The following is a 57,671-nucleotide window of genomic DNA, read 5'->3' as shown; positions in this document are numbered from 1 at the left end:
CGGCGACGCCGAATGCGGCAAGTCTTCGTTCCTGCGTGCCCTGGCCAGCACGATCGTCAGCAGGTTCACGCCGGAGCAGGCTCGGGTGATCCTGGTCGACTACCGGCGCAGCTTGCTCGGCGTCATCGAGGAACCCCATCTGATCGGGTACGGCACCACCGCCGCACACACCACCGACCTGGTCGAGTCCGCCGCCGGTTACATGCAGGGCCGGATTCCCGGTCCCGATGTCGGCCCGGCCCAGTTGCGGGACCGGTCGTGGTGGTCCGGCCCGGAGTTGTTCGTCCTGGTCGACGACTACGACCTGGTGGCCAGCGGGCCGGCGAACCCGCTGCGGTCACTTGAGGAGCATCTGCCGCACGCCCGCGACGTCGGGTTGCACCTGGTGCTGGTCCGTCGCTGCGGTGGCGCCGGCCGGGCGCAGTACGAGCCGATCGTCCAACGGCTACGCGAACTGTCCACCTCGGGCCTGGTGATGTCGGGCAGCCCGGACGAAGGCGCCCTGGTCGGCCCGGTACGGCCCGGTCCGTTGCCCGCCGGGCGTGGCCGACTGTTCACCCGACGGGAGGGCGTACGGCTGGTCCAACTCGCGTACTTGCCGCCACAGTGACGTCGAGTATCGCGAACGTCCCTGGAAACGGGACGGAACCGGTAATCTCCGATCGTCATGTCTGCTGCGACCGAACGGCTGAGAATGTGACAAGGGTGCGGCACAGTCGCCCGCCGGGGCCTCGACGGCTGGCCGGCCGGGCGCTGCTCGCTGCGGCGGCCACCGCCGTGTCGGCTGTCGCTGCGGCGGTGCCGGCTGCCGCCGTACCGGCGAACCCGAGCGTCACCGTGCCGGTGGCGTACGCGCCCGGCGACGTGACCGACCGTGCCGACCAGATCCGCGACGAGCAGTGGCAGCTCGACAAGCTCGGTGCCCGGACCGCCTGGCGCACGTCGACCGGCCGGGGCGTGACAGTGGCCGTGATCGATTCCGGGGTGGACGGTTCGCACCCGGATCTGGCCGGGCGGGTGCTGCCCGGCATCGACCTGGTCTCGCCGGACGGGGCGGCCGAACCGGATCCGGTCGGGCACGGCACCACCGTGGCGGGCCTGATCGCCGGGCGCAACGACGACCGTCAGGGCGTGGTGGGGCTGGCCCCGGACGCCCGGATCCTGCCGGTACGGGTGCTCGACGAGGAGAACCGCTACGACGACGCCCTGATCGTCGCCCAGGGTGTGCGGTGGGCGGTCGACAACGGCGCTCAGGTCATCAACCTGTCGCTCGGTGGCAGCGGGGACAGCCCGGCGTTGGCCGCCGCCATCGACTACGCCTTCGCCCGGGACGTGGTGGTCGTCGCCTGCACCGGCAACCTGGCCACCTCACCCGACGCGAAGGTGTGGTACCCGGCCCGGGAGCCGGGCGTGATCGCGGTTTCCGGGCTGGAACGGTCCAGCAACAACCTGTGGAGCGGCGCGATCACCGGCCGGGCCACCGTGCTGACCGCGCCGGCCAGCGGTCTCGTCGGCGCCCGGTCCCCCGCCGGCTACTGGCGGGTGCAGGGCACCAGCTTCGCCGCGCCACTGGTCGCCGCCACCGCCGCCCTGGTCCGGGCCCGCTATCCGCAGATGTCCGCCGGCGACGTGGTGAACCGTCTGCTGGTCACCGCCAAGGACATCGGTCCCACCGGCCGCGACGACCGGTTCGGCTACGGCCTGGTGGACCCGATCGCGGCGCTGACCGCGGATGTGCCGCTGGTGCAGCACAACCCGTTGGACGACAACGAGACACCGGGAATCAGCGGGTTCGGCCCGGCACCGGGCTCGATCCCCACGCCGGACCCGGACGCCGAACAGCTCGGCTTCACCGCGCCGCAGCAGGAAACCCGCTGGCGGGCTCGGGCGGCGGGCGCGCAGGACAGCAGCGGCACGGATCGGCTCTGGATCGGCTCGGCGATCCTCGTCGCCCTGGTCACCGGCGCCCTGCTCATGGTGCGTCGGTTCCGGCAGTCGCCCCGCTGACCGTCGACGAATTCGTCCGATCCCCGGTAGCGGACCCGGTGGTGCGGGTACAACGATCGCCGTGGGCAGCGATCGGCGTAGTCTCCCGCCTACCTCATGGCGACAGCGACGGCTGCCTGTGGTCGGCGCGACGCCGTCGGGCCGTACGCCGGCCGTCAGCCTGCTGACGTTCCTGCCGTTCGCCCTGCTCACCGGGTTGGTGCTGGGTGGTTGGGCACCGCTGCACCGGCTGGACGTGACGGTGACCGAGCACCTGCACGGGTACGCCGTCGCCCATCCGCTCTGGGTCCGGGTGATGAGCGTCTGGACCGACGCCTTCGCACCGATGCCGCTGCGCGTCGCGGCGCTGTTCCTGGTGCTCTGGTTGGTGCGCCGCGGCGCTCGACGGCTCGCGGTCTGGGTCGTCACCACAATGGTGGTCGGCGGTCTGCTCGGGCCGCTGCTGAAGCTGCTGGTCGGCCGGGCACGACCGGATCTGCCCGATCCCGTGGCGGAGGCGCCCGGTCTGGCCTTCCCGTCCGGGCACGCGCTGAACGCGGTGCTCGCCGCCGGGGTCCTCGTGGTGGTGTTCCTACCTCGGCCGTCCACGCCGGCCCGAGCAGGTCAGCCCGCGACCGGGGCCGGGCCGGGTGCCCAGGCGGCGGTCTGGCTCGGCGCGCTGTTGATCGCCCTGGTCACCGGCTTCAGCCGGGTCGCCCTCGGCGTGCACTGGAGCAGTGATGTGCTGGCCGGCTGGCTGCTCGGGTTGACGGTGGTCATCGCCAGCACCGCCGCCCTGGGCGTGTGGCCTCGGGCAGCGTCGCCGCGGCGAAGTCCGGCACCGCACCGTTGAGCGTCAGGTGCACTCACCGGTGTCGACGCCCCGGGTACGCTGCGCGCCCTCCAGGGCCACCGGGCGGGCTTCGGCGGCGGTCACCGCGAAGCCGGTGTTCGGGTCGTCCGCCGCCGCCGCGAAGATCACCCCGAGGACCAGCCCGTTCGAGGAGACAAGCGGCCCGCCGGAGTTGCCGCTGCGCACCAGCGCCCGGATCGTGATGATCTCCCGGGTCACGTTGCCGGAGGAGTAGATGTCCGGCCCGGTGATCCGGTCGACGTCGCGGACCCGCGCCGACTGGGCGTTGTACGGCCCGTCCAGCGGGAACCCGAGCACGATGGCGTCCGCGCCGGTGGACGCGTTGCCGGCGGCGAACCGCATGGAGGGGCCGGGCAGCCCGGGCACGTACAGCACGGCCAGGTCGCGGTTCGGGTCGTAGACGACGACCTCGCCCTCGTACCGCTCGCCGCGCAGTTCCACCGCCACCGAACGGGTGCCGGCGACCACGTGCGCGTTCGTCATCACCCGGTCGTCGGCGTACACGAAGCCGGAGCCCTCGATGCGGCGGGAGCAACTCGGTGCGGAACCGAGCACCTTGACCACGGAGCGCTGACCGCTGGCCACCACCTCGGAGCCGGCCAGCGCCGGGTCGGGCGGCTCGACCTGCCGGGCCTGGGTACGCCGCAGGCCGTCGAAGACGTCCGGGAACCCGTTCGTGTCGACGGTGTCGCGCAGCGCGGTGGAGAGCTGCTGCGCCTGGTCGGGCAGCACCCGGTCGACCACGTTGAGCAGGGCGCTGCTGCGTACCGAGGCGGCCAGCCAGGGCAGCGACGAGGAGCCGAGCGGCACCGCGACGAGCCAGGCCACCAGCAGCACCGCGAAGAGTGAGACGAACGCGCCGCCGACGTCGTCTACCCGGCGGGCCACGTCATTGTTGATGGTTCGACGCAGGTGCGAACCGAGCCATCCGGCGAGTGCCTGACCGATCACGGCCAGTCCGAAGATGGCGGCCAGCGAGATCAGCACCCGGGTGCCGCTGTCGACGAACTGCTGGGCGAACATGGGCCCGATCTGGAGCCCGATCAGGGCACCCAGGAAGAACCCGGAGAACGACAGCACCCCGATGACGAACCCCTGTCGGTATCCGCTGATCGCGAACACGAGCATGAGCAACAGCAGGACGAGATCCACGGCCGACACGGCTCAAGCGTACGGGCCGACAGCTCGCGGAATGACGATCGCTAGCGGAAGGTGACCGTCCGATCAGCGCATCGCGCTCTCGTCGACGTCGTCGGTGCCGGCCGAGGGAGCGGGCGTCGCCTCGGTCGGCGGCAGGTCGATCACCCGGTTGTGGGACCACGGCCGGCTCCACCCGCCCATGTCCAGCAGACCCGACAACACCCCCGCGGTGAATCCCCAGACCAGCATCCCGCGTACGGAGAACGCCGGGCCGATCCAGCCGCTCGGGTGGCGTACCTGCATCCGGTTCTCCGGGTCGACCAGTTCGACGATGGGCAGCCGGGCGACGTGGGCCACCTCGGCCGGCTCCCGCGCGTGCACCGGGTGCGGGGCGTGCCACCAGGCAAGCACCGGCGTGACCACGAAGTCGCTGACCGGGATCCAGAGTCGGGGCAGCTCGGTCAGCAGGGTCACGCTGCCGACGTCCAGCCCGACCTCCTCGTTGGCCTCCCGCAGTGCGGTCGCGGCGGCGTCGGCGTCCTCCGGGTCGGCGGCACCGCCGGGAAAAGCGGGCTGGCCGGCGTGGTTGCGCAGCGTCGCGGCCCGTTGGAGGATCAGCACGTCCGGGCCGGTCTCACCCTCGCCGAGCAGCACCAGCACGGCGCTTTCCCGGCCGCCGTGCTCCGGCGTACGCAGCTGGGTGAAGTCCTCGATGCGGGCGGTGTCGAGGCGGGCCAGCAGTGGTTGCAGCCAGGCCGGCGCGCGGCGGGCCGTCTCCGGTGGCTGACTCATCGCGCCACCTCGCTCACGCTCCGACCGTGATGTCGAGATGCTGCTCAACGAGCTCGGTGAGCTGGGCGTCGTCCAGCGCGCCCGAGGTGTCGATGTGCCGGATCTGCCCGTCGGCGGCCAGGAACAGGGTCATCGGGAATGCATTGCGGCGCAGTGCCCGCTGCATCGCCTGCCCCTGGTCGACAAGCATCGGGAACCGTACGCCGAAGTCCTCGCCGATGGACTGGGCGGCGCTGCGGCTGTCCTGGGTGTTCACCCCGATGACCCGGAGCTGCCCTTCGGCGCGTTCGCTGAGCCGTTGGAAGGCGGGCAGTTCCTTGCGGCAGGGCGGGCACCAGGAGGCCCAGATGTTGATCACTGCTGGGCCGCGTACCTCCCGCAGGGCGACCGGTGCGCCGCCGGTGAAGCAGGTCAGCGACAGCTCGGGCAGTTGACTGCCGCCGCTGCCGGTGTCGCCGGCCGGGCGGTCGTCGGCCGAACTGCCCGGCGCACCGTCGTCGCCTGAGCTGCCCGGGGCGCTGGTCAGCGCGGCGCAGTCGGCGAACGGCGACGGGCGGCTGGCGGCCGGGTCCTGCCGGGTGGGTGGGGGCTTCTCGGCCTCGGCGGTGCAGGCGGCGGTGGCGACCAGCAGCAGCGGCATGGCGAGCAGAGCGAGCCGGCGGATCATGGCGCCTCCGCCCGGACCGCCTGCACCGGCACCAACTCCGGATCGACCCCGGCGGCGACCGCGAGGTCACGGGCGCGGGGGCCCTTGAGCAGCTTCGCCGCGGCGGCCGGCTCGGTGGGCCCGGTGCCGTACGACGGGCAGAGCTTCGACAACGTGCACGCTCCGCAGGCCGGCTTGCGCGCGTGGCAGACCCGCCGGCCGTGGAAGATGATCCTGTGCGACAGCATGGTCCAGTCGCGCTTGGGGAACATCGCCCCGATCGCGTGCTCGATCTTGACCGGGTCGGTCTCCGAGGTGAGCCCCCAGCGGTGCACCAGCCGCTGGAAGTGGGTGTCGACGGTGATGCCGGGCACGTCGAAGGCGTTGCCGAGGATGACGTTCGCGGTCTTGCGGCCGATCCCGGGCAGCGTCACCAGGTCGGCCAACCGGCCGGGCACCCGGCCGTCGTAGCGTTGCACCAACGCCTGACCGAGCTGGATCAGTGAGTTGGTCTTGTTGCGGTAGAACCCGGTGGGCCGGATCAACTCCTCCATCTCGGCCCGGTCCGCCCCGGCGTAGTCGGCGGCGCTCGGATAGCGGGCGAAGAGCTTCGGAGTGACCTCGTTGACCTTCTTGTCCGTGCACTGGGCCGACAGGATGGTGGCGACGGCCAACTCCAGCGGGCTGGTGTGGTTGAGCTCACAGTGCGCGTCGGGGTGCGTCTCGGTCAGCACGCGGCCGATCCGCCGCGCCCGCCGGGTACGCCCGAGGTCGGTCTCGGTGGCACTTCTGGTCACGACGGCCAGCCTACGTCGCCCCGCCGACACGGCGACGGGCACGCGTACGCAGGGTGGCTCAGCCCTCGTCGGGTGCCGGGTGACTCAGCCCGCGGCGGGCGGGCTGATCTTGCCGGAGTCGGTGAACCTGGCGCCGGTCTCCGGGAAGTCGAGCTTGGTGACTTCCTTCAGCAGCCCGAGGCCGCGATCGTCGGGATCCACCACCGGCTTGCGGACCCCGTCCATGTACGTCGACACGAACGAGCCGCCCGCCCAGGTGCCGTCCTCCTCCAACGACACCTTGAGCACCCCACCCCAGCCGAGTCGCCCGTTGTTGCTCAGCGAGTTGCCGCCACCGGCGAAGTTGCCCAGGCTGTACGCGATCAGCCGGCCCTTGTAGAACTCCATGCCCCGCAGCACGTGCGGACCGTGCCCGACCACCAGGTCCGCCCCGGAATCGATCATGGCTCGGGAGAACTTGATCGGGTCACCCCGGTTCTCGCCGAGGAACATCTCGGTGCCCGGTCGTACCCGGGTCATCTCCGCACCCTCGGCACCCATGTGCACCTGCACCACCACGATGTCGGCCATGGTGGCGGCCTTCGCGATCACCTTCTTCGCGGCCGGGATGTCGGTCAGGCTGTTCGACCAGCGGTACGACGAGAACCCGGCCACCGCGACCTTGACGCCCTTGACCTCCACCACGGTGATCTGGTCGGGGGCGCCGGTGTGCTCCAGCCCGTGCTCCTCCAGCGCCTTCTGGGTGTTCTCGTACCCCTTCTCACCGAAGTCGTAGCCGTGGTTGTTGGCCTGGTTGAGCAGGTCGAACCCGGCGTCGGCGAGGTGTGCGGCGTACTCCGGCGGGGCCCGGAACTGGAAGCAGCGGGTCGAATCCGCCCCGCACTTGCCGGCCCCCGTGTCCACGGTCAACGGCTCTTCCAGGTTGCCCATCACCAGGTCGGCGGCGAGCGCCTTCTTCACCGAGTCGAAGAAGCCCTTGCCGTTGTTCGGCGGCAGCCGGTTGGGTGCCATCGCCATCACGATGTCGCCGGTGGCCGAGAGCGAGATCTTCTTGACCTTCGGCGTCGGCGACTCGACGGGGGCTCCGGTGCCGCCACCGCCCGCACCGGGTTGCCAGATCGGCCCTTCGGTGACTTCGGCACAACCGGCGAGCAGGAGCGCAGCGAACAGCGCGCCGAGCACGGCCAGGGCAGGGCGGCGACGTCGGGACGCAAGGGGGGCGGGAGCATACATCGTGGGCGACCCTACCGGGCCGAAAACCGGATCACGACGGCCGATCGGTCGAGGAGTTCAGACCCGGAGCCGATCCGACCATGGCACGACTGTGCCGGTCCCGACAGCGAGCACGGCGGCATGGACCGCCCGGGCCAGCGGCGCGCCCCACTCCGACCGCGGGCCACCGTACGCGCTGACCGGACCGGTCGGTGGGCACAGCACGGTGACCGCGTCGGTCGGGGTCCCGGTGCCCGGCAGGCCGAGTTCGGCGATCGCCTGCGCCTTGGCCTCGGTGGCCGTGGCCACCGCGTTCACCAGCGCGGCGTCGCCGAGCCGGGCCGGCACCCACGCCACGATGTTGACCGTGCCGACCCGCTGGGCGACGGTCGGGGTCGCCGGCGCCGCCGCGGGGATCGGGGTGCCCAGGCCGACGGTGGCCCACACCCGCACCCCGGTGTCGGTCCGGGTCAGCACCTCGCTCACGTCGACACCGGTCAGCAGGCCCACCCCGGGTCCGTCGAGGCCGAGCCGGCGGGCCATCTCGCCCAGGTGGGCGGCCGGGTCCTCCCGGTCGTACGACATCGGCACTGTCGCGTTCAGCACCCACCGTCGTACGCCGATGCCACCGCCGAGCGGAGCGCTGCTGACCGCCCGCAGCGGTCGCCTCGCCCGCCACACGAGTAGCGGAATGTCCCACCCGTCCTCACGACGAGTGGTCAGCAGGGGGTCGCTCAGCACGCCGTGACCTTACGACCAGCGGCTCCGCCAGATCGGGTGGGCCGGCGATCGTAGTGGGTGTCGGCGACGGGCGGGTTACACCAACGATCAAGATTCCAGGGGTGGACCTCTGATTACTGCTCACGTGCGCCTAGACTGGGCGGCGCGCGAGGGGATCAGCGGACGGCAGTCCCGGCCGAGCAGACGGCACGCGCAACCGGAGGTGTGCGCGATGGACGAGGTACTGGCCCGCAGCGGGATCTTCCAGGGCGTTGACCCGGAGGCTGCCGAGGCGCTCGCCAAGGAGATGGAGACGATCGAGGTCCGCAAGGGCGAGGTCGTCTTCAACGAGGGCGAGCCCGGCGACAGTCTCTACATCCTGCTGTCCGGCAAGATCAAGGTTGGTCGCCGCGCGGCGGACGGCCGACAGAACCTGATCGCGGTCATGGGACCGTCGGACATGGTGGGCGAGCTGTCCCTGTTCGACCCGGGCCCACGTACGGCGACCGCCACCGCGGTCACCGACAGCCGCCTGGCCCGACTGCGCAAGCAGGCCCTGCGCCCCTGGCTGAACAACCGGCCGGAGATCGCCGAGCAGCTGCTGCGGGTGCTCGCCCGCCGCCTGCGCCGGACCAACGACGCCCTGGCCGACCTGATCTTCACCGACGTGCCCGGCCGGGTCGCCAAGAACCTGCTCCAGATGGCCGGCCGCTTCGGCACCCGCGACGGCGGCGTGCTGCGCGTGACCCACGACCTCACGCAGGAGGAGATCGCCCAGCTCGTCGGCGCCTCCCGGGAGACGGTCAACAAGGCCCTTGCCGACTTCGCCTCGCGCGGCTGGCTGCGCCTGGACGGCAAGAGCATCATCATCCTCGACCCGGAGCGCCTGGCCCGCCGCGCCCGCGTCTGACCCCGTCTGCTCACCCACCCGCTCGGCCCGCCACCGCGGACCGGGCGGGTGGCGCTTTTCCACGTCCAGCCCGGCCCTCGGCCCTCGGTGCCCCGACCCCTTGGCCATCGCCCCTTGACAGCCCTCGGTGCGCCCTCGGCTCGGACCGAGGGCCGGGAGGTTGGTCCGTGCGAGCAGGGGGCGCCTCCCCTTCCGCCCTGTGTCCACGCCCCCCTTTGCTCTGCTTCAACCCACGCAATGGTTCGCCGCCAACAACGATGCGTGGGTTGAAGCAGAGCAAAGGGGCACAGTGAGGTGCCGGAGGGGGCGACGCGGGAGGGGTTCGCGGGCACGTACGCGCCGCAGTCTCCGCCGGTCGGCACGGTGTGGCGTGGAGATCAGCGGGGCGGGCCGAGGCAGCCGCAGGAGCGATAAAAAAGTCAGTCTTGACTGTTTGTTTCTGGCGCGGCAGGCTGTGCGCGTGTCCACCGCATCGACCCGGGTCCCTCAACAGGAACGCAGTCGCGCCACTCAGGCCCGGCTGCTGGAGGCGACCCTCGACTGCCTGGTGGAACACGGTTGGTCCGGCACCACCACGACCGTCGTGGCTCAGCGCGCGGGCGTTTCGCGGGGTGCCCAGCTGCACCACTACCCGACCAGGGCGGCCCTGGTCACCGCCGCCGTCGTGCACCTCACCGAGCGGCGGGCGGCAGAGTTGCGCAGCGAAGCGGAGACCCTGCCGGCCGGCCCAGGTCGGCTGGACCGGGTCGTCGACCTGCTCGCCGCCGCCTTCACCGGGCCGCTGTTCGTCGCCGCCCTCGAACTCTGGGTGGCCGCCCGTACCGACGCCGAACTACGTGCCGCGCTGCTGCCGCTGGAGGCCCGGGTGGGCCGGGAGATGTACCGGCTGACCGTCGAGCTGCTCGGGGTGGACGAACGCCGGCCCGGCGTACGGGAGGCGGTGCAGGCGACCCTCGACCTGCTGCGTGGGCTGGGCGTGGCCAATCTGCTCAGCGATGACTCGGCCCGGCGGACCGCCCTGCTGCAGGCCTGGAAACACCAGCTCGCCGCCCTGCTCACCCCCGCTGCCGACCCGCCGGGGAGCGCGCGGCACTGACGATCCCGCCCGGAGGCATCATGCTCGACCTGCCCGCACCGCCCACCGCACCGACTGCCACCGGACGGCTCGCACCGGCTGCCACCGGGCGGCTCGCATGAGTCGGGCCACCGGCCCGGGTGCGGTGCTGCGGGTCGGTAACGCCTCCGGCTTCTACGGCGACCGTTTCTCCGCCTGGCGGGAGATGCTCGACGGCGGCGAGTTGGACGTGTTGACCGGGGACTACCTGGCCGAGTTGACCATGCTCATCCTGGGCCGGGACCGGATGCGCGACCCCGACCTCGGCTACGCGAAGACCTTCCTCCGGCAACTGGAGGGCACCCTCGGCACCGCGCTGGACCGGGGCGTACGGATCGTCACCAACGCCGGTGGGCTCAACCCGGCGGGGCTGGCCGCCGCTGTGCGGTCTCTCGCCGACCGGCTCGGGCTCACTGTGCGGGTCGGGTACGTGGAGGGCGACGCCCTCGCCAGGCCGGACGCACTGACCGCCAACGCGTACCTCGGGGCGTTCGGCATCGCCGCCTGCCTCGACGGTGGGACCGACGTGGTGGTGACCGGCCGGGTCACCGACGCCTCGCTGGCCGTCGGCCCGGCCATCGCGCACTTCGGCTGGGGACGCGACGACCTGGACGCGCTGGCCGGGGCGACCGTCGCCGGGCACCTGATCGAGTGCGGTGCCCAGGTGGCCGGGGGCAACTTCAGCTTCTTCACCGAGTTGCCCGACGGTGGGCACCGGCCGGGCTTTCCGATCGCCGAGCTGCATCCGGACGGCTCGGCCGTGCTCACCAAGCATCCGGGCACCGGCGGCGCGGTCACCGTCGAGACGGTCACCGCCCAACTGTTGTACGAGGTGGGCGGGCCTGCGTATCTGGGGCCGGACGTGGTGACCCGGCTGGACACGGTGACCCTGGATCAGGAAGGGCCGGACCGGGTCCGGGTCTGCGGGGTCCGGGGTACGCCCCCACCGGAGACGCTCAAGGTCGGCATCAACAACCTGGGCGGCTTCCGCAACTCGATGACGTTCGTGCTCTGCGGGTTGGACATTCCGGCCAAGGCCGCCCTGGTCGAGGCGCAGTTGACCGAGTCGGTCGGCCCGGATGGGCTGGAGTTCACGCTGGCGCGTACCGACCATCCGGATGCCGTGAACACCGAGACGGCCAGCGCGCTGCTGCACGTACACCTGCGCGACGGTGACAAGTCGCGGGCCGGGCGGGCCTTCTCGGCCGCGGCGGTGGAGCTGGCGCTGGCCTCCTATCCGGGTTGCACCTTGACCACGTTGCCCGGCGACGCCACCCCGTACGGAGTCTTCACCACGGACGCCGTGCCGCAGGGCGACGTCGCACACGTCGCCGTGCTGCCCGACGGCATCCGCGTGCCGATCCCGCCGCCCCCGGTGACCTGTTTGGAAGGGCCCCCTATACAACACCAGGCGTTAATAAGGGGCCCTTCCTTTCACTCGACCCGGCGGGGGGTGCTGGGGGAGGTGGTGGGGGCGCGCTCGGGCGACAAGGGCGGCGACGCGAACCTCGGGGTGTGGGCGCGTACGGACGCGACCTGGGTCTGGTTGCGGGGCTGGCTGAGCGTTGAGCGGTTGGCCGAGTTGCTGCCGGAGACGGCGGCGCTGCGCGTGCAGCGGTACGAGCTGCCCAACCTGCGCGCGGTCAACTTCGTCATCGAGGGGCTGCTGGGTGCCGGGGTGGCCGCCTCCACCCGGTTCGACCCGCAGGCCAAGGCGCTCGGCGAACTGCTCCGCGCCCGGGTGGTGGACCTGCCGACGGAGCTGACCGCCGGACCGGCATCGGAGGGAGCGCAGTGAGCACACTGGACACCGCCGTCGATCCCACCTCGGCGGCGTTCCGCGCCAACCGGGAGGCGTTGCTGGAACGCATCGCCGAGCTGGACGACACCGTGCAGCAGGCGCGGGCCGGTGGCGGCGAGAAGTACGTGACCCGGCACCATGGGCGCGGCAAGCTGCTCCCCCGGGAACGCATCGAGCTGCTGCTGGATCAGGACAGCCCGTTCCTGGAACTGTCGTCGGTGGCCGGGTACGGCACGGATTTCCCGGTCGGGGCCAGCGTGGTGACCGGCATCGGGGTGGTCGAGGGCGTCGAGTGCCTGGTGGTCGCCAACGACCCGACGGTACGCGGCGGGGCGGTGAACCCCTGGTCGCTGGCGAAGACCCGGCGGGCCGGTGAGATCGCCCTGGCCAACCGGCTGCCCATGGTGAACCTGGTCGAGTCGGCCGGGGCGGATCTGCCCACCCAGGCGGAGATCTTCATTCCGGGTGGCCGGGTGTTCCGTGACCTGACCCGGCTCTCGGCCGAGAAGATCCCCACGGTCAGCGTGGTCTTCGGCAACGCCACCGCGGGCGGAGCCTACGTGCCCGGCATGTCGGACTACACAATCATGATCCGGGACCGGTCGCAGGTCTACCTGGCCGGGCCGCCGCTGGTGAAGATGGCCACCGGTGAGGACGCCGACGACGAGTCCCTGGGTGGGGCGGCCATGCACGCCACGACGAGCGGCCTGGCCGATTTCCTCGCCGCCGACGAGCGGGACGGCATCCGGCTGGCCCGGCAGTGCGTACGCCGGTTGAACTGGCGCAAGCTGGGCCCCTCGCCCCGCAACCCGCACCCCCAGCCGCCGAAGTACGACCCGGAGGAGTTGCTCGGCATCGTCAGCGCCGACCTCCGGGTGCCCTTCGATCCCCGCGAGGTGCTCGCCCGGGTGCTCGACGGCAGCGAGTTCGACGAGTTCAAACCGGCCTACGGCACCGCCCTGGTCACCGGTTGGGGCGAGCTGCACGGGTACCCGGTCGGTGTGCTCGCCAACGCCCGAGGCGTGCTGTTCAGCGCCGAGGCGCAGAAGGCGGCCCAGTTCATCCAGCTCGCCAACGCCACCGACACCCCGTTGATCTTCTTGCAGAACACCACCGGCTACATGGTCGGCACCTCCTACGAGCAGGGCGGCATCATCAAGCACGGCGCCCTGATGATCAACGCGGTGTCGAACTCGAAGGTGCCGCACCTGACGGTCAACCTGGGTGCCTCGTACGGGGCCGGCAACTACGGCATGTGCGGTCGGGCGTACGAGCCGAGGTTCCTGTTCACCTGGCCGAACGCGAAGTCGGCGGTGATGGGCCCGGCGCAGTTGGCCGGGGTGCTGTCCATCGTGGCCCGGCAGGCCGCCGCCGCCCGTGGCCAGGAGTTCGACGCCGACTCCGACGCGGCGATGCGAATGATGGTCGAGCAGCAGATCGAGTCGCAGTCCGGGGCGCTGTTCCTCTCCGGTCGGCTCTACGACGACGGGGTGATCGATCCTCGGGACACCCGTACCGTCCTCGGGTTCTGCCTGTCGGCCATCCACAACGGACCGGTGAAGGGCGCCGACGGCTTCGGCGTCTTCCGAATGTGAGCGGGCGAATCATGATTGACAGGTTGTTGGTCGCCAACCGCGGGGAGATCGCCCGCCGGATCTTCGCCACCTGCCGGGCGCTGGGCATCGAGACGGTCGCGGTGCACTCCGACGCGGACGCCGACGCCCCCTTCGTCGGCGAGGCCGACCAGGCTGTCCGCCTGCCCGGCAACACCTCCGCCGAGACGTACCTGCGGATCGACCTGATCCTGGACGCGGCCCGGCGCTGCGGCGCGGACGCCGTCCACCCCGGCTACGGCTTCCTCGCCGAGAACGCCGACTTCGCCACGGCGGTGGCCGACGCCGGCCTGACCTGGGTCGGCCCGCCCGCCAAGGCGATCGCCGCGATGGGCGACAAGCTGGCCGCCAAGACGCTGCTCGCCGAGGCCGGCGTACCGATGCTGCCCAGCTGGACCGAGGCGGACCAGGTCACCGACTTCCCGGTGCTGGTCAAGGCGTCCGCCGGGGGCGGCGGTCGCGGCATGCGCATCGTCCGCGACCGGGCCGGGCTGGCCGAGGCCGTCGCCGGTGCGCGCCGCGAGGCGGCGTCGGCGTTCGGCGACGGCACGGTCTTCATCGAGCGGTACGTCGAACGGGGCCGGCACGTCGAGGTGCAGATCGTCGGCGACCGGCACGGTACGGTGCTCGCCCTCGGCGAGCGGGACTGCTCGATCCAGCGCCGACACCAGAAGATCGTCGAGGAGGCACCGGCGCTGCTCGCCACCGAGGTGCGGGCCCGACTGCACCAGGCGGCGGTGGCCGCCGGCCAGGCCGTCGACTATGTCGGGGCGGGCACTGTGGAGTTCCTGCTGACCGAGGAGGGTGATTTCTTCTTCCTGGAGATGAACACCCGACTCCAGGTGGAACACCCGGTCACCGAGGCGGTCACCGGGCTGGACCTGGTCCGGCTGCAACTGTTGGTCGCCGAGGGGCAGCCCCTGCCCGTGCCGGCGACCCCGCCGGTACGGGGCCACGCCATCGAGGTACGCCTCTGCGCCGAGGACCCCGCCCAGGGGTACCGCCCGGCTGCCGGCACCCTGCACCGGTTCAGCGTGCCCGGGGTGGCCGCCGAGTTCACCCCGCACCAGGGGTTGCGGCTGGACTCCGGGGTGGTCGACGGCTCGGTGGTGAGCGTGCACTACGACTCGATGCTCGCCAAGCTGATCGCCTGGGCACCCACCCGCGCCGAGGCGGCCCGCGCCCTGGCCGGTGCGCTCGCCCGCGCCGAGTTGCACGGCGTCACCACCAACCGGGACCTGCTGGTCCGGGTGCTGCGCAGCCCGGAGTTCGGTGCGACGCAGGTCGACACCGGTTTCCTGGACCGGCACCCGGAGGTCCTCGCGCCACTGCTGCCGCCCGCCGAGCTTCCGCTCGTCGCGCTGGCCGCCGCGCTCGCCTCGGCCGCCGCCCGTCGCGCCGCCGCACCTGTGCTGGCCGGGCTGCCGTCGGGCTGGCGCAACGTGCCCGCCGTCCCGCAGGTCACCCGGTTCACCAGCGGCGACGGCGGCGAGATCGAGGTCCGCTACCGGCTGGATCGGGCCGGCCGGCTCGCGCACTTGTCGACCTCTGCCGACTCGACCGCCGCTTCACCCCACCACGCCGGTCCGACCCCAGCTACGCCGAACGAGTCCGGCGAGGCCGGTGCGGAGCCGCACGAGGCGGTCACCCTGGTCGAGGCGGGCCCGGAGCGGGTCGTGCTGGACGTGGCCGGGGTGCGGCGGGCGTACCGCGTACACCGCATCGGGTCCGAAGTTTTCGTGGACGGCCCGGACTCCGCAGCGCGGCTTGTCGAGTCGCCGCGTTTCCCGTTGCCCGGCGCGGCGCTGGCCGCCGGGTCGCTGCTGGCCCCGCTGCCCGGCGCGGTGACCCGGGTGCACGTCGAGGTCGGCCAGCGGGTCGCCGCCGGTGACCTGCTGCTGACCCTGGAAGCGATGAAGCTGGAACACCCCGTTTTCGCCCCGACCGACGGCGTGGTCACCGAACTGCCGGTCCCGCCCGGCGGGCAGGTCGACACGGGTGCCGTGCTCGCCGTGGTCAACCCGCTTGAGGAGACATCGTGACGAACTTCGACCTCAGCCCGGAGCAGGACCAGTTACGCGAGGCGGTGCGCGCGCTGGGTCGCCGGTACGGTCACCGCTACTTCGTGGAGAAGGCCAAGGCCGGCGAGCACACCACCGAGCTGTGGCACGAGGCGGGCCGGCTCGGCTACCTCGGCGTCAACATCCCCACCGAGTACGGCGGTGGTGGCGGCGGGATCACCGAACTGGCCATCGTCTGCGAGGAGTTGGCCGCCGCCGGCTGCCCCCTGCTGCTGCTCGTGGTCTCCCCCGCGATCGCCGCCACCGTCATCCACCGGCACGGCACCGAGGAGCAGCGCAAACGCCACCTGCCCGGGTTGGCCGACGGCTCCCAGAAGATCGTCTTCGCGATCACCGAACCGGAGGCGGGCTCGAACTTCCACCGCCTCGCCACGGTGGCCCGCCGTGACGGCGACGACTGGCTGCTGTCCGGGCGCAAGTGCTACATCTCCGGCGTCGACGAGGCACAGCACGTGCTGGTGGTGGCCCGTACCGAGGACGCGGCGACCGGCAAGCTCAAGCCGGCGCTGTTCCTGGTGCCCACCGACGCGCCCGGAATGACCCGCTCCAAGCTCGACATGGAGATCGTGTCCCCGGAGAACCAGTTCCTGCTCTACCTGGACGACGTTCGACTGCCCGCCGACGCGCTGGTCGGTGAGTCTCTCGACGCCGGTCTGCCGGCGCTGTTCGCCGGGCTGAATCCGGAACGGATCACGGTTGCCGCGATGGGTGCCGGCACCGGTCGGTACGCCATCGAGCGGGCCACCGAGTACACCGCCACCCGGGCGGTCTGGGGCGGCCGGACCATCGGCACCCACCAGGGTGTGTCGCACCCGCTGGCACACGCCGCCGTGCAGGTGGAGCTGGCCCGACTGATGATCCAGAAGGCGGCGGCCCTCTACGACGCCGGGCGGGATCTGGAGGCGGGCGTGGCCGGCAACATGGCCAAGTACGCCTCCAGCGAGGCCGCGGCGCTGGCCGTCGACACCGCCGTCCAGGCTCTCGGCGGTGCCGGCATGACCACCGAGTACGGCGTGGCCACCCTGCTCGGTGCGGTACGCGCCAGCCGGATCGCCCCGGTCAGCCGCGAGATGATCCTCAACTTCGTCGCCCAACACATCCTCGGCCAGGACAAGTCGTACTGAGCCGGGGAAGACGGGCCGGGGTACGGCGGGCGACCCGAACGCCTGCCGTACCCCGGTGAGTCGAACGTAACTCAGCGACCGGCCGGTGTCCCTACCGGCAGCGGCGCCACCACTGGCGGTAGCTGCTTCGGTGCACCGCGACGCGGCGCGCCCTGCGCGGCCATGTCGCTGCTGGGCATCTCGGCCCGGGTGGTCGCCGCGAACTCCGGCACCTCCTGGAAGGGCTGAATGTCACCCTTGCAGACCGTGCCCTTCCTGGGCAGCGTCACCCGCAGCAGGTACGCGTCCATGGCATCGGTCACGCAGGCCGAGGTCCCGTACGCCGTGTGCCCCCAACTGTCGCTGGACAGCAGTCGGCTGTTCGGCAGCAGCTTCGAGGCGGACACCGCCCCGTTGTAGTTGGTGGAGGGGTCCCAGTAGTTGCCGACCACCAGCACCGGATTGGCGGTCCGCCGGTTGAAGGGGCCGGTGAACCGGTCCTCGTCGCGTACGGTCCAACTGCCCCGGGCGCAGGGCGCGCTGGCCCAGGTCCAGAGCCGACCGAAGTACGGATCCCGCTTGTCGGCCCTGGCTGCCCGGGCCGGCCAGGAAGCGACGGCCGTGGGGTGGTTGGCGTCGACGCAGTTCACCCCGAGGAATGCCTCCATCATGTTGTCGTACGGGATGTCGTCGAAGCGGGCCTGAGCCAGCCACCGGCCCAGCGCGGCCCGCGCCTGCTCGCGGTCCGCCGCGGATGCCGTCGGGTCGGTGAGCCGCAGCACCTCGGCGGTCAACCACACGATGTCGCCGTCGTTCCAGGGGTAGTACAGCAACCTGAGGACGGTGCTGATGAAGCTGGTGTAGGTGAAGGTTCGCGGGCCGAGGTACGGGACTTCGATCACCACCGACCCGGCCTTGAGCCGTTGCATCGCCAGCTCGAACTTGGCCGCCGGGTCGCCGGGGGCCAGCGGGCAGAGGTCTGCACCGACGGTCCTGCACCGCTTGAGAATCTCGCTGAGCGCCTTGTACGCGCCCTGCGCGCTGCGCATCCGCGACTCCTGGTCGACGTCGCCGTAGTTCCCGCCACCGACCCAGGCGGTCGCGTCCAGCACCCCGTCGATCGCCACAGCGCGAACCCGGTCGGGGAACATGTTCGCGTAGTGCTGCCCGAGGATGCTGCCGTAGCTCCACCCCAGGTAGGTCAGCTTCTTGTCGCCCACGGCCCGACGCAGCACGTCCATGTCCCGGGCCACCTGGGCGGTGGACATCGCGCCACTGATCGGCTTGCCCGTGGTGGAGCAGGCCTTGCCGACGGCGACCGAGGAGGCCACGTACTTCTTCTCCTCCGCCTTGGTGTACGGGAAGGCGACGTTCAACCCCTCGTACGCCCGGGTCTGTTCCTCGACCGTTCTGAAGCACCTGATCGGGTTGCTGGCACCCACCCCGCGCGGGTCCATCCCGACGATGTCGAACCGGTCCAGCAGGACATCACTGAGGAAGTACGGCGAGGCCAGGACGGTGGCGATGGCCGGGACTCCGGGACCACCCGGGTTGATGAAGAGGCTGCCGATCTTGCGCTTCTGGTCGCGTGCCTTGACCCGCACGACTGCCACCTGGGTGGTGGGGCCCTTCGGGTCGTCGTAGTCAAGTGGCAGGTCGACCGTGGCGCACTCGGCCCCCTCGTCGCACTCCGCCCAGTTCATCCTGGGGGTGGGTACCCGGTCGACGCGCAGGCTCTCCTTGATGCTTGTGCGGTGCGAGACGCTCGCACCACCGATGACGATCGGGGCGGCAGCGGCGGGTACGACCGCCATCCCGGCGAGCAGTACGCCGGTGATAGCCGCTGCGGCCAGTGTCCGGGCTGGTCGTGGCATAGGGACGCCTTCCGGTGGAGTGAGGGACACGTCGAGTCGAGGCTCGACCACGACCACTTTAGATACTCAGAACTCATCGCTTTACCGGACAAAGATGGCTTATCCTGGCATTCACTCGGGCGAATGTAACAACCTGTTCATCAGATGCGCCGTATTCAGCGGTGCGATGCCTGACGTTTTCCCAATCATGGGAAGTCCGTAGTTGACAGACCGGCGATCCCCGACATTCTGGACCAGTGAAACGCTTCTCCGACGCCCGAACCGTCGCGGTGGTCGCCGCCATCGCGGCCTGCTGGCTACTGGCGTCGCTGGTCGCCGGACGTCGACAAGACCTGATCGGCGTGGCGATGGCCCTGCTCTGCGTCCTGCTCGCCACCGTCGCCGGAGTGGCAGTGGCCGCAGCCCGTCAGCAGGATGCCGCCGTTGCGTCCGATCCCGCGCCCCCACTCGGGCCTGCCAACACCGGGCCGCAGGGCGTGGACGCCGACACGCTGGAGACGTTGGGCGACCGCGACGCGGTCCGCGCGATGCGGGCCCGCTACCGGACCGACGGCGACAAGTGACCGGGCAGCCGCCGCCCGCACACCTGTCGCGCCGCCCGGTCAGTTGCCGGTGAGCGTGGGCGAGGCCAGTCCGTTCAGCCCTCGTCCGGCGAGGCAGCGATACGTGGGGTCGACCTCCGCGTCGGTCGGAGGCAGCACCTCCAGGTTCCAGCCGGTCGTCGTACGCCCGCCGATGATCAGTCGGAACGTCTCCTCGTTGCAGACCCGCTGGACGGCCGGATCGGCCACGATCTCGTCGTGGCCGGCGTCAGCCAGCGCGGCGGGCAACTCGCCCTGGGCGTAGCTCTCCCAGGTGTGCCGACTGTCGCACGGCACCCGGCTCGCCTCGGCCCGTTGACCCCGCACCTGCACCGGCCCGAAGCACTCCAACTCCTCCGCGCACCGGGCACCGCTGGGCAGCGCCTGCGGCACGGCGGCACAACCCGGCCGCAGCACGCCGGTCGCCGAGGGGCGAACGGGCAGGGTCGGCTGGGCCGGCGGCAGACCACCGGCGGCCCAGGCGCCGACCCCGGCCGACGCGGCCAACGCGACGACGCCCGCCATGCCGAAGAACCAGCGTCGCCGACGCTGCCGGGCCGAGTCGCCGGGGGCCGCAGTGGTGGGCGGCGGGTGGGGCGGACCGGCGTCGTACCGACCGCCACCAAATCCGAACGAGTTGTCCTGGGCGTATCTGCCGGGAGCGCCCAGGGAGAGATTGGCAAGCAGGTCGCGCAACTCCGCGGCGGACGGCCGCTCCCCCGGATCGTTTGCCATGCCCACCCGGAGCACGTCCATCAGATCCTCCGGCACCCCGGGCAGGCTGGGGATCGGCTGGTGGAACATCTCCAGCACGGTCACCAGGCTCGGGTTCCGCTCGGCCTGCCAGCGGGGCGGCCGACCATGCATGACCGCGTAGAGCGTGGCGCAGAGCGCATACACGTCGACGGCCGGCGACGGCGGGCTGTGATTGAACATCTCCGGTGGCGCGTACGCCGGGGTGAGCACCTCCAGGGCGACCGAGGCGTCCCGCATCTCGGCGACCACCGCCAGCCCGAAGTCGGCAAGCACCGCGCTGTTGAAGTGCGAGTAGAGGATGTTTGCGGGCTTGACGTCGCGATGCAGCACGCCCGCGCCGTGCGAATGGGCGATCGCGTCGGCGATCTTGACACCGAGGTCACGGGCCTCGACGGCATCCAGCGGCGAGGTACGCATCCGCTCGGCGTACGACCCGTCGCAGAGTTCCATGATCAGATAGGGGTGCTGGTCGATGGTGACGCCGACGTCGAACAGGTCCACCACGTGCGGGTGTGACGACATCCGGCCGGCCGCCCGAGCCTCGCGCAGGAAACGCGCCTGGTCCCGTTCGCTGGCCAGGGTGCGATTCTCCACCTTGACCGCGACCTCACGACCTACGGAGATCTGAGTGGCCCGGTAGACCGTCGCATAACCACCCCGGGCGAACACCTGCAAATCAGTCAGACCAGGCACAATGGGCATCGGCAACGAGCCGGGCGGCGTGTCGGTCACGGTATCGAAAATACCCAACCGCACCGTCCGCTCATCGAACCGCATCGGCAGACGGCTCCACGTTCGACGTTCCCGCCCCGCCACGCCCGCCCGAATCCGCAGCGTCACCGGCTCGCCGGGCATCCCACCAGAGGCCCGCCGCGGTGGCCAACGCGCCCACGCCCTCCCAGGCGGCCACGCCGAAGAACGCGCCGGGCGCCACGTCGGCCAGCACCGCGAGCGTGAACACCGTGAACGTGACAAGCCGGAAGACCACCGTGAAGCGGTAGAACGCCCGCCACTCGGTGGCGGTGGCGAGCAGGTAGTAGACGCCCATGTTGAACGAGGCCATCGACGAGGCGGTCACGAAGACACCCGTGTAGTCGCCGGCCGTACGGGTCTCCGGAATCTCGAAGCCGAGCATCCCCAGCAGCGTTTCCGGCCAGAGCAGCCCGACCGCGCCCATCAGCAGTGCCAACACGCCGAACACGGCGATCGTCCAGCCGGCAACCGAGCGCGGCAGCCTCATCTTCAGCCCTCCCCCTTGACGGCCCAGCGACCACGTCGACAAACGCGGGCAACTGCACGGTAACCGTCGGCGTTACGAATCACATCACCGAAACCGACACACCTGCAGCTGCCGTACCAACCCGCCCCGGCAGGGACGGGTCAGCCGGCGGCGCGTAGCCGGGCCAGCAGGGACTCGGCGGCGGCGCGCTCGCTGCGCTGCTCGGTCGCGTACGCCAGACGAACCGCCTCCTCGGCACAGGCCGTCGCCTCGGCCGGGCGACCACACGCGGCCAACGCCTCGGCGAGCACGCTCACCGCGATCACCTGACTGCGTACGTCCTCCGCGGGCACCTGCACCGCCCGCCGGGCCCAGTCCAACGCCTGCTCCCGCTGTTCGTGCGCGAGCAGCGCCGAGGCGTACCGCGCCATCGACTGCCGGCGGGCGAACAGCAACGAGGGCGTACCGGCCGCGGCGGTGGCGACCGGCGCGAGCAGCCCGACCGCGGTACCGGAGTCGCCGGCCGCCAGCCGGGCGGTCGCCAGCAGCACCCGGGGCGCCACCTGTGCGGGTGCCTGCGGGTTGTGCGGCTCGACGCTGGTGAGCACGGCCCGGGCGTCGCGTTCGGCAGCGCTGACGTCGCCCATGTCCAGCGCCACGAAGCCACGCAGGGTGCCGGCCATCCCGGTGAGCAACGGGTGACCCGTACGGTGGGCGTAGGACATCGCGTCGGTGAGCAGGTCGGCGGCGTGCTCCGGCTCGCCCAGCCCGCGGGCGACCACCCCGCGTACGACCAGGGCGAAGCCCTGCCCCCACTCGTCGGAGGCGGCGGCGAACTCGCGGTACGCCCGCCGGGCCTCCCGATCGGCGTCGGCAAGGTCACCGAGTTCGGCCTTCGCGTACGCGTCGACGGCCCGCAGGGTGCCCACCGCCCACGCCTCGCCGACCCGCTCACCGAACGGCAGGAAGATCCGGGCCAGCCGGTGCGCCTCCCGTAGCCGGCCGGCGAGCAGCCGCGCGAAGGCGGTGGTGCCGCGCAGCCAGGCGCGGCCGTACGGGTCCTTGAGTTCGGCGAAGAGTCGAGCCGCCCGCCCGAGGACGGCGTCCGTACCGGCGAAGTCCCCTCGGGTGGTGGTCACCCAGGCCAGGTTCTGCAACGACCAGGCCTGCCCCCGGCGGTCCTGTGCCGCCAGGCTGACCTGGTACGCGGCGGCCAGCCGACTGCTCGCCTGACCCAACCGGCCGGCGAGGAAGTCCGCCATGCCCAGTCGCCGCATCGCCGAAGCCCGCAGTGCGGGCAGCTCGGCGTCGGTGGCCACCTGCAACGCCTCCCGCCAGTAGGTCTCCGCCCGCCGCAGGTCACCCATCACCTGCTGGGCCTGCCCGGCGAGCAGCAGCGCGCTGACCCGGGTCGCCGCCTGGTCCCCGGCGTTCGCCGCGATCTTCTCGGCGTAGGCCAGCGCGTCGGCGGCCTGCCCGACCTGGAGCAGCGCCCGGGCGTGGACCACACGGTCGGCACCCGGCACCTCGCCGCGGGCCAGCGCGGCGGCACGCTCGGCGTACTCGACGGCCAGCGCCGGCTCGCCCTCCTGCAACGACCGGCGCGCGGCGCGGCCGAGCGCGGCGACACCCAGCGGGGCGACCGCCCGGGCCGGCGCGTCCGGGCGCAGGGTGACCGCGTCGGCAAGCGCGGTCGCCCGTTCGACGTGACCGGCCACGAAGTCGTCCCGGGCGGCATCGGCGAAGCCGCCCGGGCCGCCCGAGCCGCTCTCCGGCGGCGCCGCCCAGCGGGCCAACGCGGCGTGCCGTTCGGCCAGCTCAGCCTTGCTTATCCCGGAGTACGCCGCCTCTCGCATCAGTGGTGTGGCGAACGCGTAGCCGGTCCGGGTGCGGTGCAGCATGCGGCGTTGCAGCAGCTCCTCCACCGCCCGTTCCTGCTCGACCGCGACCACCGCGGCCGGCCGGCCGGCCCGACCGGCGCGTTGTTCCCACAGCGCCTCCAGCGCACCGTCGGGCACCGTGTCACCGACCACCGCAGCGTCCCGCAGCACCGCGCGGGCCTCCGGTGGCAGGGCGTCGATTCGAGCCGCGAGCACGGCCGCCAGGTCGCGGGAGAGCAGCCGGCTGCCGAGTGAGCCGGGCACCAGCCGCCAACTGTTGCCCGCTCCGGCGGTCAACGCGCCGCGTTCCATCAGCAGGGTGACAAGTTCCGCCAGGTAGAAGGGGTTTCCCTGGGCGGTGGCGAGCAGTCGGTCGGCGTCGGCCTGGGGCAGTCGCCCGCCGTTGAGATAGCTGGTGAGCAGGCGGGCCGCGTCGGCACCGCGCAGCGGCGGCAGCGCGTGCACCTCGGCGTCCGCGACCCGGGTCAGGGTCCCGGCGGTACGCACCAGTTCGGGCCGGCCGAGCAGCAGCACCAGGATCGAACCGTCGAGCCGGGAGAGGGTGACCTCCAGCGCCCGGATCGTCTCACCGGTGGCGTCGTGCAGGTCGTCCACCACCACCATCAACGGCGCCTCGGCGGCGAGCGCGCTGAGCAGGTCCGCCACCGCGTTGGGTACCGCCTCGGCGTCGGGTGGCGGAGAGTTGCTCCAGTCGACCTGGTCGGTGCCGGTGGGCAGTTCGGCGTACCCGAGCAGGGCCAGCAGTTGGTCGACGGCGACCGGGGCGGGATCGGGGCGGAACCGGCTGAGTCGCTGGCCGAGCCGCCGCAGCCGCTCCTCCACCGCCGCCCGGGTGACCGCGGTGGCCGTGTCGTTGGGCAGGCCGGCGGCGGCGCGTACCAGGTCGGCGAGGGGAGCGAGCCGGCGACGCTCGCCGAACGCGGCACACCGTACCGACAGCACTCGGGCACCGGTGTGGGCGGCGTACCGTCCGGCCCCCACGTCGTAGCCGGCGGCGAGACGTTCCACCTCGGCGGCGAACCGGGACTTGCCGATGCCCGCCTCGGCGGTCATCAGCAACACTCGGGGCTCACCCCGGTCGATCACCTCGGCCAGTCGCCCGGCGACCCGGCCGATCTCGGTCTCCCGCCCTACGTAGGGTGCCTCGTCACCGAGCCCTGACCGGGTGCCCGGGGCGTCCAGCAGGCCGAGCAGTTCGTACGCCTCGACCGGCTCGCGCTTGCCCTTGAGCCGCAACGGCCGCAGCGCCCGCCAACTGGCCACGTGCCGGGTGGCCGCGGCGGTGCGCGCCCCGGCGTAGACCGCGCCGACGGCGGCGGCGTCGGCCAGCCGGGCGGCGGTGTTCACGGTGTCGCCGATGACCGTGTACTCGATGGCGGCCTGGATGCCGGCTATCACGTCGCCGGTGTTCAGGCCGACCCGCAGGCCCAACGGCGCGCCGCCACCGCGCTCGTCGTCCAGCACCCGGCGCACCGCCCGCTGCATGGACAGCGCGGCGCGTACGGCCCGCTCGGCGTCGTCCTCGTGAGCCACGGGGGCACCGAAGACCGCCATGATCCCGTCACCGGTCAGCTTGTCGACGTGCCCGCCGAAGGTCTTCACCGCCCCGGCGAGGGAAGCCAGCACCCGGTCGGTGACCGCGCCGACCCGCTCCGGGTCGAGATCCTCCGACCAGGAGGTGAAGTCGGACAGGTCACCGAAGAGCACGGTCACCACCCGGCGTTCGGCGGCCGGCAGGGTCGCGGCGGCCGGCAGTGCGGCACCACAGTTGTGGCAGAACCGGCCACCGGGTACGGCGACGGTTCCACAGACCGGGCAGGTCACGGTGTGTCCAACCCCGCGCCGTCAGCGCCGGTGTCCCGGCCCAGATACTCCAGTTGGGCGCGGACCGACCACTCCGCCGCCCACCACAGCGACCGGTCCACGTCGGCGTAGACCTTTGCGACCACCTCCGCCGCGGTGTGCGCACCCTCGTCGAGGGCCACCCGGACCTGGTCGAGCCGGGCCCGCCGGTGGGCGAGGTAGAACTCGGCGGCGGCACCGCAGTCGGCAAGCGCCGGGCCGTGTCCCGGCAACGCCGGGATCCCCCGGTACGTCGAGAGCAGTTCCAGGCTGGCCAGGTAGTCGCCGAGGTGGCCGTCCGGGTGGGCGACCACGGTGGTGCCTCGGCCCAGGATGGTGTCGCCGGTCAGCACCACCTGCCGGCCTTCCCGCTCGACCAGCAGGCAGATCGAGTCGGCGGTGTGCCCGGGGGTCGGCACCAGCCGGATGGACAGCCCGCACCCGTCGCCGCCCAGTTCGACACCGTCCGGTCCGTCGCTGTCCGGTCCGTCGCTGTCCGGTCCGACGCCGTCCGGTCCGTTGCCGTCCGGTCCGGTGCCGGTCAGGGGCGGGGCGGCGATGCTGTACGCGGGATCGACGGCCCGGACCGGCACCCCGTCGAGCAGTTCGTGCAGCCGCGGGGCGCCCTCGGTGTGGTCGGGATGCCCGTGGGTGATCAGGACCAGCCCGATCGGCCCGAGCGCGGTGATCGCGGTCAGATGCCCCTCGTCAGCCGGCCCCGGATCGACCAGGACCCCGTACGCCGCACCGGGAGCCCGCAGCAGCCAGGTGTTGGTGCCATCCAGCGTCATCACGCCCGGATTGGGCGCGCGCAGCAACGTCACCCACTCCGGCAGTTCGCTGGCGAGGGCGGTCACCGCCCCCGTCACATGCCCTCCCATGGCTGCGATCGTACGACCCCACCAACCCGCCCTCGCGATCTTGCAGTTTCAGTCCCCGATTCGCCCCTGATTAGGGCGTTTCATCCCGACCGAAAGTGCAAGATCGCGGGGGCGAGGGCGGGAGGGCGGGGAGGGGGAGGGGGTCAGGTGACTTCGACGATTACTTCTACCTCGACGGGGGCGTCCAGGGGGAGTTCGGCGACGCCGACGGCGCTGCGGGCGTGGCGGCCGGCTTCGCCGAAGACGGCGCCGAAGAGGTCGGACGCGCCGTTGATGACGGCGGGCTGGCCGGTGAAGCCGGACGCGCTCGCGACGAAGCCGGTCAGCTTGACCACCTTGACGACGTTCTCCAGGCCGACCAGCGCGTCGATCGCACCGAGCGCGTTGAGCGCACACTGCTGGGCGAGCTGCTTGGCCTGATCTGCGGAGACGCCGGCACCGACCTTGCCGGTGGCCAGCAACTTGCCGGCCGAGACCGGCAGCTGCCCGGAGACGTAGACGTGCTGGCCGGACTGCACCGCCGGCAGATAGCTCGCCACCGGCGGCACCACCTCCGGCACCGCCAACCCGAGCTCCGCCAGCTTGGCGTGCGGCCCGCTCATGCCTTCGGCCGCTTCAGGTACGCGACGAGCTGCTCAGGATTCGGTCCGGGTACGACGGAGACGAGTTCCCATCCGTCCTCACCCCAGTTGTCGAGGATCTGCTTGGTCGCGTGGACCAGCAGCGGGACCGTGGCGTATTCCCACTTCTGCATCGTCGGAGAGCTCCCTCGGTGGCATGGACACTTCGGGCCACAGCCTACGGTCCACCGCTCGGCTCGGAGGCGGGACGCGGCTCGGGTGTGGTCGGCAGGTCCCCGCAGGGGCCCCGATGGTCGTACGGCTGGGGGCAACGCGTGCGGTCGGCCAGCAGCAGATCGCAGAAGACCCGGTGGCGGTTGTTCTGGTCGTCGGCGGTCGACACCTCGGTCTCCCCCGCGTCCAGCTCGGGCAGGAAGTTCAGCGAGGTGGCCACCCGGCTGGCCAGGGTGGTCGCGGCGGCCAGGTCGGTCACCTTGATCGGCAGGTGGATGACGTACCCGGGGCTCTCCTCGTCCCGCCCACCGGCCGGCTCCAGGCCCGGCGGGTCGACGGGACGCCGGTAGGACCGCTCGTTGACCGGCAGCCGGCCCAGGGCGGCGACCCCGAGCGGCCTGCCGCCCCCGAGTGCCCCTGACGGGAAGTGGGCTCGGGGGGTGTTTTCCGTGTCGCGCATGCGCTTCCTCCGGGCGTCGTACCTGGTCACGGCATCCCCCGATGATCCGGAGCCGCTGCCCCCGCCCCCGGCCCGGACGTGCCGGAGCGACCGTAGGACGGCCCGCAGGTCCCATCAACCAAGACGCGCGCGCCAAGGGCGTTCGGTCGCATTTGTGACACCTGTCCAGCAGTACGGTGATCGCGCCCCCGCCGCACGGACACCACGCCCCCGCAGTCCCCACCCGGACCGCTACCCTTCCCGTCTGGACGGGCACCCTGCCCGGCCGCCCGATCCCATCGCTCGCCGACGCCCCGCGGCGATGCGCCCATACCGGGGGGACGCGATGACCCAGCCACCCACCAGCGGCCCGACCGGCCCCACGGAACTGCCGCCCACCTCGCCGCCTGCGCCCACCTCGCCACCCCCGCCCGGTTATCCCCAGACCGGCTATCCCCCGCCCGGTTACCCGCCGACCGGTTACCCGCCGCACGCGGCACCGGCCGGCCGACCGCCCCGCAAGCGCGGTGCCCTGCTGGCCGCGCTCGCGCTCGCAGTGGTGTTGGTGCTCTGCGCCGGCGGCGGCGTGGCCGCGTTCCTGACCGTGCGGAACGCCGAGTCCGGCGAGGGCGCGTCCGAGCCCTCCGTGGCGGTGGACGAGTTCCTCACCGCGATCTACCAGGAGCGGGATGCGGCGAAGGCGGCCCGCCTGGTGTGCAGCGCCGCCCGGGACCAGCAGAAGATCCGCGCCAAGGTCGCCGAGGTCGAGGAATACCTCTCGGCTCACCAGAGCCCCCGGTTCCGCTGGGACACCCCGAAGGTGGACAACGAGACAGGTGACCGTGCCACGGTCACCACCACGGTGACGGTGACCACGTCCGATGAGAAGATCGCCGGCCAGGATCTGCGCTTCACCGTGATCCGCAAGACGGGCTGGTGGGTCTGCGAGGTCGCCTGAGCCCGCCGGATGGATAGGCTCGACAGGTGGGAGCTACGCAGCGACCGGCCGATCGGGCCGGCACCGATTGGCCCGCCCGCCTGCACGTGGTGACCGGCAAGGGCGGCACGGGCAAGACCAGCGTGGCTGCCGCGCTGGCTCTGGGCCTGGCCGCCGGTGGGCGTCGCACCCTGCTGGTCGAGGTGGAGGGGCGTCAGGGCATCGCGCAGCTCTTCGGCACGCAGCCGCTGCCGTACGCCGAGCGACACCTGGTCGACGCGCGCGACGGCGGCGAGGTGTACGCGCTGGCGGTGGACGCCGAAGAGGCGCTGCTGGAATACCTGGACATGTTCTACAAGCTCGGCGCGGCCGGTCGGGCGCTGCGCAAGCTGGGTGCGATCGACTTCGCCACCACCATCGCTCCCGGGCTGCGCGACGTGCTGCTCACCGGCAAGGTCAAGGAGGCCACCACCCGCACCGCCGACCAGCGACGGGTGTACGACGCCGTGGTGCTGGACGCCCCGCCCACCGGTCGGATCGGCCGATTCCTGAACGTGACAGCCGAAACCGCCCGGCTGGCCAAGGTCGGCCCGATCAAGACCCAGAGCGAGGGGGTCGCGGCGTTGCTGCGCTCGCCGATGACCGCCGTGCACGTGGTGACCCTGCTCGAAGAGATGCCGGTGCAGGAGACGATCGACGCGATCGGCGAGTTGACCTCGCTCGGCTTCGGGGTGGGCAAGGTGATCATCAACGCGGCCCGGCCACCGCTGCCGACGGGACAGCTGGTCACCGAGGCGGAGTTGGAGCACGGGCTGCGCGCCGCCGGGCTGCCGGTCGAGCAGCGGCTCGTCGCCGGCCTGCACGACGAGGCACGTGACCAGGTGATCCGCCGGGAGCTGGAGGATTCACTCCGCGCCGACCTGGTGGAGTTGGGCGTACCGCTTGTGGAGTTGCCGCTGTTGCCCGGTGGGATGGACCGCGCCGGCCTCGACGTCCTCGCCGCAGCCCTGTTGAGGGGCGATTGACTCACACCTTGACGTCGGGCTGGCACGTCAGCGGGGTCGGCCCGATACGCTCAATTGGTGCCTTCCGACAACGCCGCGCCGCCGCTGGACGTCGACCAGATCCTGGCCGACCCCGGCGTACGGATCGTGGTCTGCTGCGGGGCCGGCGGAGTGGGCAAGACGACCACGGCCGCAGCGCTCGCGCTCCGTGCGGCCGAACAGCACGGCCGGCGTACGGTGGTGCTCACCATCGACCCGGCCCGGCGGCTGGCCCAGTCGCTCGGCCTGACCGAGCTGGACAACACGCCCCGGCAGGTCAAGGGGATCGACGTCGAGGCCAGCGGCGGCGAGTTGCACGCCATGATGCTGGACATGAAGCGCACCTTCGACGACGTGGTGCTCGCGCACACCGACCCGGCGAAGGCAGCGGAGATCTTCGCGAACCCCTTCTACCAGGCGATGAGTTCCACCTTCTCCGGCACTCAGGAATACATGGCCATGGAGAAGCTGGGTCAGCTGCACGCCCGGGGCGAGTGGGATCTGATCGTGGTGGACACCCCGCCGTCCCGCTCGGCACTGGACTTCCTCGACGCACCGGCCCGGCTGTCCCGGTTTCTCGACGGACGGATGCTGCGGCTGCTGCTCGCCCCGGCGCGTACCGGCGGTCGCAGCATGTTCAACCTGGTCACCGCGTCCTTCGGGATGTTCTCCCGGGTCGTGCAGAAGGTGCTCGGCACGCAACTGCTTACCGACCTGTCCGGCTTCGTCGCCGCGCTCGACTCGATGTTCGGCGGCTTCCGGCAGCGCGCGGAACAGACGTATCGCATCCTGCAGGCCCGCGAGACGGCGTTTCTGCTGGTCGCGGCCCCCGAGCCGGACGCGGTCCGGGAAGCCGCCTACTTCGCCGGGCGGCTACGCGAGGAGAAGATGCCGCTCGTCGGTCTGGTGCTCAACCGGGTGCACCGTCCGGCGGTGCCCGAGTTGGACGCTGAGACCAGCCGGGCCGCCGCTGACCGGCTGCGGTCGGTCGGTGGCCACGAGGGCACGGTCGAGGTGCTGCTCGCGCACGCCACCCTGGCCGAGCAGGCGGTCCGCGAACGGCAGGTGGCCACGCGGTTCACCGAGGAGTTCCCGCAGGTGCCGACCGTGTCGGTGACAGCGCAGCCCGCCGACGTGCACGACGTCGACGGGCTACGCACGATCGCAGCGGCGATCAGCCGCTCCTGAACGGCGGTCGGTACGGCAATCAGTCGTTGCCGACCGCGCCGGTGGTGACGAGGATCTTGTCCTTGCCACTCTTGTCCTTGGCGTTCTTCTTCATCGCCGCTTCGAACATCTTGCGCCAACTGGCGACCTGCGGATGGCGGCGCAGCAGCGCCCGGCGTTCGCGTTCGGTCATGCCGCCCCACACGCCGAACTCGATTCGATTGTCCAGCGCGTCGGCCAGGCACTCGTACCGGACTGGGCAGCTACGGCAGATCCGCTTCGCCACGTTCTGTTCGGCGCCCTGTACGAACAACGCGTCCGGGTCCCCGTTCTGACACGCCGCCAGCGACGGCCAGTCAGTGATCATGCCCATCTGTACTCGTCCCCCCTTGCAGTACTACCGACGCCGTCGCGGGCCAGCCGGCAATTCCCCCCGATCGACCGGCACGCCTCACCCCAAGGCGGCACGGACGACTCATGTGGCGCTCTCGCCGCCCCCATCATGCTCTGTAGTTGCCCGATTACGCAACGTTGTCGGCCAAATCCATCATTCCGGACAACCCCGGCTTCTCGGGCCAGGGACCGCCGCTTACCCCACCGGAGTCCGCGAAAACGCTGCGAGCCGCCCCCGCGTGGAGGAAACTCAGCACGGAATCACGCAACCGGACACCCGGTGCCACGCGTCTAGCACAACGAGACCGGCGCACGCAGGAAATGGGGAAAAGACGCCCCAGCGCCGCTCGTTACCTGTTCGCGTACCCTGTCGAGGTGACCTGGATGCGGAAACGTGACCATAACGTCCTGACCAATGCCGCATCGCTGCTCATCTGTGGGCTGCTGGCCGGCGTGGTCGTCGCCGCTGCGGCCTTTCCCGCGGTGGCGATGTCGGGTTTGGCCGCGAAGGCGGGCGCAGACACCTTCGGCGCGCTGCCGGGGGAACTGACCATGGCCCGCGCCCCACAAATCAGTTATCTGCTCGCTTCTGACGGCAAGACGCCGCTGGCCACGATGTACGACGAGAACCGACGCGACGTCAAGTTCGAGGACATCTCGCCGTACATGCGCGCAGCGATCATCGCCGCGGAGGACCACGACTTCTACAAGCACAACGGAGTCGACCTCAACGGCGTGGCCCGCGCCTTCGTCAACAACAGCTCCGCCACCAACGACCGGCAGGGCGCCTCGACGCTGACCATGCAGTTCGTCCGGATGAGCATCGCCTACACGGCGACGCACCCCGCCGACGTGCTCGCCGCGACCGAGGACACCAGCGCGCGGAAGCTGCGCGAGATGCGCTACGCCCTCCAGCTCGACAAGGAGATGTCGAAGGACGAGATCCTGGAGCGCTACCTGAACCTCGCCGCCTTCGGCAACGGCGCGTACGGCATCTTCGCCGCCAGCCAGGTCTACTTCAACAAGAAGCCCAAGGACCTGACGATCGACGAGGCCGCCATGCTGGCCGGCCTGGTCAAGGCCCCCACCTCGTTCGACCCGACCACCAAGAGCGGCTACCCGCAGGCGGTCGCCCGGCGCGACTACGTGATCGACCACATGGTCACCACCGGGGCGATCACCAAGGAGCAGGCCGAGAAGGCCAAGGCCGTCAAGCTGGTGGTGAAGGGCAAGCGCGCGCCGAACGGCTGCGTCGCCACCAACAAGAACGCCTGGGGCTTTTTCTGCGACTACTTCTACCGCTGGTGGATGTCGCAGGAGACGTTCGGCGCCACCTCGTACGACCGGGAGCGGCGGCTCAAGAGCGGCGGCTACACCATCGTCACCACGCTGGACAAGCAGGCCCAGGACGGCGCCGACAAGGCGGTCCGCGCCGCCAAGCCGGTGACCGCCAAGGAAGCTGTGATGATCGCCGTGATCGAGCCCGGCACCGGTCGGGTACGCGCCCTGTCGGTCAACCGGAACTTCAAGCTCGACAACCCGAAGAACCCGAAGAACCGCCCGCACAGCGACCCGGTCCAGCGCGCCAAGGGCAAGCTCGGCAACTACCCGAACACGGTGAACCCGTTGCTGACCGGTGGCGACGGCATCACCGGCTACCAGGCCGGCTCGGTGTTCAAGATCTTCACCATCGTGGCCGCGCTGGAGAAGGGAATCCCCCTCAGCTACACCATCAACGCGCCGCAGCAGTTCAAGTCGGAGTACATCCTCCGCCAGGGTGCCCCGGCCACCTGCCCGGGCACGCACTTCTACTGCCCGACCAACTCGAACAAACAGCCGGGCGGCGTGAAGGACATGTGGAGCGCCTTCTCGGCCTCGACCAACACCTACTTCGTGCCGCTGCAACAGCAGATCGGCGCGGCGAACGTGGTCGACGCGGCCAAGCGGCTGGGCATCCAGTTCCGGGTCACCAAGGAGAACGACTGGGCCAACGACAAGACGGCCGCCAACCAGTGGGGCGCGTTCACCCTGGGTGTCACGGACACCACGCCGCTGGAGTTGGCGAACGCGTACGCCACGCTGGCTGCGGACGGCAAGTACTGCGAGCCGACCCCGGTGCAGGAGATCCGCGACCTGAACGGCAACAAGCTGGACGTGGCCAACCCGCGCTGCGAGAAGCGGATCAGCACGGAGGTGGCCCGCGCGGCCGTCGACGCGGCGCGCTGCCCGGTCGGTGACAACTCCTCCACCAGCAAGTGCGGCGGCAGCCGTACGGCCGCCAACGGCCGCTGGGTCGTCGGCAAGCCGATCGCCGGCAAGTCCGGCACCACCGACGCGGAGAAGTCCGCCTCCCTGGTCGCGATGACCAAGCAGTACGCGGTGGCCGGCATCCTGGCCGACCCGGACTGGCCGCAGACCAACGTCAAGATGAAGCACAACGCTCCCGACGGCATCAACCCGCCGGTCTTCCAGACGCTCAAGGCCGCCATGGCGGGCAAAAAGGCGATCAACTTCGACCCACCGGGACAGAAGATCGCGTTGGGCGACCAGCGGAGCATCCCCGGGGTCCGGTGCCTCAGCATCGACCAGGCGAAGTCCCGCCTCTCCGGTGCCGGCTTCACGCCCATCGTGTCGAGCGCTCGGGTCACCTCGGACTGCCCGGCCGGCAGCGCCGCCGGCACCAGCCCGGAGGGCCGCACCATCAAGGGCGGCATCGTGACCATCACGGTCAGCGCCGGCGGCGGCGGAAGCAACGACGATGACGACGACGACAATGGTCGACCCGGCAATGGTCGACCGGGCAACGGGCCACCCACCCGGCCGGGGACAGACCGGCCTGGCGGCTGACCGCGACCTGTAACGCCGAACGGGCGGGCACTCCTCACGGAGTGCCCGCCCGTTTTCTTCGGCGGCTCAGAGACCGAGCTGGCGGCGTACCTCGGCGGCCACCCGGCCTCCCTCGGCCCGGCCGGCCACGGCCGCCTGGGCCGCCTTCATCGCCGGGCCCATCTGGGCCTTGCCGGTGAAGCCGCCCGCGGCGAGCGCCCCCGCGACCAGATCGGTCAGTTCGGCGTCGGAGAGCTGCTGCGGCAGGTAACGCTCCAGCACCTCGCCCTCAGCGGTCTCCTTGGCGGCCTGCTCGGTACGCCCCGCGTCGGAGAACGCCGTCGCGGCCTCCCGACGCTTCTTGGCCTCCTTGGTCAGCACGGCCAGCACCTCGTCGTCGCTGAGCTCGCGCTTGGCCTTGCCGGCGACCTCGGCCGTGCCGACGGCGGCCAGGGCCATCCGCAGGGTGGAGGTGGTCAATTCGTCGCGGGCCTTGAGGGCGGCGCGCATGTCGGCGGTGAGACGGTCCTTCAGCGTGCTCATGGACGCCCAAACTACCCTGATCGGCATGCGAAAGCGCACACTATTCCGGCTCGCGACCGCCACCGTCGCGACGGGCGCCGCCGCCCTGGCGTACGCCTCCCTGGTCGAGCGCAACATGTTCACGCTGCGGCGCTTCGACGTCCCGGTGCTGCCTGCCGGCACCGAGCCGCTGCGCGTCCTGCACCTGTCCGATCTGCACATGACCCCCAACCAGGTACGCAAACAGCACTGGGTGGCCTCGCTCGCCGCCCTCGATCCCGATCTGGTCGTGGTGACCGGCGACAACATGGCCCATCCGGAGGCGGTGCCGGGGGTGCTCCGGGCGCTGCAACCGCTGCTCGACTACCCCGGTGCCTTCGTCTTCGGCTCCAACGACTACACCGGGCCGGTCTGGAAGAACCCGTTCAGCTACTTCCTGCCGGACCGGGAGTACACCGAGGGGGTCGAGCTGCCCTCCGAGGAGCTGCGAGACGTCCTCATCGGGGCCGGTTGGGCCGATCTGAACAACCGGCGGAGCACCGTCAAGGCCGGTGGTCGGGCGATCGACATGGCCGGCGTCGACGACCCGCACGTCGAGCGGGACGACTACACAGCGGTGGCCGGCCCGGTCTCCGCCTCGGCGGATCTCTCCATCGCACTCACCCACTCCCCCGAGCCGGCGCTGCTCGACGAGATGGCCGCCGACGGCTTCGCGTTGCTGCTCGCCGGTCACACGCACGGCGGCCAGGTCTGCGTACCGGGCGTGGGGGCGCTGGTGACCAACTGCGGGCTGCCCCGGTCGATGGCGAAGGGCCTGCACCGTTGGCCCGGTTCGGACGCCTGGTTGCACGTCTCCGCCGGTCTCGGCACCCACCCGACCGCGCCGGTCCGGTTCGCCTGCCGCCCCGAGGCCAGCCTGCTCACCCTGATCCCCCGCTGACCGTCCCGCCCACGGGGGTACCGAGTTTGACCCTCGGGACGAGTGGGCTACTATTTGTCGGCACGCCTCGGGGTGTGGCGCAGCTTGGTAGCGCGCTTCGTTCGGGACGAAGAGGTCGTCGGTTCGAATCCGGCCACCCCGACAGATGCGAGGCCCTGATCAGCAACACGCTGGTCAGGGCCTCGTGTTCTATCTACGGCTCGGGACGCAGGACCTGCCCTCCTGAGTGCGAGACGGCGCACCAGAGTCCGATCACACTCCCGCAGGTCGCCCGTTTCCTGGCGACACCGCCGCCCGCTCAACCAGGGCAGTTCCTTGCTAAAGCAAATTGCTACCGCAAACGTACTGAGACACGCGCAATATTTGCTTGTTCAGGAATCCTCCACTCAACTCAGGATAAACCAGACAGGTGTCAGTTCTTTGACACACACCACTGTCTCCTCACCACTCATCGTGTTACCGTACTGACCGAAACAGCGATCGTACGGGTTGTGAGCCCTGGCTGGGAATTTCAATGGGGGGAACAGTGCGTTGTCCTAGCTCGGCGCGGTCCGAGTTGACGCCGCAGATGCTCGTATACGATGATTTCGACCATCGCAGCCAGGCTCGCTGGATGTCCTATGTGATGTATTTCCACCGGGTCAACTACCGATCTCCCGTAATCAACACCGATCGTTTGGGCTTTCGCATTTCGCATGGCGCCGACAGTCAGACCTCGGCGGGTGGTGAGCCGACAAACGGCCCGGTCCGATTACTGGCGGGCAGTTCGATGGCAATGGGCATCGGAGCGACCTGTGATCAGGCGACGCTCGCCTCGCGACTGTGGACCACCCATGCGCCGTCGCGACCGTGGTTGAACTTTGCCGGGCGCAGTCATTCCTCCGCTCAGGAACTGCTGCTCTTCCTCTTCTATCGGCACCTGTTGCCACCGGTGGAGGAAATCGTCATCCTCTCCGGGCTGAACAACCTGGCCCTGGCGCGGCTTCCCGCCAGCCAACGCGGTGATGACGGCGCCTTCTTCAACTGTGGCGACTACTTCGGCCAGATGGACAAGCTCAAGTCCCAGTTCCGGACGCACCACTTCGGGTCAGGCGGTCAGCAGACCGGCGGCGACGAACCCGTCCGCCCGCTCCAGGTGCGGATCGAGGACGCCGCAGCGCTGACGATCCGGCACCTGGAGTCCTGGAAGCAGCTCTGTGCCGGCACCGACACGAGGATCACCTTCGTGCTGCAACCCCTGGCCACCTGGGTACGCGAGACGGCCGCACCCCAGGAGAGACGACTCTTCGACGAACTGGACAAGATCTCGAACTTCTGGGAGTTGTTCGGTGACATCGCCACCAGGGAGACGGCCCGCAGGTACGCGGAACTGCTGCAGTTGGGTTGCGAGAAAATCGATGTCAACTTCCTGGACATCAATCCGCTCCTCGCGAACAGCGCCGCGGACGACAGCTGGCTCTATGTCAATCGAGCGCACATGACCGATTACGGACTCGACCTGGTGGCGCAGTTACTGGCCAGCGAGCTGGATCTGTCGCGCTAGATCATCGGTTCACCATCACAAGTGAGGACAGGAACATGAACCTGCTGCGCAGGATCTTCGGGAAGATCTTCGGTCGCAAGAAGAAGCCGAAGAACGACGCCTCGATCTACCCGATGTTCTAGCCGGCTCCGCAACAGCGGCGCCACCACCTTTTCGCACCAGTGCTGGAGAGCGGGCTGCGTCGCGCTTTCCGTGCCTGACCGAATCGGTTCAGCCGTGGTCGAACGCCGGTAGGGCCGAAGCGTCACAGGACGAACCTTTCTGCAGTGAACGGACGATACCTCCGCTCCGAGCTCCTCGCGACGACGCAAGGTGAAAACGCCCGGTTACGGGCGTGTGTGCGGACTAGTCGAGGGATGACAGTGTCAACGAATGCGGTCCACGAGTCGGGCCAGAATGCCGCCCGACAGCTTGGTCAACAGGATCACTCTCGCCGGCTCTATGTCATCGCGGTTGATCCCGAGACCTCATTTCCCGGAACTCCATTTATCGAACGGATCCGGGCGGAGATCGGTGACATCGCCGGTCGTGAGCCCATGCCGGCCACGCTCGATGAACTGCGGGCCGAAGTGGTGCGGTGGTGTGCCGCCGAGGCCGATCGCTTCGAGGGGCTGGTCAGCGCGTCTGCGGATCCACTGACCACGGATTCCCTCGTACGCCGCGCCGCGCTCGCGGCGGCACCACTCGCGCTGCGGTCGGGTGCCTGGCTTCAGTGGCAGAGCGCGCCGGGCAATGCCGACGACGCGACCGTACTGCGGATTCTGACCCTTTATGCCTCGGATGTCGGTGTCGGTCGGCCGCAGGATTCCCGAGGCAGCGTCTACCTGTCCCTGCTGCGTCAACTGCACCTCTCCGAGCACGCCGCTCCGGTGGCCCGGCTGGTGCACGACCCTCGGGTGGCGGACCACCACTTCCATCTGCCCGCGACTCTGCTGGCGATGAGCAGGCGACCGGAGGACTTCCGACCCGAACTCGTCGGCGCGGACCTGTGTCTGCGTACGGTCGGATTGCTGCCGGCGTTGAGACTTGTGCGCCAGGTGCATCCGCAGCTCGTGGACTGGACCGCGATCGACCCGTCCGCCGCCCGCGCCGGCGACGAGCTCTCGGGGCTCCAGCTCTGCCTGGCGATCGTCGAGAACGGATTCGACGACGGTGAGCTGGCTCGGGTGCGTACCGGTTTCCAGTGGGCGTTCACGGTGCTGAAGCGGTGGAGCGCAAGCCTGTTCGCCGAGCTCGACGAGGCCCGTGACCCGGCGTACGAGATGGCCGAGTTGTTGCGCCACCGGGCCCGCGAGGGCGCGGTGTACCACCAGGTCTTCGCCATCGCCGGTCGGTCGCTCTCCGACTGGCTCCAGGACGCCCGGACCGACCCCAGCGAGCTGCTGGCCGAGCTGGCGAAGAGCCGCCTGGTCAAGCCGGGGCGGTCCGCGGACAGTCCGCTGGTCAACGGCCTCGTCAGTGAGCGTGGCCCGATGTTCCGGGTCTTCTCTCCGGCCGACCTGCTCGTCATCCGCCGATGGATCGACTCGCTGCCCACCCGGCAGCCCGAGCCCGAGCCGCCGAAGAGGGCCCCTGAGGCAGATGCTGTGTCGGCGAAGCTGCTGGCGACCGTCATGGCCGGCCCGGTCGACGACGGCCGGGAACCGGGTGACATCCGGGAGGCGTACCACCTGCTGCAGCAGCGGACGGACACCCCGGCGATCCGCCGGTTCGCCCTGGACTACGTGCGGGGCTGGCTGGCTCGGTCCCGGCACAGGATGGCGTCGGATCCGCAGCGCCTACCCGATGTCTGGGGACGCGAAGGTCTGCGCCCCTGGCTGGTCGAGCAACATGACCGGCAGGGACGTGACTTCGAGGCGTCGGCCACCACCCCGATGCCGACCCGGGAAGAGCTGATCGACTCCACCGTGCAGCTGGCACCGTTGACGCTTATCGACGGTGCCTGGCTGCAGGGGTTCACCGACTACGAACACGCCGCCTCCGAGCAGGGCTACTTCCTGTTCGAGACCTACTGGGACGAGCTCGGCAACGGGGTGCCGCGGCTGAACCATCCGCTCATCTACCGGCAGGTGCTCGCCGAGATGGACATCAAGGTGCCGCCGACCGCATCGCGCGAATTCGCCATGTGGGAAGGGTTCCGGGACGAGTCCTTCGAACTGCCGGTGTACTGGCTGAGCATCGGGCGTTTTCCGCGGACGTTCATGCCGGAGATCCTCGGGCTGAACCTGGCCATGGAGCTGTCCGGGGTGGGTGGCACCTACCGGCGGGCGCGCCAGGCGCTGAAGAAGTACGGCTTCTCCACGAAGTTCGTCGACATCCACAACACCATCGACAACGTCGCCACCGGACACTCCGCCTGGGCCGCCGACGCGGTCGACACCTACCTCGCCTCGCTGCCCGTGTCCCATGGCGCCGGAGCGGTCGCCGAGGTCTGGGAGCGGGTACGCACCGGATTCCGATCGCTCAACCCACCGTCCGGCCTGCTGGCCAGGCGGGCGTTTCGTCGCGCCCGCAGGGCCAGCAGATCGCTCGCCACCATCTGATCGACCGACGCACCACACCCACACTGAGGAGATCGATCGTGGGAAAGCTGGTTCTGGGCTTGTCCGCTTACTACCACGACAGCGCGGCCGTGCTGGTGCGGGACGGAAAGCCCATCGCCGCCGCCCAGGAGGAGCGCTTCACCCGTAAGCGCCACGACCCGGCCTTTCCGGCGGAGGCGGTGAAGTACTGCCTGGCTGAAGGCGGTGTCGGGCTCGACGATGTGGATGCGGTCGCCTACTACGAGGATCCGAAGCTGAAGTTCGGCCGGGTGCTGACGAGCTTCGCCGCCTCGTCGCCCTTCTCCCTGGAGGCCTTCACCCGGGTCCTACCGGAATGGACGTCCTGGAAGCGCGACACGGTCGGGCGGGTGCGCCGGTCGCTTGCCGACCTGGGACTGGGCGCGGTCCCGGAGATCAACGTCCGGCGGCATCACGAATCCCACGCGGCCTCCGCGTTCCTGCCGAGCCCGTACGAGTCGGCAGCGGTGTTGTGCATCGACGGCGTCGGTGAGTGGGCCACCACCACGCTCTGGCACGGCCAGGGCAGTCGGATCCGCCACCTGGCGGAGATCAGGTACCCGCATTCACTGGGCATGCTCTACTCGGCGTTCACCTACTTCTGCGGATTCAAGGTCGACTCCGGCGAGTACAAGCTCATGGGCCTGGCCCCGTACGGCGTGCCGCGCTACGCGGACGTGATCCGGCAGCATCTGATCGACGTCAAGGACGACGGCTCGTTCCGGCTCAACATGAGCAACTTCGAGTTCCTGCGCGGTCAGGTCATGACCGGTCGCGGGTTCGAGCAGTTGTTCGGTGGGCCGCGCCGCGAGCCGGAGAGCCCGCTGACCGAGCGGGAGTTCGATCTGGCCGCGTCGGTGCAGCTTGTCACCGAGGAAGTGGTGCTCAAGCTGGCCCGGACCGCCCGCGAGATGACCGGTGAGGCCAACCTCTGCCTGGCCGGTGGCGTGGCGCTGAACTGCGTGGCCAATGGCAAGGTCATCCAGGAGACGATCTTCGATTCGGTGTGGGTGCAGCCCGCCGCCGGTGACGCCGGTGGGGCCCTGGGTGCCGCGCTGATGGTGGCCACGGAACTCGGTGCGCCGCGCGCACATCTCGCCGAGGGCGGCGACGGGATGTCCTCCTCGCTGCTCGGTCCCGGGTTCAGCGACGAGGAGATCGCGCGTTTCCTGGACGACCTGGGTGTGCCGTACACCCGGTTGGACGAGGAGTCCATCGCCAAGCACGTGGCGGAGGAGCTGGCCACCGGCAAGATCGTCGGCTGGTTCCAGGGTCGGATGGAGTTCGGTCCGCGTGCGCTCGGGGCGAGGTCGATCATCGGTGACCCCCGCGATGTCGACATGCAGTCGACGATGAACCTGAAGATCAAGTTCCGGGAGTCGTTCCGGCCGTTCGCCCCGTCAGTGCTGGCCGAGGAGGTCGAGGAGTACTTCGACCTGCACCAGGAGAGCCCGTACATGCTGGTCGTGGCGCCGGTCGCGAAGCAGCGGCGACTGGACGCCGAGGAGTCGGCGCAGGCCACCGGGCTGGACCGGCTGAAGGTCCACCGTTCGACCATCCCGGCGGTCACCCACGTCGACCATTCGGCGCGGGTGCAGACCGTGACCGCGTCGTCGAACCCGACCTATCACCGCCTGCTTACCGCGTTCAAGCAGGTGACGGGCTGCCCGGTCCTGGTGAACACCTCGTTCAACGTCCGTGGCGAGCCGATCGTGGCCACGCCGTACGACGCGTACCAGTGCTTCATGCGCACCAACATCGACCTGCTTGCGCTTGGCAACTTCCTGCTGAACAAGGCCGACCAACCCGCGTGGCGAGAGCAGGGCGACTGGCGCAAGGAGATCGCCCTGGACTGATCGACCACCACTTCGCCCACAAGGATTGATCATGAAAATCTTATGGTCGTTGATCTACTTTCTGGTATTCGTGCCGGTCGGCATCTTCTTTCGGCTCTTCCGCGATCCGCTCCGTCGGAAGTGGCAGCCGGAACTGAGCACGTACTGGATTTTCGACGAGAGACCGCGTTGACACCGGCCACCGGTCGGCAGAACCAGGAGAGCAGCACGTGATCGGTATCGACGCAGGGTTGGGCATCGCCGCGGTGGCGCTGGCGATGGTGCTCACCCCCGGCCCAAACATGATCTACCTGGTCTCCCGGTCGATCACCCAGGGTCGGGCCGCCGGCCTGATCTCCCTGCTCGGCGTGGCGGTCGGGTTCTTCGTCTACCTGCTCGCCGCGGTGACCGGCGTTTCCGCGGTGTTCGCGCTGGTACCGACCATGTACACGGCAATCAAGATCGCCGGCGCGTGCTATCTGCTGTGGCTCGCCTGGAACGCCATCAAACCCGGCGGCCAGTCGGCGTTCTCGCCGAAGGATCTGCCCATCGACCGGCCCCGGAAGCTGTTCTCGATGGGCCTGATGACCAACCTGCTGAATCCCAAGATCGCCGTTCTGTACGTGTCGTTGCTCCCGCAGTTCGTCGACCCGGCCAAGGGCGACATCGCGATGCAGAGCCTCTCCCTGGGACTGATCCAGATCACGGTGGCGCTCACCGTCAACTGTCTGATCGTGCTCACCGCAGGCTCGGTCTCCTCCTTCCTCGCCCGGAAGCCGACCTGGTTGCGGGCACAGCGCTACGCCATGGGGACGGTGCTCATCGGTCTCGCGGTGAGCATGGCCTTCGACCGAACGGAAGCAGCAGCACCCCGACAGTGATTCACCCGTTCGAATCGGGACATCGACGCAGACGCGAGGAGGCCGTCCTGATGAAGCCGCACATTCTGATCATCCACCGCTGGCGTGACCACCACGCCGGGTACGCGGACTACCTCGACCACGACCTCCACCACGTCACCTACATATGCACCGAACTGGCCACCGCCTCGGTTCCTGCCGCAGCGTCCGCCGTGTCGATCGTCGCGGCCACCGATCGCCTGGACCTGGTGAGCGCCGCTGCCAACGGATTGATCGAGCGATTCGGCCGGCCCGAACGGATCATCGCTCTGAACGAGGGCGATCTCGACACGGCGGCCGAGCTACGCGCCCAGCTGGCGGTGGCCGGCGATCATCCCGATCAGCTCGCTCCGTTCCGTGACAAGCTGGTGATGGCGCAGACCGTGGTGGCGGGCGGCGTCGCCATCCCGGAGTTCGCCGACGCACCCGACATCGAGGCCGTCGTGCGCTTCGCGGACCTGCACGGCTGGCCGGTGATCGTCAAACCACGACGGGGCACGGCGAGCCGGGACGTGCTGCGCCTGAACTCGGTCGACGATCTGGTCCAACTCGACCGGCTCGCGCCCGAACCACGGATGGTGCAGACCTTCTGCCCGGATCAGGTCTTCCACATCGACGGCCTCTGGACCGGCTCCGAACTGGGTCCCTGGCGGGCTTCGCGCTACGTGAACACCTGCATGGAGTTCGCCGCCGGGGACGTGCTCGGCTCGGTGGAGGTGGACGACCCCGAGCTGCTCGGCCCGCTTGGCGAGTTCCTCGCCAGGGCCTGCGCCGCCTTCGGCGACGAGCCGTGGGTGTTCCACATGGAAGCGTTCGTCGGCCACCGGGCCGACGGCAGCATCCGGATCAACTTCCTGGAAGCCGGTTCCCGGGTCGGTGGCGCGGAGATCCCGTTCGTCTGGCGCGAGGTGCACGGCGTGGACCTGGTGGAGGCCGCGGTGCACATCCAACTCGGCCGCCGCCCGATCGTACGGTCGATCGCCGGTCAGCGGGTCGGCGGTTGGCTTCTGGTGCCGACCCCGGTGCCCGCGCCGTGCCGGATCACCGTGGCGGAACTCGACCTGCCACCGGCCGAGTGGCCCTACGCCCGGGTGATCCCGGACGTGGGCACCGTGATTCCCAAGGCCGGCGGCTACGAGCACGTCGGGGCCCGGTTCCGGTTCTCCGGGGCGGCGACCGACGACGTAGAGAAGGCCATCCGCCGTACGGCCGGCCAGCTCTGGTTGGAATGCGTGCCCAGCCAGTCGGACCTACCGGTCGCGGGCTGACCCGTGATGACTGCCTCGTTGTCCTTTCTCAGCCATCCGCGCGGCCCGTTGAGCAGCGTCGAGTCCAGGGTGTACGAGTTCGCGGTGCTGGGAAACCGGATCGACGCCGACTGCCCGCCGCCGGAGGTCGGCATCAGCAGGAGCGACTGGGCCCACGCCTGCGAGAGCCTGCTGCGACGCCGGTTGCTCTCCCGTGCCGACGACGGTGACCTGACCGCGGTGCACCCCGAGATCGCGTTGAGCATTCTCAACGCGCCGCTCAGCGACGAGATCCGGCAGCGCGAGGAGGCGATGGCCACCAACGGCCGGGTGATCCAGTCGATAAGCAGGCGGCTGGCTCAGCTGGCCGAGAACGGCAGGCAGCGCGACGGCGTCCGGGTGGTCCGTGGCGAGCAGGCTCTCCGCGACGAGATCGACGCGGCGATCCTGCGCTGCACCACGGAGATCCACTCACTGCGTCCGGGCGGCAGGCGTTCGCAGGATCACTTCAGCGCCTCCGCGACGTCGGCGAGTTCGATCTTCGAACGTGGGTTGCGGTGCCAGTTCCTCTACCACCACACGGCCCGCTCCAACCTGGGCCTGGTCGCCCGGGCCAAGGCGGTCGCGGAGCACGGCGGTGGCATCCGTACCACCGCGGCGAGCTTTGAGCGCCTGGTCATCTTCGATCGCAAGCTGGCGTTCATCCCGGTCGACGGGCCGGGAGCGGCGGATCGGGGTGCCGCGGTCATCTCCGACGAGCTGGTGGTGGAGTACCTGTACCGCACGTTCGTGCACCTCTGGGCCAACGCGGTCCCGCTCGAACTGCCCGAGGACCAGATGGACGAGGTCTCCCTGGACACCAGGATGGCGATCCTCCGGCTGATGTCCGCCGGGCTGAAGGACGAGGCGATCGCCAATCGGCTGGGCATGGCCCTGCGTACCTGCCGACGGCACATCTCCTCGATCCTGAAGGGCCTCAATGTGTCCAGCCGGTTCCAGGCCGGCATCAAGATCGCCCAGCTCGGCATCCTCACCGACGAGGTGATCGATTCCGAGCAGTCCGGCCGGACCGACATCAGCCCGCTGTGGTGACCCGTGCAGGTCGCCCTTCCCCCGTACCGACAAGGAGAGCCGAGCAGAGATGAAGCTCCAGCGTGAGATCCTGACGCCCCAGATGCTGCAGTACGACAGCTTCTCGTCGCGCGGCGAGACCGAGTACGTGCCGTACCTGATGTATTTCAACCGGCCGAACTACCGGTCGGACGCGATCAACACCGACCGGCTGGGTTTCCGCATCTCGCACGGCGCCACGGAGCAGGCGTCGGTCGGCAGCAGCATGCCCGAGGGTCCGGTCCGTCTGCTTGTCGGCGGCTCCGTCCCGCTCGGCTACGGCTCCACGAGCGACGCGGCCACCATGGCCTCGCGACTGTGGACCCAGCACGCCCCGTCGCGACCGTGGCTCACGTACGCCGGGCACTGCTACAACTCCACCCAGGAGCTGCTGTTGTTCCTGCTCTACCGGCATCTGCTGCCGCCGGTCGAGGAGATCGTCATCTTCAGCGGCTTCAACACCCTGGTGATGTCCCGACTCGTCGAGATGCACCGCGCGGACCAGGGCCCGTTCTACTTCTGCGGCGAGTTCTTCGAGCAGATGGAGGAGGTCAAGTCCCGGCACCGCAAGTCGTCCCGTGGCTTCGGTCGCCGTAACAAGCCGGCGGTGCCGGCCTGGCCCTCGCCCGACGAGGTGCGGCCGGAGCTCGACGACGCGATCGCCAGCGCGGTCGACCTGGTCGGCCGGCACCTGGACAGCTGGCAGGTGCTCGCCGCGGCCACCGGCGCCCGGGTCACCTTCGTGCTGCAGCCGCTGGCCACCTGGCTGCGCGAGGAGACCGCACCCCAGGAAAAGCTGATCTTCGACGAGCTGGACCGGATCTCCAAGCTGGGCACCTGGGAGGCGCTGTACGGCGACGTCGCCTCGGTGGAGGCCGGGCAGCGGTACGCCGACGCGCTCGCACCGGCCTGTGAGAAGCGGGGCGTACGGTTCGTCAACCTCAACCCGGTGCTGCGCGCGGCCGTGACCGACCAGACCTGGCTGTACGTCGACCGGGCCCACCTGACCGACGAGGGCAACGACATCGTCGCCGCGCTGCTCGCCGAGCAACTCGGCCTGTCCTGAGACCCGGCCGATGACCAGGAAGCTATCGAACCACCACGAAAAGGTGCTCAACTGATGTTCAGAGTAGCCGTGATCGGGGGGCGACCCGCCCCGATCAAGGGAGCCAGGGAATTGGGCGTCGACGTCGTGCTGGTCCACCAGCCCGGCCAGTACGAGGAGTCGATCCGTGAGCACTGCGAGCGGATCGTGCACGCGCCGCTGGCCGATGGTCCGGCGATGCTCGAGGTGCTGCGACCACTGCACGAGGAGCGGCCCTTCGACCGGGTGCTTACCGTCTCGGAGCCGTGGGGCGTACCCACCGGGCACGTGGTGGACGGCCTCGGTCTGCCCGGGACCTCGGAGCGGACCGCGCGACTGCTGAAGAACAAGGCGCTGATGCGCGAGCGGCTCGCCAAGTACGACCTGAGCCCCGTCCGGTACCGGGTGGTGGGGTCGGAGCAGGAGGCGCTCGACTTCCTCACGGAGATCGGCGGCCCGGTCGTCCTCAAGCCGATCGACGGTGCCGCCAGCCGGCACATCCTGCGGGTGGACGACGCCGCCGGGCTGCGGGACGCCTGGCACCGGCACACCGAGGCCGGCAACACCTCGGTGCTCGCCGAGGAGTTCCTCGCCGGCCCGGTGGTAAGCGTGGAGTCGTTCTCCTTCGCCGGACGGCACCTGCCCGTCGGATACTCCGAGTACCTGGTGAACTCGCACCACGTCGAGTGGCAGGTCAGCGTGCCGAGCCGGCTCGCCGCGGCACACCTGACGGAGCTTCGTGATCTCACCGTGCGCCTGCTGGACGCGGTCGAGTTGACCGAGGGCCCGTCGCACAGCGAGTTCGTCCTGACCGACCGGGGTCCCCGGGTGCTGGAGTCGCACGCCCGGCTCGGTGGTCACGCCATCCCCGAGTTGGTACGCCGGGCGTACGGCCTGGATCTGGCGCGGATGTGGCTGACCGTGCCACTGGGCATCGACGAGCTGCCCGCCGAAGCCCCGCAGCCCGCTGCCGGAGCGGCGATCCGGTTCCTGCGGCCCGAGCCCGGGAAGATCCGCGACATCACGGTGGCCGAGGACATCCCGGCGGTGGTGAAGCGGGTACCGCCCGGTGAGTTGGCCGACGTGTACCTTCCCCTGCTCGGCGAGTTGGTCGACATCCCGGTCGGCGCGGTTGTGCACAAGAACCCCGGCGACGTGATCAACCCGATCCACACGCTGGCCGACTGCAGTTCCGGTTACGTGCTGGCCACCGGAACGGACGCGGACGCGGCGGTCGACACCTGCGTGCTGGTCGACGAGAAGATCCGTTTCCACACGTGACACTCCTGGGGCATCACGACTTCCGGCTGCTGTGGACCGCACAGACCCTGGGCCAGTTCGGCACGCATTTCAGCCGTGTCGGACTGCCCCTGGTGGCGATCCTGGCCCTGGACGCGACCGCCTTCGAGGCCGGTCTGCTGGCGACGTTCCAGACCGTGGCGTTTCTCCTGGTCGGTCTCCCGGCCGGAGCGTGGGTGGACCGGCGTCGCAAACGTCCCATCATGATCGCCGCGAACCTGGGTCGTGGCCTGCTGTTGGGGTGGGTTCCGGTGGGGGCCTACCTGGGCGTGTTGACGCTGACCCAGCTCTACATCGTCGCGCTGGGGGTGAGCGTCGGCACCCTGCTGTTCGAGACGGCCTACGTGAGCTATCTGCCGCTGATGCTCGAACGCGGGCAACTGGTCGAGGGCAACGCGAAGCTGGAGAGCACCCGGTCGGTCGCCCAGGTCGGCGGACCGACGCTCGGCGGTTACCTCGTCCAGTGGTTCGGGCCACCGCTCGCGGTGCTCACCGTCGCGGTCGGCTACCTGGCCTCGGCGCTGGCGGTGAGCCGGATCCGCATGCGCGAGGACCTCCCCGTCCGGGGTGCCAGAAGCCACCTCGTCGGGGAGATCCGACAAGGGCTGTCGTACGTCTTCCGGCATCGCGTCCTACGGGCGCTCGCCGTCTCGGGCGCGCTGTTCAACCTCGGGGTGTACGTCACCGGGACGGTGGTCGTGGTGCTGCTCGCCCAGCAGCTGCGCATCTCCCCCGGAACGGTGGGACTGTGGTTCGCCATCGGCGGGCTGGGCGGGTTGGTCGGTGCCTTCGTCGTCCAGCGGATCAGCGTACGGCTCGGGCCGGGGCCGACGGTCTGGGTCGGCATGGCCGTGGCCGGTGTCGCCGGTCTGGTCGTGCCGCTCGCCGACGCCGACTGGCGACTCTGGCTCGCGGGGGCGGGCAACGCGCTGGTCTCCACCGGCCTGGTGATCAACAACGTGAACAGCATGGCGATCCGCCAGCAGCTGTGTCCGCAGGAGTTGCAGGGCCGGATGAACGCCACCATCCGCTTCCTCGTCTTCGGGGCCATGCCGATCGGCTCGTTCCTCGGCGGGTTCCTCGGCGAGCAGATCGGGCTGCGCGAGACACTGTGGGTGGGTGCCGTGCTGAGCCTGGTCGCCGTCCTGCCGGTCTACTTCTCGCCGCTGCGGACCATGCGGGGCCAGCCGGATGCCGACGATCAGAAGGCTGCTCCGGAGAAGGACGGTTGAGCGGTTCTCCGTCACTCCCACGGTGAGAGTTCTAGAAGGGTCGGGCTTCCGCCCGACCTGTCGGTGTGCCATGCTGACAGGCAACAGTTCTAGAACAGATGGAGCCGACGTGACGGACCTGACCGTGCTGCCCAACGGCAGCCTCATGGCCGATCCCGGCGAGCGCGGCAGGTTCGGTGGGCACGGTGGTCGCTTCGTGCCCGAGTCGCTGATCCCCGCCTGCGCCGAGCTGGAGGAGGCGTTCCGGGAGGCGTGGGCGGATCAGCGCTTCCGCCGCGACCTCGACCGACTGCTCGCCGTGTACGCCGGACGCCCGACCGCGCTCACCCCGGCCTGGCGGCTCTCCGCCGAGCTCGGCATCAACGTGCTGCTCAAGCGGGAGGACCTCGCCCACACCGGCTCGCACAAAATCAACAACGTGCTCGGCCAGGCCCTGCTGGCACGCCGGATGGGCAAGACGCGGTTGATCGCCGAGACCGGTGCCGGCCAGCACGGCGTCGCGACGGCCACCGCCGCCGCGCTGCTCGGCCTCGAAGCAACCGTGTACATGGGGGCCAAGGACGTCGAGCGGCAGGCACTCAACGTGTTCCGGATGGAGCTGCTCGGTGCCGAGGTCATTCCGGTCACCGGCGGCAGCCGCACTCTCAAGGACGCCACGAGCGAGGCGCTGCGGCACTGGGTCACCCGGGTCGACGACACCCACTACTGCATCGGCTCCGTGATGGGCCCACACCCGTACCCCTGGATCGTGCGGGAGTTGCAGCGGGTCGTGGGTGAGGAGGCCCGCGCACAGTGCGCCGCCGAGCTGCGGACGGGCGTGCCCGACTACGTCGTGGCCTGCATCGGCGGCGGCTCGAACGCCGCCGGCACCTTCGCCGGCTTCGTCGACACCCCGGCGCAGCTCATCGGCGTGGAGGCCGAGGGTGGGGCGGCTGTCGCCTTCGGCCGGGTCGGTGTGCTGCACGGCTTCCGCTCGTACGTCCTGCAGGACGAGGACGGCCAGGTCAGCGAGGCGCATTCGATCGCGGCCGGGCTCGACTACCCGGGCATCGGCCCGGAGCACGCCTTCCTCAACGACTCGGGGCGGGCCCGCTACGTCACGGTCAGCGACGAGGAGGTGATACCGGCGGTACGGCGACTGGCCCGCACCGAGGGGATCCTGCCGGCCCTGGAATCGGCCCACGCCATCGCCTGGGTGATCCGGGCCGCCGAGAGCGGCGAACTGCCACCCTTCTGCACCGTGCTGGTCACCCTCTCCGGGCGCGGCGACAAGGACATCCACACCATTCGGGAAGCGGCATGAGCGGCAAACTCCTGGTTCCGTACGTGACCGGCGGCATCCGACCGGACTGGACCCGGTACGTCGAGGAGTACGCGCGCCACGGCGCCGACATGATCGAGATCGGGCTCCCGTTCTCCGACCCGATCCTCGACGGGCCGACGATCCAGCAGGCCTCGCACCACGCCCTCCAGCAGGGCGTCACGGTGCGTTCCATCCTCGACGACCTCACCGGCTTGAACGTCGACGTACCGCTCATCGCGATGACGTACTACAACCTGGTGATCCACAACCCGTCGTTCTGCGCGGATCTCGCCGCGGCCGGCGTCAGCGGGCTGATCGTGCCCGACGTACCGATCGACGAGGTGGACGAGCTGGAGGCGACGGCCACGGCGGCCGGGGTCGACCTCGTCCTGCTCGCCGCGCCCACCACCACCCCCTCCCGGCTGGCCACCATCGCGCAACGCAGCCGATGCTTCGTCTACGCCGTGTCCGTCATGGGCACCACAGGTGAGCGTGACCGGCTCGGCGAGGACGCCCTCCGGCTCGCCCGTGATCTGCGGGCCATGACCGACCTGCCGGTGCTGCTCGGCTTCGGCATCTCGCAGCCCGCGCACGCGGTGGCGGCCGCCGATGCCGCCGACGGTGTCGTGGTGGCGTCGGCGCTGATGCGGATGGTGCTCGACGGTGCCGGCCCCGAGGAGATTGGTGCCACGATCGCGGAGTTCCGGGCGGCGCTGGACGGCGTGGTCGTGGGAGTCCCCGGGTAACCGCGAGCCTGGGCAGGTGCCCTGTGCCGCTGCCGCCGACGGTGCGCCAGACTGGGGCACCGGTACGGCGGTGCGGTGGACGGGAGACTCCCATGGGTGATGCGACGACGACGCCCGGAGCGGGTGCGCCGGCATCCGGTGGCCGGCCACCCGCGCGGTACCGCCAGATCGCGGCCGACCTGGCGTCCCGCATCCACCAGGGCGAGTACGCGCCTGGCGAAGCGCTGCCCGCCCAGCGGGAGCTGAGCGCCCACTACGGCGTCACGCTTATGACGTTGCGTCAGGCCCTGCAACAGCTGTCCGACGAGGGACTCATCGTCCAGCAGGCCGGCCGCGGCACGTACGTCACGCCGGTTCAGGCGGCGTACCGGGTGGACACGCTGCGCAGCTTCACCGAGGACCTGCGCGAGCAGGGCCACGACGTGGTCACCCAGGTCCTGTCGAGCGGGATGCGACGCCCACCGGCCTGGGTGGCCGATCGGCTCGGCGGCGCTGACGGCGAACGCACCCTGCGCCTGGAACGACTGCGCCTGCTCAACGGCCGTCCCGCCATCCACCAGGTCTCCTGGGTGCGGTCGCCGCACGGGACGGCGATCCGGGAGCGCGACTTCGTCACCACGTCGCTGTACGCCGCGCTCGCCGACTGCGGAGTCGCCATCCTGAGCGCCTCGGAGCGGATCGTCCCGGGCGTGCTCTCCGCGCCGGTGGCCGGGCACCTGCGCCAGCCGGTCGGCAGCCCCGTCTTCGTCAGCGAACGGACGACAGTGGCCCTCGACGGTACCGCCGTGGTGGTCGACCGGGCGGTGATCGTCGGTAACGCCATGGAGATCCGTGCCGAGCGGGCCGCGACCCGACTGTCGGTGCGGTGGGGTGCCGTGCACTCCCCGGCCGCCTCAGGCGGCGAGCGACAGGCCCCGCAAGCACCGGTGCGGTAGGCGACCGCTCCCGCGCCACCGCCGGGGAAGCGCGCGTCGCCGCCGGAGAAGCGCGCGTCGCCGCCGGAGAAGGGCGCGCCACCGCCGGGGAAGGCAGCAAGGTGCCTGGCCACTTCTGGCCTCCGCGACGGCGTTGTTACCCATCGTGTCCGTGCGGCATCTTGGGGTCTCGGGTGTCCGAACGACTGGGCGTTCCACCCGACACGACCGCGAGTGGGGGATTCGCGGCGACTCCCATGATCGGAGCCAGACATGTCCCGTGCACTTCGGGTGGCCCGTCACCACTTGGACGACAGGACCCGTGACCTGCTCGACAAGGAGCTCACGGCCGCCCTCTGCGACATCACGCTGGATTCGGACGCGCACGAGGCGATCCTCGCCCGAATCGGCGCACACGCCCTGCAGACCCATCTCCCCGGCGAGATCCTCCAGGCGTTGACGTTCTACCCGGCGACCGGCTCGCACGTCCTGACCATCGGCAACCTGCCGCAGCAGGAGTTCCCGGCCACACCGCGCAACGGCTTCACCGACGAGACCGCGATGGCCGTGACCAACGCGCTGCACTTCGGTCTGCTGCAGTTGCTCTCGCTGACGCCGTTCGCGGTCGACTACGAGAACAACGGCCGCTACATCCGCAATGTCGCGCCGAATCCGGCGGCGGCCGGCACCACCAGTTCCTGGGGTGCCGATTCGGAGTTCTTCTGGCACACCGACAACCCGCACCTGCCGTTCGGCGGCAAGGGCGTCGACCCGCGCCGGTACGTCCCGCGCTACCTCAGCTTCTACGCGGTCCGCAACGACGAGCAGGTGCCCACCGAGGTGCTCGCCATCGAGGACGCCGTAGCAGCCCTCGACGACGCCACCGTCCAGGCCCTCCAGTCGGCCCAGTTCCTCGTCGGCCCGCCCGCGTCCAACGACGAGACCGCGCCGCTACCCGACGCCGCCCTGTTGGAGCAGAGCTACGAGGGCACCCGGGCACGGTACGACCGGGGCACGGTCACCGGGACCACCCCTGCGGCGGCCGCTGCCCTGGACCGCTGGGTGCAGGCCCTGGAGCAGGCGCGAGCCGAGGAGTTCGTGCTGACCCCCGGAGATTTTCTGATCTTCGACAACTACCGGGTGCTGCACCGCCGACGGGCCTTCCAGCCCGGCCCGACGGAGACCGCCCGCTGGTTGCGTCGTTGCTATGCAAGCTGACCTGGGTACACGGAGGAAGACCATGGGCAAATATCGTGTCGCCGTCATCGGTGGTATGCCCGCGCCGATCCACGGCGCCAAGGAACTCGGCATCGACGTCGTGCTGGTGCACGAGGAGGGCAAGTACGAGCAGTCCATCCTGCAGCACACCGAGCGGGTCGTACACGCTCCGCTGGCCGACGGCCCGGCGATCCATGCCGCGCTGAGCCCGCTGCATGCCGAGCGCCCGTTCGATCGGGTGATGACCACGACCGAGGTCGCCGCGATCTCGTCCGGATACGTCGTGGACCAGTTCGGTCTGCCCGGCGTCACCGAGTTCACCGCCCGTGCGCTCAAGGACAAGGCGCTCACCCGGGAGTGCCTGGCCAAGGCCGGGGTGGAGAACGTCCGCTACGAGGTGGTCAGCTCGGTGGACGAGGCGGTCGCCTTCCTGGAGCAGGTCGGCGGCAAGATCGTCCTCAAGCCGCTCGACGGCGCGGCGAGCCTGCACATCAAGGAGGTCGAGACCCCCGCGCAGGTGGCCGAGGCCATGGCGGAGCTGGCCGCCGCGGGGATCACCTCCCCGATGGCGGAGGAGTTCCTGTCCGGCCCGGTGGTAAGCGTCGACTCGTTCTCCTTCGAGGGCCGGCACCTCACGATCGGCTACTCCGAGTACCGGATGAACGACCGGTTCGTGGAGTGGGAGGTCAGCACTCCGAGCCGGGTCGCCGTTCCGTACCTCGCCGAACTGCGGGAGCTCACCGCCAAGCTGCTGGACGCCGTCGGTGTCACCGAAGGGCCGTCGCACAGCGAGTTCGTCCTCACCCCGGACGGTCCCCGGGTCCTCGAATCGCACGCCCGGCTCGCCGGCAGCGGTGCCCCGGAACTGGTCCGTCGGGCCTTCGGTCTGGACCTCAACCGGATGTTCCTCACGGTCCCGCTGGGCATCGACGAGCTTCCGCTGGAGTCTCCGGCGCCGATCGGCGGCGCGGTCGCCCTGTTCCTGACCCCGGATCCGGGACCGATCAAGTCGATCACCGTTCACGAGGACATCCCGGCGAAGGTGCTGCGGATCCCGCCGGGCGAGCAGGCCCCGGTGTTCATGCCGTACCTGTTCGAGTTGGGCGCCGAGGACACCGCCGTCGTCATCACCAAGAACCCGGGGGACGAGGTCGCGCCGCTGTTGACGGTCGCCGACTGCAGCAACGGCTACATCCTGGCCTCCGGCACCGACGCGCTCGACGCGATCGCCAAGGCCGAGGCCATCAACGCACAGATAGAATTCGCCATCGGTTGATGCAGCCACGCGGCTGCGATCGGGCGAACTCCCGCTCTCCGGGACGGGATGCGCCTGCCATAACAGTGGGAACGGGAGACGAAACGCCATGAAGCGCACCGCGGTCGTGACGGGCGCCAGCAGCGGAATCGGAGCGGCGACGGCGCGCCGGCTGGCCAAGGACGGGTTCTTCGTCGTGGTGGCCGCCCGCCGAATCGACCGGCTCCAGGCTCTGGCGGCGGAGATCGGTGGTCAGGCGGTCGCGCTCGACGTCACCGACCAGGCGTCCGCCCAGGCTCTGGCCGCCGGGCTGGAACGCTGCGACGTCCTGGTCAACAACGCGGGTGGAGCGGTCGGCGCTGACCCGTTGGCCAGCGCGTCCCCAGCGGATCTGATGCAGAGCTTCGAGGTCAACGTGCTGGGCATGCTGCACGTGACCCAGGCGCTGCTGCCGCTGCTGCGGTCCTCCGACGCGCCGACCATCGTGACGGTGACCTCGACGGCGGCCCACGTGAACTACGAGTTCGGCGGCACCTACACGGCCGCCAAGCACGCGGAACACGCGCTTGTCGAAACGCTCCGGCTGGAGTTGTGCGGCGAACCGATCCGGGTCGTGGAGATCGCGCCGGGGATGGTCCGTACGGACGAGTTCGCGGTGAACCGGTTCAAGGGTGACGCGGACAAGGCCGCCGCCGTCTACGCGGGAGTGGACCGGCCGCTGGTCGCCGAGGACATCGCCGAGTGCATCGCGCTGACGGTGGGACTGCCCAGTCACGTCAACGTGGACCGTCTCGTCGTGCGTCCGGTCGCCCAGGCTGCCCAGCACAAGGTGCACCGTCAGCCGCTCTTCGGCGGCTGACGACCGGCTGCGGGCTGAGCCGCCGTGCCAGCGGCTCAGCCCACGTCCTCGGCTCTGAGCTTTCCCTTCGCGACCAGGTTTCGGGCGAGGAGAATCCGGCCCAGGATGATCGCCTGTACATTGCCGAGCACGACCAGGACGGCGGCGAGCAGGTTGCCGCCGTCGATCAGGATCCAGGCGGGCAGAGCGGCGAAGACGACCACGGGCACCGCGTACACCCAGAGCGGATAGCGCAGGTGGTGGCTGAGTGAGCTGTCGAAGAGCTTGGGCACCGGATCATTAGATCTCACCTGGGACGGATTCCCTCCCCCAGCTACCGGCTGTGCCCGCTGCCGCAGGGGGGATCACCACCATTTGGGGTTGTCGAGGACGTGGGCGCCGCACGCCGGCCAGTGTAGAACCGGTGTTCCCGTACGGCGCCCGCTCCGAGCGGCTCAGCAGTTGGTGTAGCCCTTGCCCTTCTTGCTCCACGAGCACTTGTCGATCTGCTTGCCACTGGCGTTACGCAGGTACGCGGTGTCGCCGGTGTTGTTCCAGATGTAGTTGCCCGAGCCCCAGTAGCGGGTGCTGGCGGTGTTCTTGCCCTTGCCGGTACGGATGATGACGCTCTTGCCCTTGCCGAGCTTGAAGTTGCCGCTGAACTTGTAGACGTGGTTGGCCTTGTCGCGCAGCGTCCAGTTCTTCAGGTTGATGGTGCTGGACCGCCGGTTGGTCAGCTTCACGTACTCGGCGTTGAGGCTGGAGTTCGAGCGGTTGTCCGTGCCCGGCGAGTCGTAGTACACCTTCGTGATCTCGATGGCCGGAGTGGCGGCGTGCGCCGGAGCGGCGGCGGCCAGCGAGCCACCGACCGTCATGGCAACCGCGGCGATGAGTCCGAGAAGCCTTCTCGTCATGCGTCTTTCCCCCACTGAGAGCGCCGAGTTCGGCGCGGTCGTGTCACGCCGACGCGCGTGACGGCAGCGAGGGTAGCGACGGGAACCGGCAACGTGAATACCCGCACACGCCGTGCCGTCGAATACGATCCGCGCGGGTTGATCGGACATCCGGCCGGGTCGAATTGATCAGCCGTTCTGGATGATCAGGATCGACCCCGGTCCAGATGCACATCGACCGAAGGGTGCTTCGTCGGCCGCTGTGGACGGCGCCTCGACGGCTCTGCGGATCGGCGCGGCCCAGGAAGGGCCCCCGTTGGCCAGCCCCACCCGTACAGGAAGCTCAGTAGCCGCAGGTCATGCCGGCGGTGTGGCTGACCTGAACGGTGTGCGTGACACAGCCGCGGTCGCTCACCTGATGCAGCAGCAGGGCGGTCGGCTCGGTGACCCAGCCGATCTGCTCGTCGTCGCTCATGGTCAAGGTGGCCTGCCGCCAGGTGCTCGGCGCGACGGTCAGCACCGTGCCGGCGAACATGGTGGTCACCGGCCGGTGCAGGTGCCCGGCGGCGACGCGTACCACCTGGGGGTGTCGCAGCAGCACCTCGGCGAGGGCGTCACCATCGGCGAGGCGGATCTCGTCGGCGGCCGGGATGCCGACCTCGACCGGCGGGTGGTGCAGGCAGACGACGGCCGGCACGTCGGGTCGCGCGGTGAGCACCCCGTCGAGCCAACCGAGCTGCTCGGCACCGAGACGACCGCCGTTCGAGCCCGGCACCAACGAGTCGAGCACCACCAGGGTCAGGTCGGGCTGCTCCACCTGGTAGTACGCCGAGAAGCTGCCCCCCAGCCAGGGCGTACCGCCGAAGGCATCCAGCAGCGACTCCCGATCGTCGTGGTTGCCGGTGGTCAGATACAGCGGCAGCGGGAACCGACCGATCACCTCGCGCAGCGCGGCGTACTCGTCGGGCCGGCCATGGTCGGCCAGGTCACCGGTGATCACCACGCAGTCGGGCCGGGGATTGAGCGCCAGCACCCGCCCGAGCGCGTGATGCAGCCCGGCCGCCGGCTCGGCGCCGAGCACGCCGGCGGTGAGGTGCGGATCGCTGAGGTGGGCGATGAGCATGGAGCCTCCACTCGACCAGGACCCTCACGCTATCGCTGCGCCGGCCCCCGCGTGGGCCCACAGGCTGCATCCACAGCCTGTGGATAGCACGTGTGTACGAACAAAATCCGCTCCCCGCCACCATGAGTACGCTTGATCAGCGTCCCGGAACTGGCCGGGACCCGAGCCGACCTGGGACGACGCACAAGTGGATCACCAGCAAGTCATCCGCGACGTCACGGTCCGCCTACCCATGGCGTCGACCGTCGCCGAGGTCTGCCAGGCGACCGTGGACGCTCTGGCCCGCTACACCCCCGCGACGATCGCCGTCCTGCTGCACGTCAACGGTCGGCTCCGCTGCGTCGCCGCCACCGGCTCCTGGCAGGTCTTCGCCACCGTCGCCCCCGACGCCGGCATCGTCGGGCGGGTCTTCACAGGTGGTCTGCCGGCCGTCGTCCCGGACATCAGCACCGATCCCGACCACATCCCGGTACGCCCCGACGTCACCGCCGAGGTGTGCGTGCCCATCTGCGATCCGGCGGGTCGCCTCATCGGCGTACTCGACGTGCAGTGGACCGGCCCGGCCGAGCTCGCCGCGTGGCGGGCGACCGCCGAGCGGGTCGCCGGCCGGCTGGGCGCCCGGATCATGGCGCTCGGTGGACCTGCGGAGAGCCGCAGCGAGAAGCTGCTCCGCCACGCCGCCGCGATGACCGCCGCCACCACCGAGTGGGACCTGCTGGCCACCGCGACCCGGGCCGCCCGAGACGTGTCCGCCCTCGACACGGCGATGCTAGTGCTGTCGGGCCGCAGCGGTCCGCAACTCAGCGAGCCGACAGCCACCCCCGGCGAGCTGGAGACCCGGATCCGCGCCGAACTGGCGGAGGCCGGCCCTCAGGCGCTACGCGCCATCGTCGCCCGAGCCCATCGGTACGGCACCGGCCACACCCTCGGCGAGGCCGGCCACCCACCGACCGAGGAACACGATCCGCTGGTACGGGCCGGAGTACGCACCCTGGTGGCGGTACCCCTCGGCTCGCCCGACGGTGGTGGGGTGCTGCTGGTCGCCGGCGAGCGGTTGCTGCGCCCGGACCCTCGGACGGTCAACCTTCTGGAGTTGCTGGCCGGCCAGGCGTGGACCTGCCTGGACCGGCTGCGCACCCTCGACCGGTTACGGGAGCAGGCCAGCTCCGACCCGCTCACCGGGCTGCGGCACACCGGCCCGTTCGGGCAGCGGATCGCCACCGCCACCCCGGGGCGTACCGCCCTGCTGGCGATCGACGTGGACGGCTTCAAGACCGTCAACGACACGTACGGCCACCAGGCCGGTGACCGGGTGCTTGTCGGGCTGGCCCGAGCCCTGGAGGGTGCGCTGCGGCAGGGCGACGAGCTGTACCGCATCGGAGGCGACGAGTTCGTCGCGGTGATCGAGGTGAGCCGCCCCGAGGAGGCGGTCCGGGTGGCCGAGCGGCTGACCGAGGCCGCCCGCCGGATCGGCCGCACGATCAGCGTTGGCGTCGCTCTCCCTCGCCCCGGCGAGTCGCCCGAACTGACGCTCCGTCGCGCCGACCAGGCCCTCTACGCCGTCAAACGCCAGGGCCGCGACGGCGTCCGCCTCTCCGCCGCCTGACCGCCCCAGCCCCAGCCCCAGCCCCAGCCCCAGCCCCAGCCCCAGCCCCAGCCCCAGCCCC

Annotated in this window: 51 protein-coding genes and 1 tRNA gene (1 of these 52 running past the window's edge); 33 read left to right on the top strand and 19 right to left on the bottom strand. The window is 70.4% G+C overall.

The annotated features are described in order from the left end of the window. The 3 genes from eccCa to Vgi01_RS04815 form a co-directional block, all read left to right on the top strand. Positions 1 to 610: the 3' portion of a type VII secretion protein EccCa gene (gene eccCa, locus Vgi01_RS04825; RefSeq protein WP_204290266.1), read on the top strand. The gene continues 3,341 nt to the left of window position 1, outside the view; 610 of the gene's 3,951 nt are visible here — the last part of the coding sequence; its start codon lies beyond the left edge, outside the window; the stop codon is at positions 608 to 610. A gap of 86 nt (positions 611 to 696) precedes the next feature. Beyond that, positions 697 to 2,007 carry a type VII secretion-associated serine protease mycosin gene (gene mycP, locus Vgi01_RS04820; RefSeq protein WP_373306859.1) on the top strand — a complete coding sequence of 437 codons (1,311 nt, stop codon included), beginning with the start codon at positions 697 to 699 and terminating at the stop codon, positions 2,005 to 2,007. Between the two features lie 61 nt (positions 2,008 to 2,068). After that, positions 2,069 to 2,839 (top strand): phosphatase PAP2 family protein, encoded by a 771-nt coding sequence (locus tag Vgi01_RS04815; protein ID WP_373306858.1) that lies wholly within the window; start codon positions 2,069 to 2,071, stop codon positions 2,837 to 2,839. Between the two features lie 3 nt (positions 2,840 to 2,842). On the opposite strand, the gene Vgi01_RS04810 is transcribed toward Vgi01_RS04815, so the two are convergent. The 6 genes from Vgi01_RS04810 to Vgi01_RS04785 form a co-directional block, all read right to left on the bottom strand. Beyond that, positions 2,843 to 4,021: a MarP family serine protease gene (locus Vgi01_RS04810; RefSeq protein ID WP_013736300.1), complete on the bottom strand. Its 1,179-nt coding sequence runs from the start codon at positions 4,019 to 4,021 to the stop codon at positions 2,843 to 2,845. Between the two features lie 63 nt (positions 4,022 to 4,084). Then, positions 4,085 to 4,792 carry an NUDIX hydrolase gene (locus Vgi01_RS04805; RefSeq protein WP_102655997.1) on the bottom strand — a complete coding sequence of 236 codons (708 nt, stop codon included), beginning with the start codon at positions 4,790 to 4,792 and terminating at the stop codon, positions 4,085 to 4,087. 13 nt (positions 4,793 to 4,805) lie between these two features. Next, the gene (locus tag Vgi01_RS04800) at positions 4,806 to 5,459 is read right to left on the bottom strand and encodes a TlpA family protein disulfide reductase (protein WP_204290265.1); all 654 of its coding nucleotides are present in this window, start codon (positions 5,457 to 5,459) and stop codon (positions 4,806 to 4,808) included. Beyond that, a complete protein-coding gene (gene nth / locus Vgi01_RS04795) occupies positions 5,456 to 6,265 on the bottom strand; it encodes an endonuclease III (protein WP_199180044.1) in 810 nt (269 codons plus the stop codon). The genes Vgi01_RS04800 and nth overlap by 4 nt, the downstream gene beginning before the upstream one ends. 54 nt (positions 6,266 to 6,319) lie before the next feature. Beyond that, positions 6,320 to 7,468, bottom strand: coding sequence for a CapA family protein (locus tag Vgi01_RS04790; RefSeq protein ID WP_102656000.1), 1,149 nt, complete (start codon positions 7,466 to 7,468; stop codon positions 6,320 to 6,322). 57 nt (positions 7,469 to 7,525) lie between these two features. Further along, positions 7,526 to 8,188: an adenosylcobinamide amidohydrolase gene (locus tag Vgi01_RS04785; protein WP_102656001.1), complete on the bottom strand. Its 663-nt coding sequence runs from the start codon at positions 8,186 to 8,188 to the stop codon at positions 7,526 to 7,528. A gap of 211 nt (positions 8,189 to 8,399) precedes the next feature. Here Vgi01_RS04785 and Vgi01_RS04780 point away from each other — a divergent pair, with 211 nt between their 5' ends. The 6 genes from Vgi01_RS04780 to Vgi01_RS04755 all read left to right on the top strand — a co-directional run bounded on the left by Vgi01_RS04780 (position 8,400) and on the right by Vgi01_RS04755 (position 16,810). Then, positions 8,400 to 9,077 (top strand): Crp/Fnr family transcriptional regulator, encoded by a 678-nt coding sequence (locus Vgi01_RS04780; protein ID WP_013736306.1) that lies wholly within the window; start codon positions 8,400 to 8,402, stop codon positions 9,075 to 9,077. Between the two features lie 460 nt (positions 9,078 to 9,537). Further along, positions 9,538 to 10,173, top strand: a complete 636-nt coding sequence (locus tag Vgi01_RS04775) for a TetR/AcrR family transcriptional regulator (protein WP_102656002.1) — start codon at positions 9,538 to 9,540, stop codon at positions 10,171 to 10,173. A gap of 97 nt (positions 10,174 to 10,270) precedes the next feature. Beyond that, positions 10,271 to 11,989, top strand: coding sequence for an acyclic terpene utilization AtuA family protein (locus tag Vgi01_RS04770; RefSeq protein WP_204290264.1), 1,719 nt, complete (start codon positions 10,271 to 10,273; stop codon positions 11,987 to 11,989). Then, positions 11,986 to 13,587: an acyl-CoA carboxylase subunit beta gene (locus Vgi01_RS04765; RefSeq protein ID WP_204290263.1), complete on the top strand. Its 1,602-nt coding sequence runs from the start codon at positions 11,986 to 11,988 to the stop codon at positions 13,585 to 13,587. Before Vgi01_RS04770 ends, Vgi01_RS04765 begins: the two co-directional genes overlap by 4 nt. An 11-nt stretch (positions 13,588 to 13,598) precedes the next feature. Continuing rightward, positions 13,599 to 15,647 (top strand): ATP-binding protein, encoded by a 2,049-nt coding sequence (locus Vgi01_RS04760; protein ID WP_204290262.1) that lies wholly within the window; start codon positions 13,599 to 13,601, stop codon positions 15,645 to 15,647. Continuing rightward, complete coding sequence (locus tag Vgi01_RS04755; RefSeq protein WP_102656005.1) at positions 15,644 to 16,810, top strand: acyl-CoA dehydrogenase family protein; 1,167 nt, start codon at positions 15,644 to 15,646, stop codon at positions 16,808 to 16,810. The genes Vgi01_RS04760 and Vgi01_RS04755 overlap by 4 nt, the downstream gene beginning before the upstream one ends. 71 nt (positions 16,811 to 16,881) lie before the next feature. Here Vgi01_RS04755 and Vgi01_RS04750 read toward each other — a convergent pair whose 3' ends face one another. Then, on the bottom strand, positions 16,882 to 18,663 hold the full coding sequence (locus Vgi01_RS04750) for an alpha/beta hydrolase (RefSeq protein WP_204290261.1): 1,782 nt from the start codon (positions 18,661 to 18,663) through the stop codon (positions 16,882 to 16,884). A gap of 236 nt (positions 18,664 to 18,899) precedes the next feature. On the opposite strand from Vgi01_RS04750, the gene Vgi01_RS04745 reads away from it, so the two are divergent. After that, the gene (locus Vgi01_RS04745; protein WP_102656007.1) at positions 18,900 to 19,226 is read left to right on the top strand and encodes a hypothetical protein; all 327 of its coding nucleotides are present in this window, start codon (positions 18,900 to 18,902) and stop codon (positions 19,224 to 19,226) included. Between the two features lie 39 nt (positions 19,227 to 19,265). Here Vgi01_RS04745 and Vgi01_RS04740 read toward each other — a convergent pair whose 3' ends face one another. The 7 genes from Vgi01_RS04740 to Vgi01_RS04710 form a co-directional block, all read right to left on the bottom strand. Further along, entirely contained in the window at positions 19,266 to 20,732 is a 1,467-nt protein-coding gene (locus tag Vgi01_RS04740) for a serine/threonine-protein kinase (protein WP_102656008.1), read from the bottom strand. A 31-nt stretch (positions 20,733 to 20,763) separates the two neighbouring features. Further along, positions 20,764 to 21,240 carry a hypothetical protein gene (locus Vgi01_RS04735; RefSeq protein ID WP_102656009.1) on the bottom strand — a complete coding sequence of 159 codons (477 nt, stop codon included), beginning with the start codon at positions 21,238 to 21,240 and terminating at the stop codon, positions 20,764 to 20,766. A 140-nt stretch (positions 21,241 to 21,380) separates the two neighbouring features. After that, positions 21,381 to 24,944 carry an adenylate/guanylate cyclase domain-containing protein gene (locus Vgi01_RS04730; RefSeq protein ID WP_102656010.1) on the bottom strand — a complete coding sequence of 1,188 codons (3,564 nt, stop codon included), beginning with the start codon at positions 24,942 to 24,944 and terminating at the stop codon, positions 21,381 to 21,383. Continuing rightward, positions 24,941 to 25,843, bottom strand: coding sequence for an MBL fold metallo-hydrolase (locus Vgi01_RS04725; protein WP_204290260.1), 903 nt, complete (start codon positions 25,841 to 25,843; stop codon positions 24,941 to 24,943). The genes Vgi01_RS04730 and Vgi01_RS04725 overlap by 4 nt, the downstream gene beginning before the upstream one ends. 143 nt (positions 25,844 to 25,986) lie before the next feature. Beyond that, positions 25,987 to 26,445, bottom strand: a complete 459-nt coding sequence (locus Vgi01_RS04720; protein WP_102659929.1) for a RidA family protein — start codon at positions 26,443 to 26,445, stop codon at positions 25,987 to 25,989. After that, a complete protein-coding gene (gene sp36, locus Vgi01_RS04715; protein ID WP_013736319.1) occupies positions 26,442 to 26,597 on the bottom strand; it encodes a Sp36 family protein in 156 nt (51 codons plus the stop codon). The genes Vgi01_RS04720 and sp36 overlap by 4 nt, the downstream gene beginning before the upstream one ends. 44 nt (positions 26,598 to 26,641) lie before the next feature. Beyond that, positions 26,642 to 27,097: a hypothetical protein gene (locus Vgi01_RS04710; RefSeq protein WP_102659930.1), complete on the bottom strand. Its 456-nt coding sequence runs from the start codon at positions 27,095 to 27,097 to the stop codon at positions 26,642 to 26,644. 325 nt (positions 27,098 to 27,422) lie between these two features. On the opposite strand from Vgi01_RS04710, the gene Vgi01_RS04705 reads away from it, so the two are divergent. The 3 genes from Vgi01_RS04705 to bagB are packed head-to-tail and all read left to right on the top strand — an operon-like array spanning position 27,423 to position 30,244. Beyond that, positions 27,423 to 28,034 carry an Rv0361 family membrane protein gene (locus Vgi01_RS04705; protein ID WP_204290259.1) on the top strand — a complete coding sequence of 204 codons (612 nt, stop codon included), beginning with the start codon at positions 27,423 to 27,425 and terminating at the stop codon, positions 28,032 to 28,034. Positions 28,035 to 28,060: 26 nt separating this feature from the next. Continuing rightward, positions 28,061 to 29,038 carry an ATPase BagA gene (bagA, locus tag Vgi01_RS04700; protein ID WP_102659932.1) on the top strand — a complete coding sequence of 326 codons (978 nt, stop codon included), beginning with the start codon at positions 28,061 to 28,063 and terminating at the stop codon, positions 29,036 to 29,038. A 54-nt stretch (positions 29,039 to 29,092) separates the two neighbouring features. Then, positions 29,093 to 30,244, top strand: coding sequence for an ArsA family ATPase (bagB, locus tag Vgi01_RS04695; protein ID WP_199180308.1), 1,152 nt, complete (start codon positions 29,093 to 29,095; stop codon positions 30,242 to 30,244). A 19-nt stretch (positions 30,245 to 30,263) separates the two neighbouring features. On the opposite strand, the gene Vgi01_RS04690 is transcribed toward bagB, so the two are convergent. Further along, on the bottom strand, positions 30,264 to 30,596 hold the full coding sequence (locus Vgi01_RS04690) for a WhiB family transcriptional regulator (protein WP_013736324.1): 333 nt from the start codon (positions 30,594 to 30,596) through the stop codon (positions 30,264 to 30,266). 404 nt (positions 30,597 to 31,000) lie between these two features. Here Vgi01_RS04690 and Vgi01_RS04685 point away from each other — a divergent pair, with 404 nt between their 5' ends. Next, positions 31,001 to 33,463 carry a penicillin-binding protein gene (locus Vgi01_RS04685; protein ID WP_204290258.1) on the top strand — a complete coding sequence of 821 codons (2,463 nt, stop codon included), beginning with the start codon at positions 31,001 to 31,003 and terminating at the stop codon, positions 33,461 to 33,463. Positions 33,464 to 33,529: 66 nt separating this feature from the next. Here the strand turns inward: Vgi01_RS04685 and Vgi01_RS04680 are convergent, their stop codons facing one another. Further along, a complete protein-coding gene (locus Vgi01_RS04680) occupies positions 33,530 to 33,985 on the bottom strand; it encodes a GatB/YqeY domain-containing protein (protein WP_013736326.1) in 456 nt (151 codons plus the stop codon). Between the two features lie 25 nt (positions 33,986 to 34,010). Between Vgi01_RS04680 and Vgi01_RS04675 the strand changes: the two genes are divergently transcribed. From Vgi01_RS04675 to Vgi01_RS04590, 18 genes are all read left to right on the top strand, one after another. After that, positions 34,011 to 34,904 carry a metallophosphoesterase gene (locus Vgi01_RS04675; protein WP_043722212.1) on the top strand — a complete coding sequence of 298 codons (894 nt, stop codon included), beginning with the start codon at positions 34,011 to 34,013 and terminating at the stop codon, positions 34,902 to 34,904. 68 nt (positions 34,905 to 34,972) lie between these two features. Further along, positions 34,973 to 35,046 (top strand) — tRNA-Pro (locus Vgi01_RS04670). 471 nt (positions 35,047 to 35,517) lie between these two features. Further along, the gene (locus Vgi01_RS04665; RefSeq protein WP_239088801.1) at positions 35,518 to 36,447 is read left to right on the top strand and encodes an SGNH/GDSL hydrolase family protein; all 930 of its coding nucleotides are present in this window, start codon (positions 35,518 to 35,520) and stop codon (positions 36,445 to 36,447) included. Positions 36,448 to 36,983: 536 nt separating this feature from the next. Next, positions 36,984 to 38,990: an iron-containing redox enzyme family protein gene (locus Vgi01_RS04660; RefSeq protein ID WP_204290257.1), complete on the top strand. Its 2,007-nt coding sequence runs from the start codon at positions 36,984 to 36,986 to the stop codon at positions 38,988 to 38,990. Positions 38,991 to 39,028: 38 nt separating this feature from the next. Continuing rightward, positions 39,029 to 40,864: a carbamoyltransferase family protein gene (locus Vgi01_RS04655; RefSeq protein ID WP_204290256.1), complete on the top strand. Its 1,836-nt coding sequence runs from the start codon at positions 39,029 to 39,031 to the stop codon at positions 40,862 to 40,864. 31 nt (positions 40,865 to 40,895) lie between these two features. After that, positions 40,896 to 41,036, top strand: coding sequence for a hypothetical protein (locus Vgi01_RS04650; protein ID WP_013736331.1), 141 nt, complete (start codon positions 40,896 to 40,898; stop codon positions 41,034 to 41,036). A 37-nt stretch (positions 41,037 to 41,073) separates the two neighbouring features. Beyond that, the gene (locus Vgi01_RS04645) at positions 41,074 to 41,724 is read left to right on the top strand and encodes a LysE family translocator (protein WP_102659936.1); all 651 of its coding nucleotides are present in this window, start codon (positions 41,074 to 41,076) and stop codon (positions 41,722 to 41,724) included. Positions 41,725 to 41,774: 50 nt separating this feature from the next. Then, positions 41,775 to 43,010, top strand: a complete 1,236-nt coding sequence (locus Vgi01_RS04640) for an ATP-grasp domain-containing protein (RefSeq protein WP_204290255.1) — start codon at positions 41,775 to 41,777, stop codon at positions 43,008 to 43,010. A 6-nt stretch (positions 43,011 to 43,016) separates the two neighbouring features. Further along, a complete protein-coding gene (locus Vgi01_RS04635; RefSeq protein WP_204290254.1) occupies positions 43,017 to 44,081 on the top strand; it encodes a helix-turn-helix transcriptional regulator in 1,065 nt (354 codons plus the stop codon). A gap of 49 nt (positions 44,082 to 44,130) precedes the next feature. Continuing rightward, positions 44,131 to 45,165, top strand: a complete 1,035-nt coding sequence (locus Vgi01_RS04630) for an SGNH/GDSL hydrolase family protein (RefSeq protein ID WP_204290253.1) — start codon at positions 44,131 to 44,133, stop codon at positions 45,163 to 45,165. 54 nt (positions 45,166 to 45,219) lie between these two features. Continuing rightward, a complete protein-coding gene (locus tag Vgi01_RS04625; RefSeq protein WP_102659940.1) occupies positions 45,220 to 46,464 on the top strand; it encodes an ATP-grasp domain-containing protein in 1,245 nt (414 codons plus the stop codon). After that, positions 46,461 to 47,714 (top strand): MFS transporter, encoded by a 1,254-nt coding sequence (locus Vgi01_RS04620; RefSeq protein WP_204290252.1) that lies wholly within the window; start codon positions 46,461 to 46,463, stop codon positions 47,712 to 47,714. Before Vgi01_RS04625 ends, Vgi01_RS04620 begins: the two co-directional genes overlap by 4 nt. Before the next feature lie 109 nt (positions 47,715 to 47,823). Then, the gene (trpB, locus tag Vgi01_RS04615) at positions 47,824 to 49,017 is read left to right on the top strand and encodes a tryptophan synthase subunit beta (RefSeq protein WP_013736338.1); all 1,194 of its coding nucleotides are present in this window, start codon (positions 47,824 to 47,826) and stop codon (positions 49,015 to 49,017) included. Beyond that, positions 49,014 to 49,763: a tryptophan synthase subunit alpha gene (trpA, locus tag Vgi01_RS04610; protein ID WP_204290251.1), complete on the top strand. Its 750-nt coding sequence runs from the start codon at positions 49,014 to 49,016 to the stop codon at positions 49,761 to 49,763. Before trpB ends, trpA begins: the two co-directional genes overlap by 4 nt. A 92-nt stretch (positions 49,764 to 49,855) precedes the next feature. Next, positions 49,856 to 50,698, top strand: coding sequence for a GntR family transcriptional regulator (locus tag Vgi01_RS04605; protein ID WP_204290250.1), 843 nt, complete (start codon positions 49,856 to 49,858; stop codon positions 50,696 to 50,698). A gap of 252 nt (positions 50,699 to 50,950) precedes the next feature. Next, positions 50,951 to 51,895, top strand: coding sequence for a TauD/TfdA family dioxygenase (locus tag Vgi01_RS04600; protein ID WP_102659944.1), 945 nt, complete (start codon positions 50,951 to 50,953; stop codon positions 51,893 to 51,895). A 22-nt stretch (positions 51,896 to 51,917) separates the two neighbouring features. Beyond that, positions 51,918 to 53,171, top strand: coding sequence for an ATP-grasp domain-containing protein (locus Vgi01_RS04595; protein ID WP_204290249.1), 1,254 nt, complete (start codon positions 51,918 to 51,920; stop codon positions 53,169 to 53,171). Positions 53,172 to 53,259: 88 nt separating this feature from the next. Further along, a complete protein-coding gene (locus Vgi01_RS04590) occupies positions 53,260 to 54,009 on the top strand; it encodes an SDR family oxidoreductase (protein ID WP_102659946.1) in 750 nt (249 codons plus the stop codon). Positions 54,010 to 54,044: 35 nt separating this feature from the next. On the opposite strand, the gene Vgi01_RS04585 is transcribed toward Vgi01_RS04590, so the two are convergent. From Vgi01_RS04585 to Vgi01_RS04575, 3 genes are all read right to left on the bottom strand, one after another. Further along, entirely contained in the window at positions 54,045 to 54,281 is a 237-nt protein-coding gene (locus Vgi01_RS04585; RefSeq protein ID WP_102659947.1) for a hypothetical protein, read from the bottom strand. Between the two features lie 162 nt (positions 54,282 to 54,443). Further along, positions 54,444 to 54,902: a lamin tail domain-containing protein gene (locus Vgi01_RS04580; RefSeq protein WP_239088800.1), complete on the bottom strand. Its 459-nt coding sequence runs from the start codon at positions 54,900 to 54,902 to the stop codon at positions 54,444 to 54,446. Between the two features lie 322 nt (positions 54,903 to 55,224). Further along, positions 55,225 to 56,004, bottom strand: a complete 780-nt coding sequence (locus Vgi01_RS04575; protein ID WP_102659949.1) for a phosphodiesterase — start codon at positions 56,002 to 56,004, stop codon at positions 55,225 to 55,227. Positions 56,005 to 56,191: 187 nt separating this feature from the next. Between Vgi01_RS04575 and Vgi01_RS04570 the strand changes: the two genes are divergently transcribed. Beyond that, the gene (locus Vgi01_RS04570; protein ID WP_204290248.1) at positions 56,192 to 57,610 is read left to right on the top strand and encodes a sensor domain-containing diguanylate cyclase; all 1,419 of its coding nucleotides are present in this window, start codon (positions 56,192 to 56,194) and stop codon (positions 57,608 to 57,610) included. The last annotated feature ends 61 nt before the right edge of the window (positions 57,611 to 57,671 follow it).

It is taken from the genome of Micromonospora gifhornensis, from assembly GCF_016863515.1.
Lineage (GTDB): Bacteria > Actinomycetota > Actinomycetes > Mycobacteriales > Micromonosporaceae > Micromonospora > Micromonospora gifhornensis.
Note: the sequence above shows the minus strand (reverse complement) of the source record. Positions and strands in the feature narration are given on the sequence as shown.

Bases quoted from the DNA above. Each gene is read 5' to 3' on its own strand.
- Vgi01_RS04805 (WP_102655997.1), bottom strand. From the start codon at position 4,792: ATGAGTCAGCCACCGGAGACGGCCCGCCGCGCGCCGGCCTGGCTGCAA.
- Vgi01_RS04800 (WP_204290265.1), bottom strand. From the start codon at position 5,459: ATGATCCGCCGGCTCGCTCTGCTCGCCATGCCGCTGCTGCTGGTCGCC.
- Vgi01_RS04790 (WP_102656000.1), bottom strand. From the start codon at position 7,468: ATGTATGCTCCCGCCCCCCTTGCGTCCCGACGTCGCCGCCCTGCCCTG.
- Vgi01_RS04780 (WP_013736306.1), top strand. From the start codon at position 8,400: ATGGACGAGGTACTGGCCCGCAGCGGGATCTTCCAGGGCGTTGACCCG.
- Vgi01_RS04770 (WP_204290264.1), top strand. From the start codon at position 10,271: ATGAGTCGGGCCACCGGCCCGGGTGCGGTGCTGCGGGTCGGTAACGCC.
- Vgi01_RS04760 (WP_204290262.1), top strand. From the start codon at position 13,599: ATGATTGACAGGTTGTTGGTCGCCAACCGCGGGGAGATCGCCCGCCGG.
- Vgi01_RS04750 (WP_204290261.1), bottom strand. From the start codon at position 18,663: ATGCCACGACCAGCCCGGACACTGGCCGCAGCGGCTATCACCGGCGTA.
- Vgi01_RS04735 (WP_102656009.1), bottom strand. From the start codon at position 21,240: ATGAGGCTGCCGCGCTCGGTTGCCGGCTGGACGATCGCCGTGTTCGGC.
- Vgi01_RS04725 (WP_204290260.1), bottom strand. From the start codon at position 25,843: ATGGGAGGGCATGTGACGGGGGCGGTGACCGCCCTCGCCAGCGAACTG.
- Vgi01_RS04720 (WP_102659929.1), bottom strand. From the start codon at position 26,445: ATGAGCGGGCCGCACGCCAAGCTGGCGGAGCTCGGGTTGGCGGTGCCG.
- sp36 (WP_013736319.1), bottom strand. From the start codon at position 26,597: ATGCAGAAGTGGGAATACGCCACGGTCCCGCTGCTGGTCCACGCGACC.
- Vgi01_RS04710 (WP_102659930.1), bottom strand. From the start codon at position 27,097: ATGCGCGACACGGAAAACACCCCCCGAGCCCACTTCCCGTCAGGGGCA.
- Vgi01_RS04705 (WP_204290259.1), top strand. From the start codon at position 27,423: ATGACCCAGCCACCCACCAGCGGCCCGACCGGCCCCACGGAACTGCCG.
- Vgi01_RS04690 (WP_013736324.1), bottom strand. From the start codon at position 30,596: ATGGGCATGATCACTGACTGGCCGTCGCTGGCGGCGTGTCAGAACGGG.
- Vgi01_RS04685 (WP_204290258.1), top strand. From the start codon at position 31,001: ATGCGGAAACGTGACCATAACGTCCTGACCAATGCCGCATCGCTGCTC.
- Vgi01_RS04680 (WP_013736326.1), bottom strand. From the start codon at position 33,985: ATGAGCACGCTGAAGGACCGTCTCACCGCCGACATGCGCGCCGCCCTC.
- Vgi01_RS04675 (WP_043722212.1), top strand. From the start codon at position 34,011: ATGCGAAAGCGCACACTATTCCGGCTCGCGACCGCCACCGTCGCGACG.
- Vgi01_RS04665 (WP_239088801.1), top strand. From the start codon at position 35,518: ATGTCCTATGTGATGTATTTCCACCGGGTCAACTACCGATCTCCCGTA.
- Vgi01_RS04660 (WP_204290257.1), top strand. From the start codon at position 36,984: ATGCCGGCCACGCTCGATGAACTGCGGGCCGAAGTGGTGCGGTGGTGT.
- Vgi01_RS04650 (WP_013736331.1), top strand. From the start codon at position 40,896: ATGAAAATCTTATGGTCGTTGATCTACTTTCTGGTATTCGTGCCGGTC.
- Vgi01_RS04640 (WP_204290255.1), top strand. From the start codon at position 41,775: ATGAAGCCGCACATTCTGATCATCCACCGCTGGCGTGACCACCACGCC.
- Vgi01_RS04635 (WP_204290254.1), top strand. From the start codon at position 43,017: ATGACTGCCTCGTTGTCCTTTCTCAGCCATCCGCGCGGCCCGTTGAGC.
- Vgi01_RS04630 (WP_204290253.1), top strand. From the start codon at position 44,131: ATGAAGCTCCAGCGTGAGATCCTGACGCCCCAGATGCTGCAGTACGAC.
- Vgi01_RS04625 (WP_102659940.1), top strand. From the start codon at position 45,220: ATGTTCAGAGTAGCCGTGATCGGGGGGCGACCCGCCCCGATCAAGGGA.
- trpA (WP_204290251.1), top strand. From the start codon at position 49,014: ATGAGCGGCAAACTCCTGGTTCCGTACGTGACCGGCGGCATCCGACCG.
- Vgi01_RS04605 (WP_204290250.1), top strand. From the start codon at position 49,856: ATGGGTGATGCGACGACGACGCCCGGAGCGGGTGCGCCGGCATCCGGT.
- Vgi01_RS04600 (WP_102659944.1), top strand. From the start codon at position 50,951: ATGTCCCGTGCACTTCGGGTGGCCCGTCACCACTTGGACGACAGGACC.
- Vgi01_RS04595 (WP_204290249.1), top strand. From the start codon at position 51,918: ATGGGCAAATATCGTGTCGCCGTCATCGGTGGTATGCCCGCGCCGATC.
- Vgi01_RS04590 (WP_102659946.1), top strand. From the start codon at position 53,260: ATGAAGCGCACCGCGGTCGTGACGGGCGCCAGCAGCGGAATCGGAGCG.
- Vgi01_RS04580 (WP_239088800.1), bottom strand. From the start codon at position 54,902: ATGACGAGAAGGCTTCTCGGACTCATCGCCGCGGTTGCCATGACGGTC.
- Vgi01_RS04575 (WP_102659949.1), bottom strand. From the start codon at position 56,004: ATGCTCATCGCCCACCTCAGCGATCCGCACCTCACCGCCGGCGTGCTC.